General features: G+C 67.2%; 59 protein-coding genes (2 of these 59 only partly in view). 38 read left to right on the forward strand and 21 right to left on the reverse strand.

The annotated features are described in order from the left end of the window. The 3 genes in view from ACFK0J_RS07350 to rd are tightly spaced (each overlapping or abutting the next) and all read left to right on the forward strand, a layout consistent with a single transcriptional unit that may run on beyond the window. Positions 1-1,594, forward strand: the 3' portion of a protein-coding gene (locus tag ACFK0J_RS07350; RefSeq protein WP_378737728.1) for an MMPL family transporter. The gene continues 683 nt to the left of window position 1, outside the view; the window shows 1,594 of its 2,277 coding nt (coding positions 684-2,277); the start codon falls outside the window, past its left edge; its stop codon occupies positions 1,592-1,594. Further along, complete coding sequence (locus ACFK0J_RS07355) at positions 1,555-2,643, forward strand: fatty acid desaturase (protein WP_378737730.1); 1,089 nt, start codon at positions 1,555-1,557, stop codon at positions 2,641-2,643. Before ACFK0J_RS07350 ends, ACFK0J_RS07355 begins: the two co-directional genes overlap by 40 nt. Continuing rightward, complete coding sequence (gene rd / locus ACFK0J_RS07360; RefSeq protein ID WP_378737732.1) at positions 2,640-2,852, forward strand: rubredoxin; 213 nt, start codon at positions 2,640-2,642, stop codon at positions 2,850-2,852. Before ACFK0J_RS07355 ends, rd begins: the two co-directional genes overlap by 4 nt. A 19-nt stretch (positions 2,853-2,871) precedes the next feature. On the opposite strand, the gene nucS is transcribed toward rd, so the two are convergent. Further along, on the reverse strand, positions 2,872-3,558 hold the full coding sequence (gene nucS / locus ACFK0J_RS07365; RefSeq protein WP_378737734.1) for an endonuclease NucS: 687 nt from the start codon (positions 3,556-3,558) through the stop codon (positions 2,872-2,874). A 69-nt stretch (positions 3,559-3,627) separates the two neighbouring features. Next, a complete protein-coding gene (locus ACFK0J_RS07370; RefSeq protein WP_378737736.1) occupies positions 3,628-4,344 on the reverse strand; it encodes a rhomboid-like protein in 717 nt (238 codons plus the stop codon). 258 nt (positions 4,345-4,602) lie between these two features. On the opposite strand from ACFK0J_RS07370, the gene ACFK0J_RS07375 reads away from it, so the two are divergent. Next, a complete protein-coding gene (locus ACFK0J_RS07375) occupies positions 4,603-4,911 on the forward strand; it encodes an ATP/GTP-binding protein (RefSeq protein WP_378737738.1) in 309 nt (102 codons plus the stop codon). 220 nt (positions 4,912-5,131) lie between these two features. Here ACFK0J_RS07375 and ACFK0J_RS07380 read toward each other — a convergent pair whose 3' ends face one another. Beyond that, the gene (locus tag ACFK0J_RS07380) at positions 5,132-6,133 is read right to left on the reverse strand and encodes a hypothetical protein (protein WP_378737740.1); all 1,002 of its coding nucleotides are present in this window, start codon (positions 6,131-6,133) and stop codon (positions 5,132-5,134) included. A gap of 86 nt (positions 6,134-6,219) precedes the next feature. Further along, entirely contained in the window at positions 6,220-6,693 is a 474-nt protein-coding gene (mce, locus tag ACFK0J_RS07385; protein WP_378737742.1) for a methylmalonyl-CoA epimerase, read from the reverse strand. A 94-nt stretch (positions 6,694-6,787) separates the two neighbouring features. Between mce and ACFK0J_RS07390 the strand changes: the two genes are divergently transcribed. From ACFK0J_RS07390 to ACFK0J_RS07400, 3 genes are all read left to right on the forward strand, one after another. Continuing rightward, a complete protein-coding gene (locus ACFK0J_RS07390) occupies positions 6,788-7,966 on the forward strand; it encodes an acetyl-CoA C-acetyltransferase (RefSeq protein ID WP_378737744.1) in 1,179 nt (392 codons plus the stop codon). Between the two features lie 161 nt (positions 7,967-8,127). Continuing rightward, a complete protein-coding gene (locus ACFK0J_RS07395; protein ID WP_378742695.1) occupies positions 8,128-8,505 on the forward strand; it encodes a DUF3817 domain-containing protein in 378 nt (125 codons plus the stop codon). A 61-nt stretch (positions 8,506-8,566) separates the two neighbouring features. Beyond that, positions 8,567-9,418, forward strand: coding sequence for a tetratricopeptide repeat protein (locus ACFK0J_RS07400; RefSeq protein WP_378737746.1), 852 nt, complete (start codon positions 8,567-8,569; stop codon positions 9,416-9,418). Positions 9,419-9,548: 130 nt separating this feature from the next. On the opposite strand, the gene glgB is transcribed toward ACFK0J_RS07400, so the two are convergent. From glgB to ACFK0J_RS07425, 5 genes are all read right to left on the reverse strand, one after another. Continuing rightward, complete coding sequence (glgB, locus tag ACFK0J_RS07405) at positions 9,549-11,705, reverse strand: 1,4-alpha-glucan branching protein GlgB (RefSeq protein WP_378742697.1); 2,157 nt, start codon at positions 11,703-11,705, stop codon at positions 9,549-9,551. Then, positions 11,705-13,705, reverse strand: coding sequence for a maltotransferase domain-containing protein (locus tag ACFK0J_RS07410; RefSeq protein ID WP_378737748.1), 2,001 nt, complete (start codon positions 13,703-13,705; stop codon positions 11,705-11,707). The genes glgB and ACFK0J_RS07410 overlap by 1 nt, the downstream gene beginning before the upstream one ends. A 75-nt stretch (positions 13,706-13,780) precedes the next feature. Then, positions 13,781-13,972: a hypothetical protein gene (locus tag ACFK0J_RS07415; protein WP_378737750.1), complete on the reverse strand. Its 192-nt coding sequence runs from the start codon at positions 13,970-13,972 to the stop codon at positions 13,781-13,783. Further along, positions 13,954-14,385 carry a LysE family translocator gene (locus tag ACFK0J_RS07420; RefSeq protein ID WP_378737752.1) on the reverse strand — a complete coding sequence of 144 codons (432 nt, stop codon included), beginning with the start codon at positions 14,383-14,385 and terminating at the stop codon, positions 13,954-13,956. Before ACFK0J_RS07420 ends, ACFK0J_RS07415 begins: the two co-directional genes overlap by 19 nt. Positions 14,386-14,541: 156 nt before the next feature. Next, positions 14,542-15,138 (reverse strand): TetR/AcrR family transcriptional regulator, encoded by a 597-nt coding sequence (locus ACFK0J_RS07425; RefSeq protein ID WP_378737754.1) that lies wholly within the window; start codon positions 15,136-15,138, stop codon positions 14,542-14,544. 79 nt (positions 15,139-15,217) lie between these two features. Between ACFK0J_RS07425 and ACFK0J_RS07430 the strand changes: the two genes are divergently transcribed. Continuing rightward, positions 15,218-15,661: a VOC family protein gene (locus ACFK0J_RS07430; protein WP_378737756.1), complete on the forward strand. Its 444-nt coding sequence runs from the start codon at positions 15,218-15,220 to the stop codon at positions 15,659-15,661. Positions 15,662-15,725: 64 nt separating this feature from the next. On the opposite strand, the gene ACFK0J_RS07435 is transcribed toward ACFK0J_RS07430, so the two are convergent. After that, positions 15,726-16,232, reverse strand: coding sequence for a nuclear transport factor 2 family protein (locus ACFK0J_RS07435; protein ID WP_378737758.1), 507 nt, complete (start codon positions 16,230-16,232; stop codon positions 15,726-15,728). Between the two features lie 288 nt (positions 16,233-16,520). Between ACFK0J_RS07435 and glgP the strand changes: the two genes are divergently transcribed. From glgP to ACFK0J_RS07475, 8 genes are all read left to right on the forward strand, one after another. Beyond that, entirely contained in the window at positions 16,521-19,115 is a 2,595-nt protein-coding gene (gene glgP / locus ACFK0J_RS07440; protein ID WP_378737760.1) for an alpha-glucan family phosphorylase, read from the forward strand. A 186-nt stretch (positions 19,116-19,301) separates the two neighbouring features. After that, entirely contained in the window at positions 19,302-20,663 is a 1,362-nt protein-coding gene (locus ACFK0J_RS07445; RefSeq protein WP_378737762.1) for an NCS2 family permease, read from the forward strand. A 148-nt stretch (positions 20,664-20,811) separates the two neighbouring features. Continuing rightward, positions 20,812-21,351, forward strand: coding sequence for a DoxX family protein (locus ACFK0J_RS07450; RefSeq protein WP_378737764.1), 540 nt, complete (start codon positions 20,812-20,814; stop codon positions 21,349-21,351). 589 nt (positions 21,352-21,940) lie between these two features. Continuing rightward, positions 21,941-22,336: a RidA family protein gene (locus ACFK0J_RS07455; RefSeq protein WP_378737766.1), complete on the forward strand. Its 396-nt coding sequence runs from the start codon at positions 21,941-21,943 to the stop codon at positions 22,334-22,336. A gap of 178 nt (positions 22,337-22,514) precedes the next feature. Beyond that, on the forward strand, positions 22,515-23,042 hold the full coding sequence (locus ACFK0J_RS07460) for a DUF3558 domain-containing protein (protein ID WP_378742699.1): 528 nt from the start codon (positions 22,515-22,517) through the stop codon (positions 23,040-23,042). 78 nt (positions 23,043-23,120) lie between these two features. Then, the gene (locus tag ACFK0J_RS07465; RefSeq protein ID WP_378737768.1) at positions 23,121-23,531 is read left to right on the forward strand and encodes a hypothetical protein; all 411 of its coding nucleotides are present in this window, start codon (positions 23,121-23,123) and stop codon (positions 23,529-23,531) included. Then, positions 23,531-24,847: a hypothetical protein gene (locus tag ACFK0J_RS07470; RefSeq protein WP_378737770.1), complete on the forward strand. Its 1,317-nt coding sequence runs from the start codon at positions 23,531-23,533 to the stop codon at positions 24,845-24,847. The genes ACFK0J_RS07465 and ACFK0J_RS07470 overlap by 1 nt, the downstream gene beginning before the upstream one ends. Positions 24,848-24,908: 61 nt before the next feature. Beyond that, positions 24,909-25,676, forward strand: a complete 768-nt coding sequence (locus tag ACFK0J_RS07475) for an ESX secretion-associated protein EspG (protein WP_378737772.1) — start codon at positions 24,909-24,911, stop codon at positions 25,674-25,676. On the opposite strand, the gene ACFK0J_RS07480 is transcribed toward ACFK0J_RS07475, so the two are convergent. The 4 genes from ACFK0J_RS07480 to ACFK0J_RS07495 all read right to left on the reverse strand — a co-directional run bounded on the left by ACFK0J_RS07480 (position 25,677) and on the right by ACFK0J_RS07495 (position 30,748). After that, positions 25,677-26,372, reverse strand: a complete 696-nt coding sequence (locus ACFK0J_RS07480; protein WP_378737774.1) for a methyltransferase domain-containing protein — start codon at positions 26,370-26,372, stop codon at positions 25,677-25,679. Positions 26,373-26,549: 177 nt separating this feature from the next. After that, positions 26,550-28,595 carry an ATP-dependent DNA helicase gene (locus ACFK0J_RS07485; protein ID WP_378737776.1) on the reverse strand — a complete coding sequence of 682 codons (2,046 nt, stop codon included), beginning with the start codon at positions 28,593-28,595 and terminating at the stop codon, positions 26,550-26,552. A 101-nt stretch (positions 28,596-28,696) separates the two neighbouring features. Further along, positions 28,697-29,263, reverse strand: coding sequence for a nicotinamidase (locus ACFK0J_RS07490; protein WP_378737778.1), 567 nt, complete (start codon positions 29,261-29,263; stop codon positions 28,697-28,699). Between the two features lie 129 nt (positions 29,264-29,392). After that, the gene (locus ACFK0J_RS07495; protein ID WP_378737780.1) at positions 29,393-30,748 is read right to left on the reverse strand and encodes a nicotinate phosphoribosyltransferase; all 1,356 of its coding nucleotides are present in this window, start codon (positions 30,746-30,748) and stop codon (positions 29,393-29,395) included. 229 nt (positions 30,749-30,977) lie between these two features. Here ACFK0J_RS07495 and clpS point away from each other — a divergent pair, with 229 nt between their 5' ends. The 10 genes from clpS (at position 30,978) to rdgB (ending at position 38,038) form a co-directional block, all read left to right on the forward strand. Continuing rightward, a complete protein-coding gene (gene clpS / locus ACFK0J_RS07500; RefSeq protein ID WP_014982109.1) occupies positions 30,978-31,328 on the forward strand; it encodes an ATP-dependent Clp protease adapter ClpS in 351 nt (116 codons plus the stop codon). A 22-nt stretch (positions 31,329-31,350) separates the two neighbouring features. Then, the gene (locus ACFK0J_RS07505; protein ID WP_218474455.1) at positions 31,351-31,920 is read left to right on the forward strand and encodes a DUF2017 domain-containing protein; all 570 of its coding nucleotides are present in this window, start codon (positions 31,351-31,353) and stop codon (positions 31,918-31,920) included. A 154-nt stretch (positions 31,921-32,074) separates the two neighbouring features. Then, positions 32,075-33,136, forward strand: a complete 1,062-nt coding sequence (locus ACFK0J_RS07510; RefSeq protein WP_378737783.1) for a P1 family peptidase — start codon at positions 32,075-32,077, stop codon at positions 33,134-33,136. 100 nt (positions 33,137-33,236) lie between these two features. Further along, on the forward strand, positions 33,237-33,659 hold the full coding sequence (locus ACFK0J_RS07515; protein WP_218474459.1) for a Mov34/MPN/PAD-1 family protein: 423 nt from the start codon (positions 33,237-33,239) through the stop codon (positions 33,657-33,659). A 33-nt stretch (positions 33,660-33,692) separates the two neighbouring features. Continuing rightward, on the forward strand, positions 33,693-33,965 hold the full coding sequence (locus ACFK0J_RS07520; protein ID WP_378737786.1) for a MoaD/ThiS family protein: 273 nt from the start codon (positions 33,693-33,695) through the stop codon (positions 33,963-33,965). A gap of 7 nt (positions 33,966-33,972) precedes the next feature. After that, positions 33,973-34,935 (forward strand): PLP-dependent cysteine synthase family protein, encoded by a 963-nt coding sequence (locus tag ACFK0J_RS07525; protein ID WP_378737788.1) that lies wholly within the window; start codon positions 33,973-33,975, stop codon positions 34,933-34,935. A 107-nt stretch (positions 34,936-35,042) separates the two neighbouring features. Continuing rightward, on the forward strand, positions 35,043-35,780 hold the full coding sequence (locus tag ACFK0J_RS07530; RefSeq protein ID WP_378737790.1) for a rhomboid family intramembrane serine protease: 738 nt from the start codon (positions 35,043-35,045) through the stop codon (positions 35,778-35,780). 69 nt (positions 35,781-35,849) lie between these two features. Further along, a complete protein-coding gene (locus tag ACFK0J_RS07535; RefSeq protein WP_378737792.1) occupies positions 35,850-36,614 on the forward strand; it encodes a cyclic nucleotide-degrading phosphodiesterase in 765 nt (254 codons plus the stop codon). A 42-nt stretch (positions 36,615-36,656) separates the two neighbouring features. Continuing rightward, complete coding sequence (rph, locus tag ACFK0J_RS07540; RefSeq protein ID WP_218474466.1) at positions 36,657-37,427, forward strand: ribonuclease PH; 771 nt, start codon at positions 36,657-36,659, stop codon at positions 37,425-37,427. Then, positions 37,427-38,038 (forward strand): RdgB/HAM1 family non-canonical purine NTP pyrophosphatase, encoded by a 612-nt coding sequence (rdgB, locus tag ACFK0J_RS07545; RefSeq protein ID WP_378737794.1) that lies wholly within the window; start codon positions 37,427-37,429, stop codon positions 38,036-38,038. Before rph ends, rdgB begins: the two co-directional genes overlap by 1 nt. Positions 38,039-38,156: 118 nt before the next feature. Here the strand turns inward: rdgB and ACFK0J_RS07550 are convergent, their stop codons facing one another. The 3 genes from ACFK0J_RS07550 to ACFK0J_RS07560 all read right to left on the reverse strand — a co-directional run bounded on the left by ACFK0J_RS07550 (position 38,157) and on the right by ACFK0J_RS07560 (position 39,957). Further along, positions 38,157-38,537, reverse strand: a complete 381-nt coding sequence (locus ACFK0J_RS07550) for a DUF3817 domain-containing protein (RefSeq protein ID WP_378737796.1) — start codon at positions 38,535-38,537, stop codon at positions 38,157-38,159. Beyond that, entirely contained in the window at positions 38,534-38,983 is a 450-nt protein-coding gene (locus tag ACFK0J_RS07555; protein ID WP_378737798.1) for a transcriptional regulator, read from the reverse strand. Before ACFK0J_RS07555 ends, ACFK0J_RS07550 begins: the two co-directional genes overlap by 4 nt. A 98-nt stretch (positions 38,984-39,081) precedes the next feature. Beyond that, positions 39,082-39,957, reverse strand: a complete 876-nt coding sequence (locus tag ACFK0J_RS07560) for an oxidoreductase (protein ID WP_378737800.1) — start codon at positions 39,955-39,957, stop codon at positions 39,082-39,084. Between the two features lie 290 nt (positions 39,958-40,247). Here ACFK0J_RS07560 and ACFK0J_RS07565 point away from each other — a divergent pair, with 290 nt between their 5' ends. Then, a complete protein-coding gene (locus tag ACFK0J_RS07565) occupies positions 40,248-40,892 on the forward strand; it encodes a TetR/AcrR family transcriptional regulator (RefSeq protein WP_378737802.1) in 645 nt (214 codons plus the stop codon). Here the strand turns inward: ACFK0J_RS07565 and ACFK0J_RS07570 are convergent. After that, positions 40,877-41,512, reverse strand: a complete 636-nt coding sequence (locus tag ACFK0J_RS07570) for a TetR/AcrR family transcriptional regulator (RefSeq protein ID WP_378737804.1) — start codon at positions 41,510-41,512, stop codon at positions 40,877-40,879. The two genes, ACFK0J_RS07565 and ACFK0J_RS07570, sit on opposite strands and share 16 nt — an antisense overlap. A 147-nt stretch (positions 41,513-41,659) precedes the next feature. On the opposite strand from ACFK0J_RS07570, the gene ACFK0J_RS07575 reads away from it, so the two are divergent. The 8 genes from ACFK0J_RS07575 (at position 41,660) to ACFK0J_RS07610 (ending at position 50,463) form a co-directional block, all read left to right on the forward strand. Next, complete coding sequence (locus tag ACFK0J_RS07575) at positions 41,660-41,869, forward strand: hypothetical protein (protein WP_378737806.1); 210 nt, start codon at positions 41,660-41,662, stop codon at positions 41,867-41,869. 79 nt (positions 41,870-41,948) lie between these two features. Further along, positions 41,949-42,896, forward strand: coding sequence for a sigma-70 family RNA polymerase sigma factor (locus tag ACFK0J_RS07580; RefSeq protein WP_378737808.1), 948 nt, complete (start codon positions 41,949-41,951; stop codon positions 42,894-42,896). 55 nt (positions 42,897-42,951) lie between these two features. Next, on the forward strand, positions 42,952-44,985 hold the full coding sequence (locus ACFK0J_RS07585) for a DHA2 family efflux MFS transporter permease subunit (protein ID WP_378737810.1): 2,034 nt from the start codon (positions 42,952-42,954) through the stop codon (positions 44,983-44,985). A gap of 81 nt (positions 44,986-45,066) precedes the next feature. After that, positions 45,067-45,726 (forward strand): PadR family transcriptional regulator, encoded by a 660-nt coding sequence (locus ACFK0J_RS07590; RefSeq protein ID WP_378737812.1) that lies wholly within the window; start codon positions 45,067-45,069, stop codon positions 45,724-45,726. 183 nt (positions 45,727-45,909) lie between these two features. Next, positions 45,910-47,115 carry an FAD-dependent oxidoreductase gene (locus tag ACFK0J_RS07595; RefSeq protein WP_378737814.1) on the forward strand — a complete coding sequence of 402 codons (1,206 nt, stop codon included), beginning with the start codon at positions 45,910-45,912 and terminating at the stop codon, positions 47,113-47,115. Positions 47,116-47,181: 66 nt separating this feature from the next. After that, positions 47,182-47,949 (forward strand): ABC transporter ATP-binding protein, encoded by a 768-nt coding sequence (locus ACFK0J_RS07600; protein ID WP_378737816.1) that lies wholly within the window; start codon positions 47,182-47,184, stop codon positions 47,947-47,949. Beyond that, positions 47,934-49,493 (forward strand): hypothetical protein, encoded by a 1,560-nt coding sequence (locus ACFK0J_RS07605; protein WP_378737818.1) that lies wholly within the window; start codon positions 47,934-47,936, stop codon positions 49,491-49,493. Before ACFK0J_RS07600 ends, ACFK0J_RS07605 begins: the two co-directional genes overlap by 16 nt. 46 nt (positions 49,494-49,539) lie before the next feature. Beyond that, on the forward strand, positions 49,540-50,463 hold the full coding sequence (locus ACFK0J_RS07610) for a LysR family transcriptional regulator (protein ID WP_378737820.1): 924 nt from the start codon (positions 49,540-49,542) through the stop codon (positions 50,461-50,463). An 83-nt stretch (positions 50,464-50,546) separates the two neighbouring features. Here ACFK0J_RS07610 and ACFK0J_RS07615 read toward each other — a convergent pair whose 3' ends face one another. Next, the gene (locus tag ACFK0J_RS07615) at positions 50,547-51,275 is read right to left on the reverse strand and encodes an HNH endonuclease family protein (protein ID WP_378737822.1); all 729 of its coding nucleotides are present in this window, start codon (positions 51,273-51,275) and stop codon (positions 50,547-50,549) included. Positions 51,276-51,951: 676 nt separating this feature from the next. Here ACFK0J_RS07615 and ACFK0J_RS07620 point away from each other — a divergent pair. Continuing rightward, a complete protein-coding gene (locus tag ACFK0J_RS07620) occupies positions 51,952-52,839 on the forward strand; it encodes a haloalkane dehalogenase (protein WP_378737824.1) in 888 nt (295 codons plus the stop codon). Here the strand turns inward: ACFK0J_RS07620 and ACFK0J_RS07625 are convergent. Next, on the reverse strand, positions 52,789-53,691 hold the full coding sequence (locus ACFK0J_RS07625) for a TetR/AcrR family transcriptional regulator C-terminal domain-containing protein (RefSeq protein WP_378737826.1): 903 nt from the start codon (positions 53,689-53,691) through the stop codon (positions 52,789-52,791). The genes ACFK0J_RS07620 and ACFK0J_RS07625 overlap by 51 nt on opposite strands. Positions 53,692-53,827: 136 nt before the next feature. On the opposite strand from ACFK0J_RS07625, the gene ACFK0J_RS07630 reads away from it, so the two are divergent. After that, positions 53,828-54,967, forward strand: a complete 1,140-nt coding sequence (locus ACFK0J_RS07630; protein ID WP_378737828.1) for an FAD-dependent monooxygenase — start codon at positions 53,828-53,830, stop codon at positions 54,965-54,967. A gap of 39 nt (positions 54,968-55,006) precedes the next feature. Beyond that, positions 55,007-55,864, forward strand: coding sequence for an RNA polymerase sigma factor (locus ACFK0J_RS07635; protein ID WP_378737830.1), 858 nt, complete (start codon positions 55,007-55,009; stop codon positions 55,862-55,864). A gap of 25 nt (positions 55,865-55,889) precedes the next feature. On the opposite strand, the gene ACFK0J_RS07640 is transcribed toward ACFK0J_RS07635, so the two are convergent. After that, positions 55,890-55,993, reverse strand: the 3' portion of a protein-coding gene (locus tag ACFK0J_RS07640) for a TDT family transporter (RefSeq protein WP_378737832.1). The gene runs 1,042 nt beyond the window's last position; the window shows 104 of its 1,146 coding nt (coding positions 1,043-1,146); the start codon falls outside the window, past its right edge; it ends in the stop codon at positions 55,890-55,892.

The following is a 55,993-nucleotide window of genomic DNA, read 5'->3' on the forward strand; positions in this document are numbered from 1 at the left end:
GGTGCCGGTCTTCGTCGCGGGCGCGTCTGTGCTGACGACATTGGGCCTGTTCGCGGTGGTTCGCGAACTGCTACCGGTGGACGGCATGTTGCTGATCGGGGTGAACGCCATCGGGCTCGGCATCGGCATCGACTACGCCTTGTTCGTGATGAACCGCTACCGCGAAGAACTGGCTGCCGGGGCCGGAGTGCAGGAGGCGATCAGCACGGCGGCGGCCACCACGGGGCGGACGGTGGTGTATTCGGCGGTGATCCTCTTGTTGGCGTGCCTGAGTCTGTTCCTGGTGCGCTGGCACATATTCGCCGTGGCGGCCGTCGGCACCATGACGGTGATTGTGGCGACCGCGGCGGCCTCGGTTTCGCTGCTGCCCGCGCTACTGGTGTCGCTGACAAAATGGCTCGACTGGCAGCCCCGATGGATCGCACCCTCCCGTCGGGCGTATCGCAAGGAAGTCGTCGGCGGGCAGGGTTCGCTGGCTCGTTGGGCGAACCACCTGATGCGCCACCCGTGGCCTTATACGGTCGCCGTCACGGCCGCCATGCTGCTGGCCGCCGTGCCGGCGTCACATATGACGCTGGGTTTCGACTCGGAAAGCCGTGCGCTGGCCGGAACGCCGTTCCACACTGCAATGACCATCATCGACCGCGACGCGCCCGGAATCGCGTCGCCGGTAAGTGTCCTGCTGAGTCGCCCCGCTGACACTCCGGAACCGGACACCGAGTCCCTTTTGGCTGCTCTGCGTGCGGATCCAGAAGTCGCCGCGGCCTCGAAGCTGGACAATGGGGCGGACCTCACTGTCGTCCTGGTGATCCCGAAGCATCTGACGACCTCATCGGAAGTCGTGGATTTGGTGCGCCGGGTCCGTGCCGACATCGCCCCGACCTATGGGCCACCCGGTTTCCCGGTGCACGTCGGTGGCCCCAGCGCCCTTATCAGCGACATCCTCACCGAGACTTCGACGAGGCTGTGGTGGGTGTTCGGGTGGGTGCTCACCCTGATGTTCGCCGTGCTTGCCGGCGTGCTCCGCAGCTTGGTGCTGCCGTTGAAAGCCATCCTGATGAGCCTGCTGGCTACCGGAGCGTCCTTTGGACTCACCGTGCTGGTGTTCCAACGTGATGTGGGCGACCAGGCGTCGGGGTTGGCCAATCAGGGCCTGATCTGGCCGCAGGTGCCATTGATCGTGTTCGTCGTCCTGTTCGGATTGTCCACGGACTACGAGTTATTCCTTGTTCGCCGGATCCAGGAGGAGTACCTGGTCACGGGGGACAATCGAGGGGCGGTGGCAACCGGTTTGCAGAGCACCGCTCGTTCGATCACGTTGGCTGCCGTGATTCTCGCGGTCGGGTTCGGCAGCCTGATGGTGTCGGAGATCAGCGGCTTGAAGTCCTTCGGCTTCGCCATCGCCGTCGCATTGATCATCGACGCCACGTTGATCCGGCTCGTCCTGGTGCCCGCGCTGATGCAGATCATGGGCCGCTGGAACTGGTGGTTCCCGCCCCTGCGCCGTCACCGATCTCCAGCCACCCATCCCAATAGGTCGATAACAGGAGAACCATGCGACTCACCACTCGGCTCCCCGGCGAACGCAATCTGAGCAAGGACGATGGGGATCGGATCGCGTCCATTCGAGAGCAGATCATCGGCGTCGGCGACCGGTGGCGAACTGCGCATCCGTGGGTCAGCCGTCATCAGGATGGGATGGGAATGGGTATCTTCACGATATCCATTCTGGGTGTCCTCGGCGATGCCGCGCTCTATGCGATCGGCGTATTACCTTGGTGGGCAACCATTTTGGTAACCGCCTTCTGGTTGTCGCTGCTGCATGAAATCGAGCACGACCTCATCCACTCGATGTATTTTCGCGGAAACAAGTGGGTGCACAACGCGATGATCCTGGGTGTCTGGGTGTTTCGCCCGAGCACCATCAACCCATGGGTCCGGCGCAGGTTGCACCTGCATCACCATGCGGTCTCCGGTACCGCCTCGGATCTGGAAGAACGCGCCATCACCAATGGTCAGCGGTGGAACGGTCACCGCCTGCTCAGCTTGTCGGACACGATGCTGGGGATCTACACCCGACCCTTCCGCACGCGTCGGCTCGTCAACGAATTCATCGCCGGCGCCGCTCGTGATGCCGACGAAGCTCGCCGCCTCGCGGTGACCACTCCGCTGGGTTATTTCCCCCTCGGCGGAGTGCATTACGGGCTGTGGCACATCTGGATCGGGCTCCACGTCTACGAGCTGTTCGGCGGAAGCATCGGCCACAACGATGCATACCAGGCGCTGAACTTCGTCGCCGTCACCTTGCTGGTCCCGAATGTGGTGCGCACCTTCTGCCTGCATTTCGTCAGCTCGAACCTGCATTACTACGGCGACGTCGAACCCCACAACATCTTGCAACAGACTCAAGTATGGACTGCTCGGCGGTTGTGGCCATTGCACGCGCTGTGCTTCAACTTCGGTGGTACGCACGCGATCCACCACTTCGTGGTCCGCGATCCGTTCTACATCCGCGAGGCGATCAGGCCGGAGTGCCAAACGATCTTGCGCGAGCATGGTGTCCGGTTCAACGACTTCGGCACCTTCCGGCGCGGCAACCGGTTCTCGCTCGCCGGAGCCTTGCCCGGACCGGTCGAGCCATGACCGGCGATGCGGGAGTGGCACAGCGGATCGATACCCAATCGATCACCCAGCTGTGGATCTGCGTGACCTGCGGGATGATCTATGACCCCGCCGAAGGCGACCCGGACGGCGGGATCGCGCCCGGCACCGCGTTCGCCGACATACCGGACGACTGGGTGTGTCCGGTGTGCGGCGTGCGCAAAACGGATTTCATTCCGTTCGAGGACTGAGGAGGTAGCGCGGCCCGGTTCAGAACAGCCGGAATTCGGTGCTCTCTGTGCCCCGCAAGGCGTCGTAATCGAGTGTGAGACAGCGGATGCCGCGATCCTCGGCGAGCGTGCGGGCCTGCGGCTTGATCTGCTGGGCAGCGAAGACGCCCGCCACCGGTGCCAGTAGCGGGTCGCGATTCAGCAGCTCCAGGTAACGAGTGAGCTGTTCGACGCCGTCGATCTCGCCGCGGCGCTTGATCTCGACAGCGACGGTGGCACCAGCCGCATCCCGGCACAGCAGATCCACCGGGCCGATCGCGGTCATGTATTCACGGCGGATCAGCGTGTATCCGGGGCCGAGGGTCTGCACATGTTCGGCGAGGAGGACCTGAAGGTGCGCCTCCACACCGTCTTTCACCAAACCCGGGTCGACGCCGAGCTCGTGCGAGGAGTCGTGCTCGATGTCCTCGATGGTGATGCGCAGTTCTTCGCCGCCCTTGTTGGTGACGACCCAGAGCGCTTTCGCACCGTCGGGAAGATCGGCGGCCCCGCGCTCTTCCAGCCAGCACGGCGGGCTCATCCAGTTCAGCGGCTTGTACGAGCCACCATCGGAGTGCACGAGGACCGAGCCGTCGGCTTTGATCAACAGCAAGCGACGGGCCATGGGCAGATGGGCGGTGAGTCGCCCCACGTAGTCGACCTGACAACGAGCAATCACTAGGCGCACCCCAGCACTCTAGGTGAACGATCGACGACTGTTGACGTCAGCCCGCCTCGACTCGCGGCCCCTCGCCGCTCAGCCGAAGAGCACGGCGGCGGCCAGAATTACGCTGGTTCCGAGCAACGCTCGCTCGACCTTGGTGAACCGTCGAGTGACCGGCGTCTTGGTCCGGATCATGCCGTAACCGACGGCCGAGCCGATGCAGAAGGCCAGCAGATGTCCGACGTTGGTGAAGGTCTGCCCGAGCAGCACGCCGGCGACCGCGGCCGCGAACCACACTGTGGCCCAAGCGATCCGCAGCCGGTGCGGCACGACGAAGACCAGCGCACCGATCAACGCCATCGCGCCGTAACTGATACCGACGTCCTCGCTCCAGCGCACGCTCGCGGGCAGCCAGTCGAACTCGACGGCCACCCAGAGCCCGGCCGCGACGAGCAGCGTCGCGCCGATGTGCCCCGCCAGGAAGACGCGAATCATGTGCAGCGCACCGAACCGCAGTTCCGCCAGCGCGAGCAGACAGGCCAGCAGCGGCATGATCAACCACGCGGTGCCGACATCGCCGATCACCAGCGCACTCGACAGCAGCGTGACGACGCGCCCTTGAAGCAGATTGTGCAGATTGGTGCTGGTCTGCAGCGCCACCTTCGACTGGGCCGAATCACTCAATCCCGAAAAGATCGACGTGACAATGACCAGCGCGGCCAGGTAGCCGACGGTCGCGGGCACCCTCGGTAGCCACCAACGAGAACCGACGACCGCTGTCCGGTCGTCCGTGGTCGTCGCGACGGCCATGCACACCTCCGTTGTCCTACGGTACCTCTCCATGATCGAGGCCCGCACTCGGCTCGACCAGCGTATTCCCTGTGAGATTGCTGCGAATATTTCGGGGAGCGCGGGGAAGGCGGTCCGGCGGTGCCCTACTGTGCCACACCGTGCCGATGACGGCAGGGCGAGGCATCCTTCCTGATCGGGCAGCTCGCCGGGTACTCGCGCGACGCCGCCGCAGCGGCCGTTCAGGCGCGCCTTCGGTCGAGTAATAGTCTGGACGGCATGCCCCGTCGCAAACCGCGCGCAGCCGGTCAGGTGGGTCGCTCGCGGACGGGCGGCGCACCGCTGGGGGATGTCTTCGGTCGGACGGAGGCGGGGCCGGGGGGTGACGAGACCTACGTCGTTCGCACCATCCCAGGCGCTCGTGCGGTGAAGATCTACCGCTGCCCGGGGTGCGACCACGAGATCGCGATCGGCGTCGCGCACATCGTCGCCTGGCCCGCCGATGGCGGCGAGGACGATCGCAGGCACTGGCACCGTGGTTGCTGGAACGGCCGCCAGACCCGCGGGATCACCCGGCGCTGGTCGTAAGGAATTGTGCCGCACAAGGAGATTCGTCCGGAACGTGGCATTTGTTCCGAATGTCCGTGGCGTAGAAGTTAATTCTTCGAAACGCGCGTTTTGTCGCAAATCTTTTTGCTGCGCAGGCTTCCGCGGCCGACCCGGGGAATTAGGAAGGCCGCCCCGGTGTGGGACGGCCTTCGAGCTGAATTCGGTTGGGGTACTGCGTTAGTCGCCGCGTGGCCCGCCTCTAGTTGCTGATGTCGGCGTTCTCGCGCTCCTCGTCGACGATGTCATCCTCTTCGGAGGAAACCTCGGGGATGGCCTTGCGGCTGGAACCGGAGACCTGCTTGGTGTTGTTGCCGATCGACTTGCGCTGATCCGGAACACCGTCCAGCAGTTCGCTTTCCCGGTTGACCGCGGCGAGCATCGCGGGCACCGAGTCGAGCTGGCCGCGGATGCCGAGCAGCTGAGCGAGCACGCGTCCGCGCAGCACGCGCATCTCCTCGGCCAGTTCCTTCGCGTGCGCGATCTTGCGCTCGGAGGTCTGGGTCGCGGAGGTGATGAGGCGGTTGGCCTCGTCGGTCGCGTCCTTGATCCGCTGGGCGGCCTCGGCGCGGCTGGTGGCCTCCAGCTCCTCCATGGCACGGGTGAGCTTGGTGCGCCGCTCGGCCATGGTGACCTCGAAGTCCTGCTGGGCCGCCTTGCGCTTGGCGTCGGCTTCCTTGCCGAGACGATCGGCCTCGGCCTGGGCGGCCTCGATGATCTTGGCGGACTCGGTGCGCGCGTTGGCGAGGGTCTGCTCGAACTCGATCTCGAGCGCCTCGCGTTTTTCCTTGGTTTCGGCCAGCAACGACTCGTACTTGCCACGCATCTCGGTGGCCTGCTGCTCCGCGATCGACACCATCTCCGCGGCCTCGGCCTGTGCCAGGGCACGGACCTCGGAAGCCTCGTCGGAGGCCAGTCGCAGCATCCGGGAGATGCGGTCGGACATGCCTTCCGCGGTGGTCGGCGGCACCGAGAGACGGTCGACCTCCTTGCGGAGCTCGTCGATCTCGTCACGCGCGTCCTCGAGCTGGCTCGCGAGGTTACGGGCTTGCGCCGCAGCAGCATCCCGGTCGGTAGCGGTGACCCTTAGTTCGGCGTCGAAGCGGTCGAAGTAGTTGCGTACCTCGTCTTGCGCATAACCCTTGCGCACAACGGTGAAGGGCAGTGCAACGAAGCGATTGCGATCGGACTCAGGTGACGACATGGCACACAAACTACAGCCTACAGAGACCTGATGGTGACTCGACCGCGAATGTGATTCCGAAGAGTTTTTCGCACCCGATCTTGATACTAGTGCGTAACATTCGCGTTCGGCTCGACCAACTCGATCAGCACACCGCCAGCATCCTTCGGATGGATGAAATTGATGCGGGAATCCGCTGTTCCAGGCCTCGGCGCCTCGTACAGCAAACGCAGGCCCCGCGCGCGCAGGTGCGCGGAGACCGCATCGATGTCGGTGACACGGTAGGCCAGTTGCTGCAGGCCCGGCCCGTTACGGTCGATGAACTTGGCGATGGTGGACTCGTCGTCGAGGGGGGCCAGCAACTGCAGGGCAGTCGCGCGATCGGGGGCGCCGGGCAGCGAAAGCATCGCCTCGTGCACGCCTTGGGCGTCATTGACCTCGCGGTGGGTCTCGATCATGCCGAGATGCTCGGCGTACCACGCGACCGCGACCTCGAGGTCGGGTACCGCGATCCCGACGTGGTCGATGGCGACGACGTAGTCGGCGGGGATGAAATCGGACGAATCGCTGACGTTGCTCACCCCTCGAAGGTAGCCCGTACCTGCGTACCGGCAACCGGGGCGCAGCGGTTACCGTGGAGTACGAATCCTGCGAAACAAGATAGCGAGGCTTGTCGTGACCACTTCAGTTATCGTCTCAGGTGCACGTACCCCGGTCGGTCGGCTGCTCGGCGGTCTGAAGGACTTCAGCGGTTCCGATCTCGGCGGCTTCGCCATCAAGGCCGCGCTGGAACGCGGCGGCGTCGCGCCCGAGCAGGTCGACTACGTGATCATGGGCCAGGTGCTCACCGCGGGCGCGGGCCAGATGCCGGCCCGGCAGGCGGCCACGGCCGCGGGCATTCCGATGGACGTGCCCTCGGTGACCGTGAACAAGGTGTGCCTGTCCGGCATCAACGCCATCGCCCTCGCCGACCAGCTGATCCGGGCGGGCGAGTACGAGATCGTCGTCGCGGGCGGCCAGGAGTCGATGAGCCAGGCCCCGCATCTGCTCGAAAAGAGCCGCGAGGGTTTCAAGTACGGCGATGTCACGCTGCGTGACCACATGGCCTACGACGGCCTGCACGACATCTTCACCGACCAGCCGATGGGCGCGCTGACCGAACAGCGCAACGACACCGAGCCGGTCAGCCGCGAGGACCAGGACGCCTTCGCGGCGGCCTCGCACCAGCGTGCGGCCGAGGCGTGGAAGAACGGCATCTTCGACGACGAGGTGGTGCCGGTATCGGTGCCGCAGCGCAAGGGCGACCCGCTGCTGGTCGCCGCCGACGAGGGCATCCGCGCCGACACCACCGTCGAGTCGCTGGCGAGGCTGCGTCCCGCGTTCCGCAAGGACGGCACGATCACCGCGGGCACCGCCTCGCAGATCTCCGACGGCGCCGCCGCGGTCGTGGTGATGAGCAAGGCCAAGGCCGAGGAGCTCGGCCTGAGCTGGCTCGCCGAGATCGGCGCGGCGGGCGTCGTCGCCGGTCCCGACTCCACCCTGCAGGACCAGCCGGCCAACGCCATCGCGAAGGCTTGTGCGCGCGAAGGTATTTCGCCTGCCGATCTGGATCTGGTGGAGATCAACGAGGCGTTCGCCGCGGTCGGTGTCGCCTCGACCAGGAAGCTGGGCATCGATCCGGCGAAGGTGAACGTCAACGGCGGCGCGATCGCGGTGGGCCACCCGCTCGGCATGTCCGGTGCGCGCATTCTGCTGCACCTGGTGCTCGAGCTGAAGCGCCGCGGTGGCGGCGTCGGCGCTGCCGCGCTGTGCGGTGGTGGCGGCCAGGGCGATGCGCTGATCGTCCGGGTCTAGTCCCCGCCCGAGTCCTCGACCGCCCCGCGAATTTCGTTCGCGGGGCTTTGTCGTTCGGCGCGCGGACGCTGTCGTTCCGTGCGCAGGGGCTGTGTCGCTCGAGGGCGCAAGATCGCGATGTGACCCGTCCCACTACGACGCGTCGTAGTGCATCCGGCACAATGGTGCGCATGGGCAATATCTTCGACCTGAGCACCGTCGCGAAGCGGTTTCGTTTCATCGCGGTGCTCGAGGCGATCTCGTGGGCTTTCCTGATCGTCGGCATGGTGTTCAAGCGACTCCCGGAGCCGGTGTTGTGGCCGGTCAAGGTGTTCGGCATGACGCACGGCATCATCTTCGTGCTGTTCGTGATCGCCGCCATCGTGACCGCGCGTGAACTGGCCTGGAACGCGAAGACCACGGTGCTCGCGCTGCTGTCGAGCATCCCGCCGTTCTTCACCGTGGTGTTCGAGATCTGGGCGGTCCGGTCGGGCAAGCTGGGTGAACTGAGCAACGGGAATTCCGCCGACTCCGGAGCCCCGGCCGCCGCCGCGTCGTGACAAACTGGAAACCGTGACTCGACCTGCCGCACGCCGTCCTACGCCAGCCGCTGTCGCCGCCATGTCCGGGGCAGTTGATCTTTCCGCGTTGAAGCAGCCGCCCGCCGGAGCATCCACGGCGGCCGGTAATGGCGACTACGCGGTGAACGAAGCGAACTTCGAGACAAAAGTGCTGCGCCGCTCGGTGCAGGTACCGGTGGTCGTCGTGCTGTACTCGCAGCGCAGTCCGGGCAGCGTGGAACTGGTCCGGACGTTGGAGCGTCTGGTCGGGGAGAGCGGCGGCGTCTGGGACCTGGCCACCGTCGAGGCCGAAACCAACATGCGGATCGCGCAGGCATTCGGTGTGCAGGGCATCCCGACCGTCGTGGCGGTCGCGGGCGGTCAGCCGCTCGCCGACTTCCAGGGCGCGCAGCCGGAACCGCAGGTTCGGCAGTGGCTCAGCGCCGTGGTCGACGCGGTGGCCGGCAAGCTGCCCGGCGGCGAGGAACCGCAGCAGGTTCAGGAAGATCCCCGTTTCCTCGCCGCGGAAGCGGCGCTGGAGCAAGGCGACCTGGTCGGCGCCGAGGCCGCCTACGAGGCGATCATCGCCGCGGAACCGGGCAACGAGGAGGCCAAGGGCGCGCTGCGCCAGCTGCGCTTCCTCGCTCGCGCGCAGGGGATTCCGGAGTCCGCGGTGGCGACCGCCGATGCCGACCCGGCCAATGTGGACGCCGCCCTCGACGCCGCCGACGTGGAGATGCTCAACCAGCAGCCAGAGGCCGCGTTCGACCGCCTCATCGGGGTCGTCAAGCGCACGGCGGGTGACGACCGCACCAGGGCACGCACCCGTCTGCTCGAACTCTTCGAGTTGTTCGATCAGGCGGAGCCGTTCGTGGTCGCCGCCCGCCGCAAGCTCGCCGCCGCGCTCTACTGAGCCGCCGTCACTCGCGCGGACGCTGTGCGTCCGGGCGTGCACACCCCTTCCGTCAGCCGCACACCCGGTACACCGGGTGTGCGGCTGCTATGAAGGCCTCTTGACGGGTCGGCGTGAGCGGGGGCGAGGGTCAGCGCTCTGGGGCCAGCCAGACGGCGCTGTTGGGGGCCATCGCGATGGTCGCGGAGGCGGGACGACCGTGCCACGGTTCGTCAGTGGCCTTGACAGCGCCGAGGTTTCCGATGCCCGAGCCGCCGTACTCGGCGGCGTCGGTGTTCAAGATTTCCGTCCACTGTCCGGCGAAGGGCAGGCCGACTCGGTACTCGCCGTGCACTGCGCCGGAGAAGTTGTACACGCACGCGACGACGGATCCGTCCGAGCCGTAGCGCAGGAACGCCAGCACATTGTTCGCCTGGTCGTTGGCTTCGATCCAGGAGTAGCCGCCGGGGGTGGTGTCCTGGCTCCACAGCGCGGGATGGGCGCGGTAGACGGCGTTGAGGTCGCGGACGACCGCCGTAATCCCTTGGTGGAGTGGGTTGTCCAGCTCCTGCCAGTCCAGTCCCCGGTCGTGTGACCACTCCCGGAACTGGCCGAAGTCCTGGCCCATGAACAGCAGTTGCTTGCCGGGATGCCCCCACATGTAGGCCAGCAGTGCCCGCACGCCACCGGCTTTGGCGAAGTCGTCGCCGGGCATCCTGGTCCACAGCGTGCCCTTGCCGTGCACCACCTCGTCGTGGCTGATCGGCAGCACGAAGTTCTCGCTCCAGGCGTACATCGCCGAGAAGGTGATCTCGTTGTGGTGCCAGGACCGGTGGATCGGGTCGCGCTGCAGGAAGCCGAGGGTGTCGTGCATCCAGCCCATGTTCCATTTCATGGTGAAGCCGAGACCGCCGACATCGGTGCCGCGGGTGACGCCGGGCCAACTGGTCGACTCCTCGGCGATGGTCACCACGCCGGGGTGGTGGCGGTGCACGGTGTTGTTCAGGTCCTGCAGGAAGTCGACGGCCTCCAGGTTTTCCCGGCCGCCGTGCACGTTCGGCTCCCAACCCCCTTCGGGGCGTGAGTAATCCAGGTACAGCATGGACGCGACCGCGTCGACGCGCAGGCCGTCGATGTGGAATTCCTCGATCCAGTAGCGCGCGTTGGCCACCAGGAAGTTGCGCACCTCGTGTCGCCCGAAGTCGAAAACGTAGGTGCCCCAGTCGAGTTGCTCGCCGCGGCGCGGGTCGGCGTGCTCGTAGAGCGGGGTGCCGTCGAAGCGGGCCAGCGCCCATTCGTCGCGCGGGAAGTGCGCGGGCACCCAGTCGAGCAGCACGCCGATGCCTGCCTGGTGCAGTCGATCGACGAAGGCGCGGAAGTCGTCCGGGGAACCGAAGCGTGCGGTGGGCGCGTAGTACGAGGTGACCTGGTAGCCCCACGAACCGCCGAAGGGATGCTCGGCGATGGGCAGCAGTTCGATGTGGGTGTATCCGGTGTCCCGCACGTAATCGGCCAGCTGGTCGGCCAATTCGCGATAACCGAGGCCGGGCCGCCAGGAGCCGAGATGGACTTCGTAGACGCTCATCGGCGCCTTGGTCGGGTCGGTCTTTGCCCGAGTATCGAGCCACGCCTTGTCGTCCCACCGATAGCTGCTCTCGGTGACCACCGACGCCGTCGCGGGTGGCAACTCGGTCGCGAATGCCATCGGGTCGGCGTGGTCGACCGTGCGGCCGTCGGCGCCGTGCACCCGGAACTTGTACTTGGTGCCCGGTCCGACTCCGGGGACGAACACCTCCCACACTCCGGACGACCCGAGCGCCCGCATCGGCGCGGTATTGCCCGCCCATCCGTCGAAGTCGCCGAACACGGTGACCCCGCGGGCATTCGGCGCCCACACCGCGAACGATGTGCCGGTCACCTCGCCGTCGAGGGTGGTGTAGCGGCGGGGGTGTGCGCCGAGCACTTCCCATAGGCGTTCGTGGCGACCCTCGCCGATCAAGTGCAGGTCCAGCTCGCCGACCGTCGGCAGAAAGCGGTAGCCGTCGGCGGAGAGGATGGTCTGACCGCCGGAGTAGGTGGTCACGATGCGATAGTCCATGAGGTCGGGGTAGGGCAGCACTGCGGCGAAAACGCCGTGCCCCAACGATTTCAGCGGATGATCCACCGAACCGACCCGTGCCGCTACCGATTCCGCGAGCGGACGCAGCACACTGACCTGCGTGCCGTCCGGATGGGGATGGGCGCCGAGCACGGTGTGTGGATCGGCGTGCGTGCCCGCGGCCAGCAGCATCAGATCTCTGCGGCGCATCACAGCGTGCTCCGGTACGCGAGTTCGGTGCGCGCCTGCTGGGATACCGGGGGCAAGGTGAGGATGTGCGCGACCGAACGCGCCGGGTCCAATCGCACGTAATTCGTTTGGGCCCAGTGATATTCCTCGCCGCTGACCTCGTCGTACACCACCGGGTGGTCGTGCCATTCGCGGCCGATGGCGGGCAGGTCGAGCGAGACCATGCCCCACTCGGCGGCGAACGGGTTCAGGTTCACCACCACCAGCACCGCGTCGCCGCTGATCGGATCGATCTTCGAATAGGCGATCAGCGCATCGTTGTCGACATGGTGAAAGTGGATGCAGCGCAACTGTTGTAGCGCGGGGTGCGCGCGGCGGATCTCGTTGAGCCGGGTGATCCACGGCTCCAAGGATTCGCCGCGGGCCAGCGCCTCGGCGAACGGGCGCGGGCGCAACTCGTACTTCTCCGAATCCAGGTATTCCTCACTGCCCGGCCGCACCGCCTGATGCTCGAACAGCTCGAATCCGGAGTACACGCCCCAGCTCGGCGCGAGGGTCGCGGCGAGTACCGCGCGGATGGCGAACATGCCAGGCCCGCCGTGCTGCAGGCTCTCGTGCAGGATGTCGGGGGTGTTGACGAACAGGTTGGGTCTGGCCTCGTCGGCCTTGGCGGCCAGCTCGTTGCCGAACTCGGTGAGCTCCCACTTCGCGATGCGCCAGGTGAAGTACGTGTACGACTGGCTGAAGCCGCGGCGCGCGAGCCCGTACAGCCGGGCCGGGCGGGTGAACGCCTCGGAAAGGAAGATCACGTCCGGATCGGTGCGCCGCACCGTGTCGATCAGCCACTCCCAGAAGTCGGCGGGCTTGGTGTGTGGGTTGTCCACCCGGAAGATCTTCACGCCCAACGCGATCCAATGCCGAACCACGCGCAGCACCTCGGCGTAGAGGCCATCGGGGTCGTTGTCGAAGTTGACCGGGTAGATGTCCTGGTACTTCTTCGGCGGGTTCTCGGCGAAGGCGATGGTGCCGTCGGGCAGGGTGGTGAACCACTCCGGGTGGGCGGCAACCCACGGGTGGTCGGGAGCACACTGGAGGGCCAGATCCAGCGCTACCTCTAGGCCGAGTTGTGCTGCGGTGTCGACGAATTCGGCGAAGTCGGACTCGGTGCCCAGCAGCGGATGCACGGCGTCGTGCCCGCCGTCCTTCGAGCCGATGGCCCACGGCGATCCGACATCGCCCGGCTCGGCGACGAGTGCGTTGTTGCGGCCCTTGCGATTCACCTCACCGACCGGATGGATCGGCGGCAGATAGACCACGTCGAAACCCATGCCCGCGATGCGCGGCAATTCCTTCGCGGCGGTGGCGAAGGTCCCGTGCACCGGTTTGCCCGCCGCGTCACGTCCGCCGGTGGAGCGCGGGAAGAACTCATACCACGAGCCGTACAGTGCCCGTTGGCGTTCTACCTGCACGGTGTGCTGCGGGCCGCGGGTCACCATGTCGCGCAACGGTGTCGCCCGCAGGATCTCGGCGATCTCCTCGGCGAAGGCCGGGGCCACTCGTGCGGGTAGCTGCTCGTCACTGCGCAGTGCGGCGGCCGCGGCGCCTAACCGTTCGAACTGCTTCTTCGGCACGGCCTGCGCGGCCCGGTCGAACAGCCGGGCTCCGATCTCCAGATCGTTGGCCAGATCGGCGGCGGTCTGCCCGACCGCGAGCTTCGCCTCCACCGCGGACCGCCAGGTCGCGATCGGATCGCTCCAGCCCTCGATGCGGTAGGTCCAGGCGCCGGGCAGGTTCGGCGTGAAGATGGCGTTGAACACGTCCGGCTCGGGATCGGGCGACATCCGGATGCGGATCGGTCGTGCGGAGTTCGGCCCGCGGACGGTCAGCGTCGCGGCGACGGCATCGTGGCCCTCCCGCCACACCACCGTGCGCACCGGGAACACCTCCCCGACGACGGCCTTGGCAGGCCGACCGCCTGCGATGGACGGGGCAGTGTCATCGATTGCGATGCGGCCGGTCACGGGTCCAACCTACCGTCAGCGGCCGGGAAGCACGGGATCAGCGCCGCGGCCGGAGGGAATCGCCCCGGCGTCCGGTCAGCGTGCGTCGGCCGCGAGGCCCAGGCCCGATGCGACGAGGATCGCGCCGAGCGCGCGTTCCACCCGCTGCCGGATACCGGTGCGGCGCAGCCAGTCGCCCGCGCGGTCGGCGGCGAGCACGATGCCGACACACCAGGCGGTGTCGATCACCAGTTGGATCAGCGCCAGGATCACCACGGTCGGCAGCACCGGGCCGGTGGACGGCAGGACTGCGGCAGGATCGTCAGGCCGAATACCGCGGCCTTCGGGTTCGCGGCGATCGAGATCAGGGAGGCTCGGAACGCGGAGCCCGGGGTCCGTCCGGCGGGCAGCAGCGCGGTCATCGGACCGCCGAATTCGTCGTCGCCGCGAGCGCCGCGCCAGGCCTGCACGCCGAGCCAGATCAGCACCAGGGCGCCGACGATATGCACCGCGGTGTTCATGAACTCGTTGGCGACCAGCAGGACCGACAGTCCCGCGCCACCCGCGAGCGTCCAGCCGAGGACGCCGATCTCGTTCCCCGCGACCGCCGCGAGACCCGCCGCCCGGCCGTCGCGCACCGAGCGCTGCGGGAACAGGGCGGTGGCCGGTCCGGGCAGTGCGGCCAGGATCAGGCAGGCCAACAGGAATCAGCCGATGCTGCCACGCCGATTGGCGAGCCCGCCAGGGGAATTGGGAGATTGCCGCGATCTCGAGCGCACTTGACGGAGCCGCGCACACTTTCCCGCATGCCGAACCTCGGGCGATTCCGGATGCTGGGAAACCGAGTTCTTGCGGCTTCACCCTGGGGCGGTGCGGCAGGCTTCCAGCAGGCGGCGCAGCGCTGCGGTGGTGTCGGCCAGCGCGTCCGGGTCGGTCGAGGTGGCCAACCACAGCGCCGCCTCGTTCATCGCGCCGGACAGCAGATGGGTCAGCGGGGCGACCGGCTGGGTGGCGAGCACACCCGCCTCGATCAGTGCGGTCAGGGCCTCGTCGAGGTGGCGGGCCGACTGGGCCGCGTCCATCGCCCGCCACTCGTGCCAGCCGAGGACCGCGGGCCCGTCGATCAGCATGATCCGCTGGATCTCCGGGTCTGTGCAGGTCGTCAGGAAAGCCTCGCAGCCCGCAACCAGTTGCTCCCACCGATCCTCGACCGCGTCGGCGGCCGCGGCCACCCGCTCGCCGACCTCGATCTGCACCTGCTCCAGCACCGCCGCGAACAGTTCCGCCTTGCTGTCGAAGTTGTGGTACAGCGCCCCCTTGGTCACCCCGGCCGCCGTGACGATCTCCGACAATCCCACCGCGCCATAGCCTTTCGCGGCGAACAGGCGCCTGCTCTCGCGCAGCAGAGCGCGCCTGGTCGCCACGCGTTGCTCGGTGCGGATCTTGCTCGGCATCGATCACCTCACTGTTGACATACCGGCGGTACGCGAACTAGCTTAGCTCACATACCAACGGTATGTGAAAGGTGAGAACATGAAACTGAGCAGCTTCTACCCGGTCATCGGCACCACCCGGATCGCGGAATCGCGCGACTTCTACACCAAGTGGCTGGGTTTCGAGATCACCTTCGAGACGGACTGGTACGTCAGCCTGCGCCGTCCGGGTGAGGTCGCCTACGAGCTCGCGCTGCTCGACTACACCCACCCGACCGTGCCCGAGGCGTACCGCAAGCCGGTCCAGGGTCTGCTGCTGAACTTCGAGGTGGCCGATGTGGATGCCGAGTGGGAACGGCTGGTCGTCAACGGCGGGCTGGCGGCCCAGTTGGCGCTGCGCACAGAAGACTTCGGTCAGCGTCACTTCATCGTCGCCGACCCGAGTGGTGTGCTGATCGACATGATCACCGAGGTCCCACCGGCGGGCGAGTACGTCGAGCAGTTCAGCCCCGAGTACACCGCCGAGAAGTTCACCGCCCAGTGACCACGAACGCGACCCCGGCGAAAAGCCGGGGCCGCGTTGCCGATTCGGTCATGAACGCTGCCGATCAGGCGGCTGGGACCTTATCCAGGAAGCCGTAAACCTTTGCGATGCGGCCATTTTCGACCACAGCGACATCGAAACCGATGATCGGTGCTTCCGCACCCTCGGGGCCGAGCGACCAGGTGAAGCGGACCTGGTTGTGGTGTGCGTCGATCGGCCCGGCGGGCCGGAACACCCACCCGGGGAACTTGGCCTGGGCGGCGGCGATGCCACCGTCGATCTCCGCGTGTCCGGTCACCGCCATCAACGGGTCGACGTAGGTCGCCTGCTCGGTGAAGATCGCGGCCACGGCGGCCTTGCGCGCGGCCGGATCGGTAGCATTCCACGCCTCCAGATACTTGGCGACGACCGTCTCCATGCTGATCTCCGGCGCGGCGGTCTGTGAGCTACCCGAGGGCGGCGCCTGCCCCGGATCCCCGGTCGCACACCCGGTACCCATCCCCAGCGCCACGATCGCGGCTGCCGCGACGACAACTACCCGACCCGGCGAACGGCGGCTGACTCGACTCATCATGTGTCCTTCGTCTTGCTCGATGCTTGTACTTGCTGACGAGAACGACGCTATTGCCGCAGGACGCCGCCCGAATCTGTCATCTATAGGTACTTCCGGCAGCCGATTACCGATGGTCGGCGCACCCGACCGCCGCGGGGGTAGGTCACCCCGGTACGCAGAGCCGAGCTCGCGGCCGGTCCGATCGAGTGCGCGTGATCGGGTGACGATCGCGTCGAGTCGTGCCGACAGGTGTGAGCCGTACCGCCGAGGCGGCTGGTTCCCCGGGTGTTCGGTAGGGTTCGGCTGGTGAAGGCATTGCGTCGATTCACCGTCCGTGCCCATCTGCCCGAGCGGCTGGCGGCTCTCGGGGAGCTCGCTACGAATCTGCGGTGGTCCTGGCATCCGCCGACGCAGGATCTGTTTGCCGAGATGGATCCGCAGCGGTGGCTGGAGATGGGGCACGATCCGGTACGGATGCTCGGCGAGGTGCCCGCGGCGCGGGTGGATGAGCTGGCGGCGGACCCGGAGTATGTGTCTCGGGTCGATGCCGCTGCGGCCGACCTGCGGGACTATCTGGCGGCGCCGAGCTGGTTCGAGCGCAGGGCAGGGGAAGAGGGCGTGCGCGGAATCGCGTACTTCTCCATGGAGTTCGGTGTCACCGAGGTGCTGCCGAACTATTCGGGTGGGCTCGGCATCCTGGCGGGTGACCATCTGAAGGCCGCCTCCGATCTGGGGTTGCCGCTGATCGGTGTCGGATTGCTGTACCGCTCCGGCTATTTCCGGCAGACGCTGTCGGCGGACGGTTGGCAGACCGAGCACTACCCGGACCTGGACCCGCAGGGCTTGCCGCTGCGGCTGCTCACCTCCGACAACGGTGGACCGGACTCGGAGACCGCGCCGGTGCTCATCCACGTGGCGATGCCCGACCAGCGCGTGCTGCGCGCCCGCGTGTGGATCGCGCAGGTGGGCCGGGTTCCGTTGCTGCTGCTGGATTCCGATATCGCCGAGAATGATCCCGAGCTGCGCGCGGTGACCGACCGCCTCTACGGCGGCGACCAAGAGCACCGGATCCGGCAGGAGATCCTGGCGGGCATCGGCGGCGTGCGCGCGGTGCGCGCCTACACCAACGCGGCCGGACTACCCGACCCCGATGTCTTCCACATGAACGAAGGCCACGCCGGGTTCCTCGGCGTCGAACGTATCCGCGAATTCGTCTCTGCCGGAAATGATTTCGACACCGCACTGGCCGCGGTGCGGGCGGGCACGGTGTTCACCACGCACACTCCCGTCCCCGCCGGTATCGATCGGTTCCCGATGCCGATGGTGCGCCGCTACTTCGGCGGCGCGCACGGCGAATCCGAATCCGCCATGCTCCCTGGGCTTTCCGTCGATCGGATCGTCGCACTGGGGCGCGAGGCCGACCCTTCGGTGTTCAACATGGCGCACATGGGATTGCGACTTGCCCAGCGCGCCAACGGTGTATCGAAACTGCACGGCGAAGTGAGCCGGGAGATGTTCGCCGCGCTCTGGCCGGGCTTCGACGCGGCCGAGGTGCCGATCGGCTCGGTGACCAACGGTGTGCACGCCCCGACCTGGGCCGCCCGCGAGTGGTTCGACAAGGCGCGCGAGCACATCGGCGCCGAGCTGGTCGAGGAGGCGCGTGGCTGGGAGCGACTGCGCGATGTCGACCTCGGCGAATTGTGGTCCACCCGGAACACGTTGCGCGCCATCCTGGTTGCCGAGGTGCGCCGCCGGGTCCGCGCGTCCTGGCTGGACCGTGGTGCGGCGGAAGCCGAATTGGGTTGGGTGGACAGCGTTTTCGACCCGGATGTGCTGACCGTCGGCTTCGCCCGCCGGGTGCCGACCTACAAGCGGCTCACCCTGATGCTGCGCGACCCGCAACGGTTGCGCGCCAGGCTGCTCGACCCCGAGCGACCGATGCAGTTGGTGGTCGCGGGCAAGAGCCATCCCGCCGACGACGGCGGCAAGGCGCTCATCCAGCAGGTGGTCCGCTTCGCCGACGACCCGGAGTTGCGCCACCGCATCGTCTTCCTGCCCGACTACGACATGTCGATGGCCCGGTACCTGTACTGGGGCTGCGACGTCTGGCTGAACAATCCGCTGCGCCCGCTGGAGGCGTGCGGCACCTCCGGGATGAAGTCCGCGCTCAACGGCGGTCTCAACCTGTCCATCCGGGACGGCTGGTGGGACGAGATGTTCGACGGCGAGAACGGCTGGGCTATCCCGACCGCCGACGGCGTCCGCGACGAACACCGCCGCGACGACCTCGAAGCCGCGGCGCTCTACGACCTGTTCGAACGCACCGTCGCGCCCCGCTTCTACGACCGCGACGCGTCGGGGATGCCGGTGCGCTGGGTCGAGATGGTCCGCCACACCCTGCAGACTCTCGGCCCGCAGGTGCTGGCCTCCCGGATGGTCCGCGACTACGCCGTCGAGTACTACGCGCCCGCCGCCAAGGCGTATCAGCGGGCGACCGCCGACGAGTTCGCCGTCGCCCGCTCGATCGCCGACTACCGGCGCCGCGTCGAGGCGGCATGGCCGTCGGTGAAGGTGATCCAGGTGGACAGCGCGGGCCTGCCGGACACGCCGATCATCGGGGCGAGGTTGTCGCTGTCCGCGCGCATCGACCTCGGCGGATTGCCGGTGTCCGATGTCGTCGTGCAGGCGGTACTCGGCCGGGTATCGCCGTCCGACGACCTTTCCGACGTCAGCACCGTCCCGATGACGCACACCGGATCCGATTCCGGCGTCGAGCTTTTCACCGTGGACACACCGGTCCCGCTGTCCGGTGCCGTCGGCTACACCGTGCGGGTGCTCCCGCACAACGAGTTGCTCGCCTGCGACGCGGAGCTCGGATTGGTCGCCGCACCCAACGCTTGACGGGTCCCCGGCCATGCGTGGGTTCGACGACGTCAATCGTCCCGCGGCCGCCGGTAGGTGGTCGCACCAGCGCTTTCGGTCCGGCCACGGTCCGAGCGGTTATCGGTGGCCGAATTCTCCGCTCGAGTGAATCGTCGGCTACCGTGCCTGGGCACGCCCGTACCATTCCCCGACTGGAGACCGCCCATGGCCACCGCCGTACCGACCGAGCCCCGAGGTCGCATCGACGCGTTCTTCGGCATCAGCGCGACTGGTTCCACCATGAAACGCGAACTGATGGCGGGCACGGTGACATTCCTGGCCATGTCCTATGTGCTCGCCGTGAACCCGTCGGTGCTCGGCGACGAGGGGGCGCTCGGCGACAAGGGCATTCCCATGCAGGCCGTGTTCACCGCGACCGCCGTCGCGGCGGTGTTCGGCACGCTCGTCATGGGGCTGTGGGCGAAGTACCCGATCGCGCTCGCGCCCGGCATGGGCCTCAATGCGTTCTTCGCCTACTCCGTCGTGCTCGGTATGGGCATTCCGTGGCAGGTCGCCCTGTCCGGCACCTTGCTGTCCGGGATCATCTTCTTCGTCCTCGCGGTCACCAAGGTGCGCGAGCGCATCCTCAACGCGATTCCGATGCAGATGAAGCTGGCCGTCGGCGCGGGCATCGGGTTGTTCGTGGCGTTCCTCGGCTTGAAGAACGCGGGCATCGTGGTGAACAGCGAGGCCACCCTCGTCACGCTCGGCGACTTCACCAAGGGCACCACCCTGCTCGCGTTGTTCGGGCTGGTGGTGACCGTGGTCTTCCTCGTCATCGGCTGGCACGGCGCCGTGCTGTACGGCATCGTGCTCACCGCGCTCGTCGGCATCGTCAGCGGGCTCGTCGCCCTGCCCGACGGTGTCGTCGCCGCGCCGAAGGGGTTGGAGCACACCTTCGGTCAGGCGATCATCCACCTGCCCGACGCGTTCACCGGGCAGATGGCCGTTGTCGTCCTCACCATGCTCTTCGTCGACTTCTTCGACGCCTCCGGCACCCTGATCGGTGTCGCCAACCAGGCCAACCTGCTCGACAAGGACGGCAAACTGCCACGCGCCGCGAGCGCGCTGGCCGCGGATTCGGTCGGCACCATGGCGGGCGCCGTCATCGGCACCTCCACGACCACCGCCTACGTCGAATCCACCGCGGGCGTGTCCGCGGGCGGGCGGACCGGCTTGACCGCCGTCGCCACCGCGGGCTGGTTCCTCATCGCCATGTTCTGTTACCCGATCTTCGCGGTCGTCGCGGGATCTGGGGAAGTGACCGCACCCGCATTGATCGTGGTAGGCGTGTTGATGGCGCGTGCACTGGGCGAGATCGACTGGAATCGGCTTGAATACTCAGTGCCCGCATTCATCACCATTGTGATGATGCCGCTGACCTACTCGATCGCTAACGGTCTGGCCATGGGAATGCTGTTCTACCCGGTAGTCATGGTCGCCAAAGGCCGGATCAAGGACGTTCACCCGGCAATGTGGGCCCTGCTGGTGGTCTTCCTCGGGTACTTCTTCTTCCTCGCGGAGTGAACCCGCCCGAGGGCGACAACGTATAGCAGGAATAAGAACGGGCCCTGGGAAGTTGGGAAGCTCGTGTGATAATCGGACCGCAGTCCGCTTCATCGCCGAGGCTTATGGGCCATCAATTGGAAACCGAATTGCAGGGATGAGGACCAGCATGACCACGAAATCCGTACTGGAACGAGCGACAACCAACACTCAACTGGATGGTGTATCCACCGATATCGGGCTACTGATCATCCGTGTCGTTTTCGGCGGACTGCTCGCCGTGCACGGCGCCCAGAAGCTGTTCGGCTGGTTCAGCGGCCCCGGCCTGGATGCCAACGCGGCTGGGTTCGACAGCATGGGTTACAACCCCGGCAAACTGTTCGGCACCCTGGCTGGTCTGTGCGAGTTCGGCGGCGGTCTACTCCTTGCGCTCGGCCTGCTGACGCCGCTCGCGAGCGCCATCGTGCTGGGCACCATGATCAACGCCGTCAACGCCCTGTGGGGTCTGGGACTGTTCGGCCAGGACACTTACGAGATGCCGTTGCTGTTCGCCGCGGTCGGCGCGGCCATCGCCTTCACCGGACCGGGCAAGTTCTCGCTGGACCACGGCCGTCCGTGGCAGCGCCATGGTTTCGTCTGGGGTGCGGGCGCGGTGGTCCTCGCGGTCGTCGCGGCAGTGCTCACCCTGATCCTGAAGTGGACGTTGTAAGAGCGGAACCGGTCTCGTGCAGGTGACCTAGGTTGTCCCGCGGGTCTCGCCGCCATTCGGGGGCGGGACCCGCGTGGCTGTCACCAGACGTACAAGGCCCACCTGACCTGCGGGGTAAGCCCACAAGAGTAATTGCGATGCGCGGGGTTTCGCCCGATCTCCTCGGCTGCCGCGAACCAGCAGTCCTTCTCGGTGGGATACGTACCGACGAACCTGCTACCCGGCGGCTGATTCGGAGGTTGATTCGCGTGAGCTGTCGCGCTGAGGCCGAAGATCATCGTGGCCGCAAGCCCGACCACGGCCGCAGTAGATTTCGCTTCCATATTCCCTCCCGATGAAGCGACGATTGCTTTTGATCGTACATCGACAGCACCGGGCGGGTAGCAGAAAGCGCGCGAAGTCCGTTGCGGCACAATCAGATGCCCGTGTCGGCGGTGTTTGTTGATGGCGGTGCACTGCTGAAGAAGGCGCGTCGTTTTCCTGGCAAGTGTGCGCCAACGAGGTTGGCGATCGCAGTGATGTCACAGTCCGGGCCGCTGTGTCGTCACCTCCTTGTTGTTCGAAGAATCGAGACGCAAGGAGGACGGGGATGGGCATCGAGATCAGCAATCCGGCGGAGCTGCACGACCCGACCGGGTTCGGGTACAGCCATGTGGCGCGGGTCAGTGGCGAGCTGGTGATTGTGGCGGGGCAGTACGACTCCGATGCTGAGGGGCATACGACCAGTGCGGATTTCGGGGTGCAGGTCGATAATGCGTTCGTGAATCTTGGGATTGCGCTGCGGTCGGCGGGGGTGGATTTTGCTGATGTGGCGCAGTTGCGGACCTTCATCGTTGGGCATGATCTCGACAAGCTCGCGATTGTCGGCAAGAAGATCGGCGAGATCTGGGGTGGGCGGCCGCCGGTTCAGACGTTGACGGGGGTGGCCGCGCTGGCGTTGCCGGGGATGCTGTTCGAGGTGGACGCGGTCGCCGTGCGCGGCTGAGCGCGGATTTCGGCTACCTGGCTGGAGCCGTCCGGTTGGATGGATCTCGTTTGGTGTGGAACCAGGGGGAGATCTTGTGCGTCTTATCCTGTGTCGGGGTGTTTGGGCCGAAGTCAGGAGAGATATGCGAACCGCCTTTGTGTCGCCGAGGGGTGCAGCGCGGATGGTGCTGGCCGGGATGGTGGTGGCCGGGCTGGTCGCGGGGTGCTCGTCGGGGGGTGAGGGTCCGAAGACGGAGGGGCCGAGTGGGAAGACGACCGACGGTGAGTCCACCGTGCAGTACAACCCGTGTTCGGAATTGTCTGATGAGGCGTTGCGCGCGACCCGGGTTGATCCCGCATCGAAGTCGACCGATACCGATGCTCCGTCAGGTCCGGTCACGTGGCGTATGTGTACGTGGAAGTCGACTGATGGTCCGTACTTCGTGACAGTGGGTTCGAGCACTCACACTATGGACGAAGCACGAAAGAACGAAACAGTCACAGGTTTCCGCGATACGAAGGTCGGGGCGCGGTCCGGGCTGATCTATGAGGACAAGAACGACGAAGATAAACTGCGGTGCTACGTGAGCATGCCCTCGTCGCTCGGCATGTTCGTTGTGATCGTTGGCTGGCGCTATAGCGAACGGGCTTCTCTTCCGCAGGCGCCACCGTGCGACCTGGCTGTTCGGCATGCAACCCAGCTGGAGTCATACCTGCCCAAGTGACCTGGTTGTCGGCAGTCATTGCCGGTGATCAGCGGATGGGTGCTGGGCGGCAGTGCGATTGGTAGTTACGGAGGACAGATGTCAGAGTCCGAGCAGGATACTGAAGCTCAGATGCAGGGCATGCTGGCGCGCTGGCAGACGTTGAAGACGCAGGCCGAGGGGGGTGAACTTCGGTTGGATACCGAAATCGGCACAGCGCTGGCAAGCCACGCACAACGAATGCGCGAGCAGCTCGACTTGATGATGAACAGGGCCAAGAACTTGGCGTTCACGTCAGGCTTCGGCACTTTGCAGTCTGCGGAAGCGCTGCGAGACAAGTTCGCGCTCAAGGCCAACAACGGGGACGATTCGGCGGTCAAGCGCCTGCAGCAAAGCTTGGAGGTCGTCACCCTGATGAAGGAGACCTATGAGCTCGCCATCGGCAAACTGAAGGAGTCGGATCAGTCCGCCGCCGACAGACTCGCCGCACTGAACGCGGGAGGTTCGTGATGGTCTCGTTCAACGAGTGGCTCGTAGCGATCGGTACGGGAAACATCACCGGCTCCACACGCGAGGCCGACAAGAACAAGCGCACCGATCAGCAGGTGGCCGCCGATGAAAAGGCGAAGTGGGACCAGGATCGCGGGTACGTCAACAACGAGTGGTCGGGATTGTTGACGGAGTACGGCAGCGACCGGTTCGACGGTCGGGCGATCAAGACGCAGGATCCGTTCGAGACGATGTCCCATCAAGCGATTTACGATGCGCTGCAAGGGGTCAAGCCGGATGAGATCAATACCAAGGCGGATGGCTGGCGCAGATTGTCCGAGGACGCGCGGACTGCCGTCGCCGAGTTCGCCACGGGCGTAAACCAATCCATCACCGAGCACTGGAATGGCAAGTCGGGCAAGAGCGCGATCGATGCCACCCGAGAATTCTCGACGGCGTTCACGAAACTGGCGGCGTCGTTCCAAATGGTCGGGCACGGTTTGGATTTGACGCAAGCGCACTTGGCTCAAGCCAAAGGTTCTGTCGGCAAACCCGACAACTACACCATCGGTGACAAAATCATCGATGCGCTTCCGGGGCAGAACATCATCAAAGGCCCTACGCACCGCGCGCAGGAAGCGGAGAGCGAGGCCCGGCTCGTGATGACCCAGTACTACCGACCCGGCGTCAATGAAGTCGATGGCATCACCCCGATCCTTCCCGAACCCACCAGCACCGTGGACAAGAACAATTCGGGCGACCCGGTGAGCAATCCGAGCTCGAATCAACCGAGCAGTCCCGCGAGCGTCAACCCGGCGGGTTCGCCCGACACCACGGACAAGAATCCGCAGGGCGACAAGAACAAAGTCGACAACCCGCAGTCCACGCAACCGGCGAGCACGGATCAAAACACCACATCGGACAAGCCGACCGGCACCACCCCGGCCTCGACCACTCCGGCCGGTACGACAAGCACCGACGATCCGAGCAAGTCACGCACCCCGTCGACCCCCACCAACACTCCGTCGACCACCAGCCCGGGCGCACCGTCCGGCGTCCCCGGCACCCCGAGCTCCACTCCCGGGCCGGGAAAAAGCGTCCCCGCCAAACCCGCCACCCCCACTCCCGCCACCTCGGCCGCAACTGCCGCCCGCGTCGCCGCGGCAGGCAGGCCGGGCGCGGCGGGCTTCCCCGGCATGGGAGCGGGCGCGGCCCGCGGCAAAGGCGACGAAGACGGCGAGCACAAGACCCCGGACTACCTGGTCTACGACCGCGGTTCGGATTTGCTCGGCACGCAACCGCCCGCGCTGCCACCCGGCGGCGTCATCGGCGGGTAAGCGAGCCGATCATGACCCGGTGCACCTTGCGCACGGCGGCGCGGGCTAGCGAGGCTCACGCATGACCGAATCCCGTTGGCGCCTCAACGGTTTGATGTTCGAGCTGGCACTGGCAGCGCTCGGCCGTGACCGCCTCCCGTATCCCTTGCGCTACACCATCGAAGGCGTGCAGGCCTACGAGGACTACGAGCGTCTGCGCACCAATGCCGCACAGCAGTTGTCGAGTTTCGCCGGTCCCGACTTGTTCAATGCCCTGAATGTGTTGCTGGAACCACAGGTTCGCGTCGAGGTGCACGGCTTCTTCGGGCGCGACTTCAGCCAGGTGGTGCGCGTGCACGCGGGTATGACCGCCCGCGCCGCGACCATCGCGGTCCAATTGCCCGGCCCCACACAGGAATACGGTCGCGATATCTTGCTGACCCGATGCCCGCCGCAGGCGGTGCCCGGGCAGATCGCCGCGAACCTGCCGAACTGCGTGGGTGGCAGATATCCGGCGATCAGCGGCCGCCGCTCGGATCTGGACCGGGTCGAATACGCCAAGCACCCGACGCGTCTGTCGCACACCGAGCAGCTCAACCGCATCGTCCGCCGCCCTCGTTCCGGGCTCGGTGAAGTCGGCGTGTTCGCCGGCGGCGCGATCGACAGCAGACCGACCACCGACGGTCGCGGCTTCCACTGGATGGACTACCTACCCGCCGACGGCCGCTATCTGCTGCACCACCACGGCGACGACGAGTTCACCCTGACCCCCGGCCCGGTCGGGGAGATCCAGCGTCAGCTGCACGCGCTCATCGAAACCACGTACCGCTCGGCGGCGCCCAGCTGGTAGTCAGGGGTGCAGGACCAGTATGGTGTGCGCTCCATGGTGGAATTCATAGCTGGTTTCGCGGAGGCTGGTGCGAATTCCTTTGTCCTCGAGTTCCTTTCGGAGATGGGCGACCAGCTCGTCCAGCTGGTTACCGAGGTGGTCGACCAGCGGGTAGACCCGGGTCTCGCCCGCGCAGACCCTGGCCAGCTCGAGCAGGGCGGCGAGGTGGAAATCGGCGGTCAACCGGTCGGCGTAGGTGAACAGCAGGTGCGAGCTGAGGGCCAGGTCGAAGCTGTTTTCGGCGAAGGGGAGCGACGGCAGTTCGGTGGCGACGTACCGTTCGGGGTGGGCGATCAGATCCGCGCCGAATCGCTGGGCGGCGGCGTGCCGCATTTCACGGTGCTGGTCGGGGCTGCCGTACCAGTCCCATCGATACATCGCGGAATGTGCTGTGGCCCAAAGACTTCCGCGATCGGTCTCGGTGAGCGCGAGACTTCTCAGCTGATCGGGCTCGCGGGCATAGACCGGATCGGCGGCGGTTACTTGGGCGCCGAGGGCGCTCGCCTCGGCCGTGAAACTGGCTGCGCCGCCGGGGCAGTCGAGAATCCGGCCCCGCAGGTCGGCGTCGGAGAGGGCGAAGATGGCGCGATACTCGGCCAATGATCTTGCGCTGACCAGAAATTCGCCTAGGACATCACTGTCGGAAAGGTGCTTCATCTGGAAACGGTCTCATGCGCGGACCGGGCGCGAGCGGGAATTTGTGGTGTCCCCGCGCCGCGTGCAGGGCTTGGCGCGGGGACCGCCGATACGTTCGGTGTGGGAATTGGGGTTCACCGAAGTACCACCCTCAATTTACTTCTGTTCGGAAGTATGCGCGCCCCAATGTGCGCGGGATCACACCGCGTTTTCGGTGAGCCGTCGCAGTGCTTTCACGACGACTTCGGGGTCGGAGGTCTCCCAATACGGTGGCAGCGAGGCGCGCAGGTATCCGCCGTAGCGGGCGGTGGCCAGCCGGGAGTCGAGGATGGCGACCACGCCGCGGTCGTCGACGCTGCGCAGCAACCGCCCGGTGCCCTGAGCGAGCAGCAGCGCCGCGTGGTTGGCCGCGATCGCCATGAACCCGTTGCCGCCGCGCGATTCCACCGCGCGCTGGCGGGCGGTGAGCAGCGGGTCGTCGGGGCGGGGGAAGGGGATTCGGTCCAGGATGACCAGGCTCAGCGACGGGCCGGGCACGTCGACGCCCTGCCACAGCGACAGCGTGCCGAACAGCGAGGTCTCCGGATCGTCGGCGAACTTGCGGACCAGCGCGCCGGTCGAGTCGTCGCCCTGGCACAGCACGGGCGTATCCAGCCGCTCACGCAAGGCCTCGGTGGCCGCTTTGGCCGCGCGCATCGAGGAGAACAATCCGAGGGTGCGACCGCCCGCCGCTTTGATGAGCCGTTCGATCTCGTCCAGATAGGCGGGCGCGAGGCCGTCGCGGCCGGGCGCGGGCAAGTGCTTGGCGACGTAGAGGATGCCCGACTTCGCATGGTTGAACGGCGAACCGACATCGAGCGAACTCCACCGCACCTTGTCGGCATCGGCGGGTGCCTCCGCACCATTGGCCATGCCGGCGTCGGACCGGTTCGACGACTGCGCGGGCAAACCCCAGGTGACCGCGAGCCCGTCGAACGAGCCACCGATCTGGAGCGTCGCCGAGGTCAGCACCACGGTCGCGGTGCCGAACAGTCTGCTGCGCAAGAGCCCACCCACCGAGAGCGGCGCCATCCGCAGCGAGCGCCGAGTGACGCCGCGCATTTCCTCGGCGGACAGCCAGATCACATCGCGCCGGTTCGCCGGATCCGGCTCGTCGAACGCGGTGAGCGCGCGTACCGCCGTGTCGTGCACCTCGTCGATAGCGGCCAGCGCCTGCGTGCGCGCGGCGGCGGTCTCGACATCACCCTGCTGGGTGGTGCCGCCCTGCGGAGCGAGCGCGGTCCGAACGTTCCACGCGGCATCGCGGATGAGAGCGAGCACCGGGGCGACGCCGTCGGGCAGCCGCTCCCAGCGAGCGGCGGGCAACTCGTCGAGCACGTCGTGCCAGGCCTCGGCGGCACTTTCGAGGCGGTCCACCTCTTTTTCGTCGATGAGCTTGGTGCAGCGGCGCGCGGCCGCGCTGATCGCCGAGGAGGCCAGCTCGGCGGTGGCCACGCCGGTGACGCGGTCGACCAGCTCGTGCGCCTCGTCGATCACCACCACATCGTGTTCGGGCAGCACCTGGATGCCGCTGATCGCGTCGATCGCCAGCAGCGCGTGGTTGGTCACCACGACGTCGGCCTGCGCCGATTCGGCCCGGGCCCGTTCGGCGAAGCAGTCCTGACCGAACGGGCAGCGCGACTTGCCGAGGCATTCGCGCGACGACACGCTCACCTGCCGCCAGGCGCGGTCGGTGACGCCGGGCACCAGCTCGTCCCGGTCGCCGGTCTCGGTGTCGGAGGCCCACTCGTTGAGCCGCTGCACCTCTCGGCCGAGCCGGGAGACGGCGAACGCGTCGAACAGTTCGGCCTCGGCGGGCTCCTCCGGGATCACGCTATTGATCTTGTTGAGGCAGAGATAATTATTGCGGCCCTTGAGGATCGCGAACTTCGCCGCGCGCCCGAGCGGCTTGCTCAGCGCCTCGGACAGGCGCGGCAGATCGCGGTCCACCAGCTGCCGTTGCAGGGCGATCGTCGCGGTCGACACCACCACCGTTCGCCCGGTCCGTACCGCGTGCCGCAGACTCGGCACCAGATACGCCAGCGACTTGCCGGTGCCCGTCCCGGCCTGCACCGCGAGGTGCTCCTTGGTGTCGATCGCGTGGTCCACCGCCGTCGCCATCGTCACCTGCCCGACGCGCTCTTTCCCGCCGAGCGCCTGCACGGCAGTGGCCAAAAGTTCGGGGACGGCGGGGAGTTCGGGCACGCGAGCAGCCTACTGCCCGGCACCGACACCGGACGCGCCCCTTGCGGTGATCGATTCGGCGTACTCGAGCCGTCGCTCGGCGGCAGCGGATACTGCGCCCGTTACGCGCAGACGCTGCCTTCGAGGTCGACGCCCGCGGTGCGCATGCGGTCCAGCGCGGCGTCGGTGGTGGCGCGGGAAACTCCGGCGGTCAGGTCGAGCAGGACGCGGGTGTCGAAACCCTCGATCCGAGCGTCCAAGGCGGTGGCCCGGACGCAGTGGTCGATGGCGATCCCCACGACGTCGACCGCCGTGATGTCATGGTTGTGTAGCCAGTCGGCCAAGGTGGTGCCGTCGGCCGCGGTGCCCTCGAAACCGGAGTACGCGGCCGAGTATTCGCCCTTGGAGAAGACCTCCTCGATGGGCGCGGTGTCCAGATTCGGGTGGAAGTCCGCGCCCGGAGTGCCCGCCCGGCAGTGCGGTGGCCAGGAGTCGACGTAATCGGGGTGCGTGGAGAAGTGATCGCCGGGATCGACGTGATAGTCGCGGGTTGCGACGACCGCGGCGTAGTCGGTGGCCGCGAGATGATCGCTTATTCGAGACGCGACCGCGGCACCGCCCGTGACGGCCAGCGACCCGCCCTCGCAGAAATCGTTCTGGACGTCGACGATGATCAGGGCTCGGGTCATGATGACCTCCCGCGATGTGAACGATGTACCTGTATTGCATTGTGCCGCTCAGCAAGACCGTAGGCGCGGGCGGCTCACGAAATCTCGGGCCTGCCCGCTGATCCGCCGTTTCGCCGGGTGCCCGAGCGGTCAGTTCGCGAACGTGGTCGGCACCGCGGGCTCACCGGCGGACAGCTTCAGCCCCTCCCACGGCAGGCTGATCAGCCCGTGCGCCACGTGGTCCCGGCTGTCCGACAGCGTCGGCAGATCCTCGACCGGCTTGCCCCCGCGGACCAGCGGGACGAGCAGTTCCCGGGCCTCGTACCCGTTCGACGCGGGCGCGGGCCCGGCCGCCGGGTAGACGATCTCCTCGACGATGGTCCCGGTGTCCCTGAACAGCCGCACCGCCTTCTTCGTGCCGCCGCGCGACTCCTTGTGACTGCTGCGCTTGGCGACCGGCACCCCGTCGACCTCGACCAACTTGTAGACCATGCCCGCGGTCGGCGCGCCCGACCCGGTCACCAGCGAGGTGCCGACGCCGTAGACGTCGACCGGCTCGGCCCGCAACGCGGCGATCGCGTACTCGTCCAGATCGCCGGACACCACGATGCGGGTCTTGGTCGCGCCGAGACCATCCAGTTGATCGCGCACCTGCCTGGCCAGCACGCCGAGATCACCGGAATCGAGGCGCACCCCACCCAGTTCCGGCCCGGCGACCTCGATCGCGGTGGCCACGCCGCGGGTGATGTCGTAGGTATCCACCAGCAACGTGGTGCCGATCCCGAGTGCTTCGACCTGACTGCGGAACGCGGCCGCCTCGTGCTCGGCATTCGCCCCGCTGTGCTCACCCACCCCGTCGGCTCCGCCGACTGCCGTCCCCGCATGTAGCAGCGTGAACGCGTGCGCACTCGTCCCCGCGCCGGGCACGCCGTAGCGGCGCACCGCCTCCAGGTTCGACGTGGCGTCGAAACCCGCCAGGTAGGCGGCGCGGGCGCTGGACGGTGCGGCCAGTTCGTGAGTGCGCCGCGACCCCATCTCGATCATCCGGCGCCCACCGGACGCGCTGACCATCCGGGCCGCGGCCGAGGCGATCGCGCTGTCGTGATTGAGGATCGACAGGACCAGCGTCTCCAGCACGACGCATTCGGCGAAGCTGCCGCGCACCGAGAGGACGGGGGAGCCGGGGAAATACAGCTCACCCTCGGCGTAACCGTCGATGTCGCCGGTGAAGCGGTAGTCACGCAGCCACTCCACCGCCTCGGCGGGCAGGAATTGCGCGACCACTGCCAGCTCCGCTTCGCCGAACTGGAAGTGCTCCAGCGCGTCGAGCACCCGCCCGGTGCCCGCGACGACGCCGTAGCGGCGGCCGTGCGGGAGACGGCGGGCGAACACCTCGAAGGTGCAGCGGCGATGCGCGGAATCGTCGGCCAGCGCGGCGGCCAGCATGGTCAGTTCGTACTGGTCGGTCAGGAGTGCGGTGCTGGTTACGCCATGGCGGATGTCCACGCAGCCAACTGTAGACAGGGGGCTGTTCAGAGCGCTTGCGAGCGCGAATGCGCGAGGCCGCACAGAGCGCTTGCGAGGGCGAATGCACGAGGCCGCATGGAGCGCTTGCGAGTGCGGATGCGCGAGGCCGCACATCATAGGCCGGTCCCTGCTCAGTGAGTTGTGAAATGCTGGAAACAGGGCTGAGCGGGGTGTTGCTCATTCGGAGGCGAGTCGTACCCTTGACGTTATGGCCTTGTGCAACATAGTCCGAGGCGGCGTCGTGGTGGACGCCGTGGACGCCACGCTGTCGGCGGCACAGGCGACCCCGGAGGCGGTCGAATACACCGAGATCTTGGAAGCGGAAGATCGCCCGTGGGTCACTGTGGTCTGGGACGACCCGGTCAACCTCATGCACTACGTCGCCTACATATTCCAGAAGCTCTTCGGCTACAGCAAAGCGAAGGCGACCGAGCTGATGCTGTTGGTGCACAACGAGGGCAAAGCGGTGGTCTCGTCCGGTTCGCGAGACAAGATGGAACATGACGTTCAGCGGCTACACGCCGCGGGACTCTGGGCGACCATGCAGCGGGACGACTGACCAGGACGACTACCCTGACGCCGTGCGGAAGTGGAGCAGGAAAAACTCGCTCAGCGGTCTCAAACTGCGTTCCGAGATGGACGCACGAGAGGCCAACGTGCTGAGGTCGCTGGTCGGCGCGGTCTCCGGGCTGCTCACCGAGCGAGCCGAAGCCGCGCCCGAGGACGACCTCGCCGCGCTGACCGGACTGCGCACCGGCAACACGGTGCCGCCCGAGGATCCGCGGCTGCGCAGACTGCTGCCGGACTTCCACCGAAGCGAACCCGGTTCCCCCGATGCCGACCGCGCCGACCTCAACAGCGCGCTGCGCGGACTGCACGAACCGGAGATCATCGACGCCAAGCTGGCCGCGGGCAGCGTCATCCTGGACACCGTGCCCACCGAGGGCGGCAAGATCGTGCTCACCCCCGAGCAAGCCGACGCCTGGCTGACCGCGCTCACCGACGTGCGGCTGGCACTGGGCACGGTCCTCGGCATCGACGCCGACACCCCCGATCATCTGAGCCCGGACGACCCGAGGGCGCCGCACCTCGACGTCTACCACTGGCTCACCTGGATGCAGGACTCGCTACTCCAGGCCCTGGCCCCCTGAACAGCTCCGCCGTCCTCCCGAATGCCGGGGGCCAAGTCGGACAATCACACGATGCGGCGATGGGTCGGAATGAGCGAAGGACGCCGGGCCGAAGGCAACGCTGAACCGGATGCCCCGCGAACCGTCGCCGTGATCGAAAGTCAGGAGCGCAATCGTGAATGTGCAAGCCGGACAACGTAACTCGCTCACCGATGTCGCCGGTCTGCTGGTCGGCCATCATCATGTCCTCGACCCGAACGCGACGATCGGCGCCGGGGCGGCCACGGGATGCACTGTCGTCTACGCACCGGGTGGCGCGGTCGCCGCCGTCGATGTCCGCGGCGGTGGTCCGGGCACCCGGGAAACCGATGTGCTCGATCTGTCCAACACGGTCCGCCAGGTCAACGCGATCCTGCTCACCGGCGGCAGCGCTTACGGTCTCGCCGCCGCGGACGGTGTCATGCGCTGGTTAGAGGAGCACGGCGAGGGCATTCCGATGGATCCGGCCGATGCGAGCCGGGTGGTGCCGATCGTGCCGGGCGCGGTGATCTTCGACCTGCCGGTGGGTGCCTGGGACATCCGGCCGACCGCCGATTTCGGATACCAGGCCACGGCCGCCGCGTCGGTGGAATTCGAACGCGGCACGGTCGGCGCCGGTGTCGGCGCGCGCGCCGGTTCGATCAAGGGCGGCGTCGGCACCGCCAGCGTCGTGCTCGGCGAAGGAGTAGCGGCCGGGGTAACGGTCTCCGCGCTGATCGTCGCGAATCCCGTTGGCTCCGTGTTCGATCCGCGCACCGGCCTACCATGGGGCGCGGGTACCGACGGCGCGGATTACTTCGGCTTGCGCCCCGCGACCGCCGACCAGCTCGCTCACGCGAACGCGCTTCCGGTGAAAGGCACGGTACTCAACACGACCATCGGCGTGGTCGCGACCGACGCGCCGTTGGACCCGGTCGGCTGTCAGCGGGTGGCGACCACCGCGCACGACGGCCTGGCCAGGGCGATCCGTCCCGCCCATTCCCCGCTGGACGGTGACACCCTCTTCGCGCTGGCCACCGGAACCGCCGCGTCGCCTGCGAATTTTCCGCTGCCGCCCGCCTTCCCGGCGGATCTGCTGCTGCTCGACGAGATCTGTACCGCCGCGGCGGTCTGCGTGGAACGTGCGATCGTCGACGCGATTCTCGCCGCGCGGTCCGTCGCCGGAATCCCCGCCTACCCGGACTTATTTCCCCGCTAGACGCGGGGAATCCCGACCGGGCTATCAGGCGACGGGAATAGCCGAATATTCTCACTCGTTGTCGACTGCGATGGGTCGGCATTGCGGAAGGGTTTGACTCGTGCTGGTGATCAGGGCCGACCTCGTGGCGGCGATGGTGGCGCACGCGCGCGCCGACCACCCCGACGAGGCCTGCGGCATCATCGCCGGACCGGAGGGCTCGGATCGCCCGGAGCGCTTCGTCGCGATGATGAACGCCGAGCGTTCGCCCACCTTCTACCGTTTCGATTCCGGTGAGCAGCTGAAGGTGTGGCGCGCCATGGACGACGCCGACGAGACCCCGGTGGTGATCTACCACTCGCACACCGCCACCGAGGCGTACCCCAGCCGCACCGACGTGTCCTACGCGTCCGAACCGTTCGCGCACTACGTGCTGATCTCCACCCGCGATCCGGAGCAGCACGAGCTGCGCAGCTACCGGATCGTCGACGGGGAGGTCACCGAGGAGCCGGTGCGCATCGTCGATGCGTACGAAACCGCCTAGACCGATGCTTGTTCGTGCAACCGAGGAGTTCTCATGCCGGTAACCGTGTCCATCCCGACCATCATGCGTGGCCTTACCGGAGGGGAGAAGCGCGTGCAGGCACAGGGTGCCACGCTGTCCGCGCTGATCGATGACCTCGAGTCGAACCACCCCGGTCTGGCCGAGCGGCTGCTCAAGGACGGCAAGCTGAACCGCTACGTCAATATCTACGTCGACGACGAGGACGTGCGTTTCGCCGGCGGCCTGGCGGCCGAGGTGCCCGACGACGCGAGCGTGACCATCCTGCCTGCCGTCGCCGGAGGCTGACCCACCCGTGGCGCGTTATGAATCGCTGATCGCGACCCTCGGCAACACGCCGCTGGTCGGCCTGCGCACGCTCTCCCCGCAGTGGGACGGCGACAACCATGTGCGGCTGTGGGCCAAGCTGGAAGACCGCAACCCGACCGGTTCCATCAAGGACCGTCCCGCGCTGCGGATGATCGAACAGGCCGAGGCCGACGGCCTGCTGACGCCCGGCTGCACGATCTTGGAGCCCACCAGCGGCAACACCGGCATCTCCCTGGCCATGGCCGCCAAGCTCAAGGGCTACCAGCTGGTCTGCGTGATGCCGGAGAACACCTCGGTCGAGCGGCGTCAGCTGCTGACCATGTTCGGCGCGCAGATCATCGATTCCCCGGCCGCGGGCGGCTCCAACCAGGCGGTGGCGCTGGCCAAGCAGATCGCGGCGGAGCACCCGGACTGGGTGATGCTGTACCAGTACGGCAACCCCGCGAACGCGCTGGCGCATTACGAGACCACCGGCCCGGAGATCCTGGCCGACCTGCCCGAGATCACGCACTTCGTGGCGGGCCTCGGCACCACCGGAACGCTGATGGGCACCGGCCGTTTCCTGCGGGAGAAGGTGCCGAGCATCGAGATCGTGGCGGCGGAGCCGCGCTACGGCGAACTGGTCTACGGGCTGCGCAATATCGACGAGGGCTTCATCCCGGAGCTCTACGACGAGTCGGTGCTGACCACCCGGTTCTCGGTGGGTCCGTACGACGCGGTGAAACGCACCCGCGAACTGGTCGCCGAGGAGGGCATTTTCGCGGGCATCTCGACCGGCGCGATCCTGCACGCCGCCCTCGGCGTCGCCCGCAAGGTCGCGAAGGCGGGTAACCGCGCCGACATCGCGTTCGTGGTCGCCGACGGCGGATGGAAGTATTTGTCGACCGGCGCGTACGACGGCACCCTCGAAGAGGCCGAGGAACGACTCGACGGCCAGCTCTGGGCATAACGCTCGCATGCGGGCCCGGTCCGCGCCGGTACCCTCGGAAGAGCGGGATGACGGTTCGAACATGAACAGGCGAACCGTCGCACTCCCTGCTCGACGAGGAGGCTGCGATGACCGGCGGTGCGGGAATCGGTCCGTCATTCGACCCCGACCGGATCGCGGCGATCCGGGCACAGTTGGCGAATCCGGGCGCCACGGCGCCGCGGACAACCGCGGGCGCCCCGGCGAAGTCGAATAATTTCGCCGCCGTCAAACAATTGTGGTTGCGCGCCGGACTGCTCATCGCCGGTTTCGTCGCGCTCCTTTATGGCATCGAAGGAGTCGACACCTTCGACAACAACCAACTCGACAACGCGGGTATTCACCCCAGATCGGCCGATGGTCTTTCGGGCATCCTGTTCGCCCCGGTCCTGCATCACGGCTGGCCGCATCTGGTCGGCAACACGCTCCCGGTGCTGGTACTGGGCTTTCTCGCGCTCGCCGCGGGCATCGGCCGGGGACTCGCCGCGACCGCGATCATCTGGATCGTCGCTGGTGTCGGCACCTGGCTGACCGGCGGCTCGGGCAGCGTGCACCTCGGCGCGTCGGTGCTGGTGTTCGGCTGGTTGACGTTCCTGATCTCGCGCGGCTGGTTCGCCCGCAACATCGGGCAGATCGTGCTCGGGCTCGTCGTGGTGGCGCTCTACGGGTCGCTGCTGTGGGGTGTATTGCCTGGACAAGCCGGAATCTCTTGGCAGGGACATCTTTTCGGGGCGATGGGTGGACTGCTCGCCGGCTGGGTATTCTCTGGTGATGCACGCCGGAATCGTCGCGGGGATCGAGCTGGAACCATTGCGTCGCCACGATGATCGTGCGGCCCGTCGAGAAATGTGGGGGATAGTTTCTTGAGTGCCAATTCGTCGTGGCAGCATGGGGGGATGCGCCTCACCGTCCTCGGGTGCTCGGGCAGCGTGTCCGGCCCGGACTCCCCAGCGTCGGGCTATCTGCTGACCGGGCCGGATATGACGCCCGTGGTGATCGATTTCGGGCCTGGCGTACTCGGCGCGCTACAGCGATACGCCGATCCCGGTGAAGTCGATATCTTCCTCACTCACCTGCACGCCGACCACTGCCTCGACCTGCCCGGCCTGCTGGTCTGGCGGCGCTACCATCCGACCCCGCCGGTGGGCCGGGCCATCGTGCGCGGACCCTCGGACAGCGCGCTGCGCATCGGCAACGCGTCGGCCGAGGTCGGCGGCGAATGCGACAACTGGTCCGACGTGATCGACCTGCAACCGTGGACCGTCGGCGAGCAGATCGAATTCGGACCCGGGCACACCGTGTCGGCCCGCCGGATGTTCCACCCGCCGGAGTCCTACGGTCTGCGGATCGTCACCGCCGCGGGACGAACCTTCGTCTACACCGGCGATACGGCCATGTGCGACTCGGTGCACGAGCTCGCCGAGGGCGCCGACATCCTGATGGCCGAGGCGTCGTGGACGCACGATCCCGCGAATCGGCCGCCCGGCATTCATCTTTCGGGCACCGAGGCGGGCATGATCGCCGCCCAGGCCGGTGTGAAGGAACTGCTGCTCACCCACATTCCGCCGTGGACCTCCAGAGAAGACGTGATCGCCGAGGCCAAGGCGCAGTTCTCCGGCCCCGTGCACGCCGTGGCCCCCGGCGAGACATTCGACCTCTGACCGGTTACCCGGCGAACAGGTTGGGGTGACTAGGCTGTGCCCGTGTCTAGACGAGCCGATGGCAGGGCGGACGATGAACTCCGCGAGGTACGGATCACCCGTGGATTCACCACGCATCCAGCCGGTTCGGTGCTGGTGGAATTCGGTCAGACGCGGGTGATGTGCACCGCGAGCGTCACCGAGGGCGTGCCCCCGTGGCGCCGCGACTCCGGACTCGGCTGGGTCACCGCCGAATACGCGATGCTGCCCGCCGCGACGCACACCCGCAGCGGACGTGAGTCGGTGAAGGGCAAGGTCGGCGGCCGCACCCAGGAGATCAGCCGGCTGATCGGCCGTTCGCTGCGCGCGTGCATCGACCTGGCCGCCATCGGCGAGAACACCATCGCCATCGACTGTGACGTGCTGCAGGCCGACGGCGGCACCAGGACCGCCGCCATCACCGGCGCGTACGTCGCGCTGGCGGACGCGGTCACCTACCTCGCCGCCGCGGGCAGCCTGGCCGACCCGCAGCCGATCTCCTGCGCGATCGCCGCGGTGAGCGTCGGCGTCGTCGACGGCCGCGTGCGCCTCGACCTGCCCTACGAAGAGGATTCGCGCGCCGAGGTCGACATGAACGTGGTCGCCACCGACACCGGCACTCTGGTCGAGATCCAGGGCACCGGCGAGGGCGCCACCTTCCCGCGCTCCACCCTGGACAAGATGCTCGACTCCGCGCTGATCGGCTGCGAGAAGATCTTCGCCATTCAGAAAGAAGCGCTGGCGCTGCCGTACCCCGGTGTGCTGCCCGAGCCCGCCGAGCCGAAGAAGAAGTAATGGCGCGTCGCGTTCTGGTGGCCAGCCGCAATGCCAAGAAGCTGAACGAGTTGCGCCGCATCCTCGCCGAGGCGGGCATCGCGGGCATCGAGATCGTCGGACTGGACGACGTGCCTGCCTACGACGAGGCGCCGGAGACCGGCGCGACGTTCGAGGAGAACGCGCTCGCCAAGGCCCGCGACGGCGCCGCCGCCACCGGATTGGCTTGTGTCGCAGATGATTCCGGCATCGAGGTGGACGCGCTCAACGGCATGCCCGGGGTGCTCTCGGCCCGCTGGTCGGGTCGGCACGGCGACGACGCCGCCAACAACGCCCTGCTTTTGGCACAGCTCAACGATGTGCCCGATGAGCGGCGGGGCGCGCGTTTCGTCTCGACCTGCGCGCTGGTCGTCCCCGACGGCGCGGAAATCGTTGTCCGCGGCGAATGGCCGGGTTCGGTCGGCCGGAAACCGCTGGGGGATGGCGGCTTCGGCTACGACCCGCTGTTCATCCCCGCAGGCGGCGACACCTCCGCCGCCCAACTGACCCCCGCCGAAAAGGACGCGGTCTCCCACCGCGCCCGCGCCCTGGCCCAGCTACTTCCCGCTCTCTCCGCCCTCGCCGCGGACTGAACCGCGCCCCTTGCGCAACCCGCACACCTGTTGCGAAGCGGCGCACACCCCCTCTACTGGGTATGCGGCTCACCCAGAGGGTGTGCGCCAGCGCTGATCGCGGGCAGGATCGGGCGAGTTAGACGCCGAAGTCCTGCTTGACCTTCTTCGCGTTGACGTGTTCGACGAAGAAGGAGAGCAGTGGGATGGTGCCCGCTAGGAGGGTGCCGACGGTGCGCATAACCGGCCAGCGCACCTTGACCGCGAGGTCGGCGGTGACCAGCAGGTAGACGAAGTACACCCAGCCGTGCACGACAGCGATCCAACTCGGCGTGTGTACATCGAAGCCGTACTTGGCGATCATCTCGCCGGTGAGCAACAGCAGCCACAGACCGGTGACCCAGGCCAGGGTGCGGTAGCGCAGCAACGCGGACTTGATCTTGGCGGTATTCGCCGCACCGGTCCGCGCGGGTACCGCGGTGGCCGCGGTGGTCTCGGTGGAATTCTCGCTGGCGGTCAACCGGCGCTCCTCTCGGTATCGCGGGCGCGCAGGCCCGCCTCGCGGACCTGATCGTCGACGTCTTGGGCGTGCAGTGCGGCCAGGTATTTGTTGTACTCGGCGAGTACCGGATCCTCGTCGCGCACCGCCTTCGGCCGCTCCGGCAGCAGACCGGCCGGAATCTCGCGCGGCGCAACAGCTTTCGGGGCGGGCCGGGGGTTATCGCCGGGGTTCTCGCTCTCCTCGGCTTCGCGCTCCAGCCGGACGAACCGGAAATAGGCGAACACCGCGAACGCCGCGAACAACGGCCACTGCAGCGCGTACCCCAGGTTCTGGCCGGTGCCGCTCGACGATTCGAACCGCTGCCACTGCCACCACGCCAGCGCCAGGCAACCCAGCGCAGCGACCAGCACCAGCACGATGAGGGCCGGGCGATTGTGTGCCGAGCGGCGAGGTGAAGCGGACACGGCTACTACGGTACCCGTCTACTACACGGTCCGTAGGAGCAGGCCGGTCTCGTCACTTCGGCGACCCGCCCGCATCACAGCGGACGGGTCGGCCGAGGTCAGAACTTGTAGGTGACGCCGGTCAGCCGCTCGGATTCTTCCCAGAGCCGCTTCCAGAGTTCCTTGTTCTTCGATAGTCGGCTGGACGGCGACGACTCGACCGGCCCCTGGGTCTGGAAGAACCGGCGCGGGCCCCAGTACACCTCCGGGTCGGCATCGGGCATGGTGGCGGCGAACAGCGAGGAGTGCGCCGCCTTCTTCGGCGGATGACCGATCAGCGCGACGAACGGCTTGATGATCCGGTCGACCGGGGTCTCGGTCCTGGCGAACAGGTCGGTGGCCGAGACGCCGGGGTGCACCGCGTACGAGCGCTTGCTGGAACCGGATTCGGCGAGGCGGCGCTGGAGTTCCCTGGCGAACATCAGGTTCGACAACTTGGACTGTGCGTAGGCGAGATTGCGCTGGTAGCGACGGTTCTCGTAGTTGAGATCATCGATCCACAGCTTCGGCGTCTGCTTGTGCGCGATGCTGGCCAGCGTCACCACCCGGTCGCGGATGCGGTCCAGCAGCAGGCCGGTCAGCGCGAAGTGAGCGAGATGGTTGACGCCCCACTGGGTTTCGAAGCCGTCCTTGGTGCGCGAGAACGGGATGTTCATCAGCCCGGCATTGTTGATCAGCACGTCGATTTCGGCCGACTCGTCGGCGAATTTGCGGACCGAGGCCAGATCGGCCAGGTCCAGCTCGGCGACGCGGACGTCGCCGCTGATGCCGTCGGCGACGGTCTTGGCCTTGTCCACATTGCGGCAGGCCATGATGACGGTCGCCCCCTTGGCCGCGAGGACCTCGGTGGTGACGGCGCCCAACCCGCCGTTCGCGCCGGTGATCACGAAGGTGCGTCCGGTCTGATCCGGGATTTCAGTAGGTTTCCACGCCATGAACTAACCTTACTCTGGAGTAAGTTCCGAGGGAAGAGCTTCGCCCCGGTCCGCTGACGAGTGTCTCAGACGGAGATGATTTCTGTCACTCGGCGTGGCTGAAGATCACCGCCGCGAGATGCCGGTCGGTAGCGATCACAACAGCGCACGCCGAAGATCGCTCGGTGTCCGTCACAGATCACAGCGCGCCAACTCAGAGTTCATGCACCGTCCGCTGCTTGTTGGTTGCTGGAACGCGGGGCGAGTGTGGTCGCACCGATCCGGACGACGGCTCCGATACGGTAGGTGGGGTGACCATAGTCGGCAGGCAGTACGGCGGACGCGCCGTCACTGAGCGCAAGGCCGAACGCCGCGAGCGCTTCCTCGACGCGGCGACCCGCATCTTCGCCGAACGCGGCTACGCCAACTGCTCCCTCGCCGACGTCTGCGCCGCCGCGGCGTTGTCCAAGCGGCAGTTCTACGAAGAGTTCCAGACCAGGGAAGACGTGCTTGTCGCCGCCTACGACCGGATTCAGGACGAAGCGGCGGGCGCGGTGCTCGCGGCGCTGGCCGAACTCGATCCGCGATTCGACATGACCGCCGCGATGACCGCCGTTGTCTCGGCGTACCTGGGATCGATCGGCGCCGACCCGTATCGCACCAAGGTCGCCTTCATCGAGGTGGTCGGGGTGAGCGACCGCATGGAGCGGCATCGCCGCGAACGGCGGCACGCGTGGGCGGCGATGCTCGACGCCACCGTCGTGCCGGCGGTGCTGCCGGGCGCCCGGATTCGCGGCGGAACCGCCTGGGGCGCAAGCGCTCTCATCGGCGCGATCAATGGCCTGACGCACGAGTGGGTGCTGGCCGATCCGCGCCCTTCGACGGGCGAGCTGGTGGAATTGCTGGTGCCGATCGCGCTGTCGCTGCTGGAAGTCCCGGCTCAGCGCACGGCATAGTCGGCCAGCGACGGGGCCAGCGCGTCGAACGCGATGCGGATGTATTCGGTGATGGCCGTGGCGATCTCCTCGTTCGATTGACCGGCGAGGGTGCGGCGCATGGTCTCGTCGAACAGCACCCGATGCACCCCGCCCAGTTGGGCCGCCGCCACCCGCGGCCGGATATCCGTTGCGGCCGCGCCGGTTTCCGCGGCGAGGGTGTCGGCGAGGGCCTGCTCCCGCTCGTCGTGGAACTCCCGTAGCCGGGCGACCAGCGCGGGGCTGTCGGCGATCATCTTGGCGAATTCGGGACCGGAGAAGCCGACCACCGGATCCTGTTCGGCCGCGGCCGTCAGGTAGGCGTCGCGCAGGGCCGCCAGCGCGGACTCGCCCGGCTGCCGTTCGCGGACGATGCGCGCGAGCTGTTCGACGAAGACGTCGTGCAGATCGAGCGCCAGGTCCTCCTTGCGCGGGAAGTAGTTGGTCACCGTCATCTTGGCGACCTGCGCGGCGGCCGCCACGTCGGCGATCGTCACCTTGTCGAAGCCGTGCTCCAGGAACAGCCTGGTCGCCTGATGGGAGATGTTCTCCCTGGTCTGCAGCTTTTTCCGGTCCCGGAGGCCCAGCGTCTGTTCGGTCATGGCCCCACCATATCTGATATCGACCAAAATTTATGCTTGACATATTTTTAGGTCTGTTCTAAGTTTGTCTTCGTCACCGAGAACGAAGGAGCGTAAGCGACCCCGGCCCGCACCATCTCCACCATTGACCGAAAGGGACCAGCCACCATGGCCGACAAGACCACCGCGCAGACCACCATCGACGCCGTCCTCCGCCGCTACGGGTTGACCGAGACCGCACCCAAGCCGAAGAAGCAGCGCGCCAACGGATTTCCCGGCGCGCCACGGATCGACCGGAAGAACGCCGCGCTGTCGCACAGCCGGACCAACTTCCGCGCGGTCCCGCAGCGGCCACTGCGGATCCCCGGTCGCGGCTGACCGTCGAGTACTGCCCCCGCCGGTCGTCGGCGCACTACCGCGCCGACGACCGGTTCGCTCCCTTCGGAAGGACTCACCCGTGACCCAGTTCTGCACCGCCCGCCCCGCCCGTCTCGCCGGCACCGTCAGCGAGGACCCGGTCAAGGACTACCTGCGTCTCATCGGCCGCACGCCGCTGCTCACCGCCGCGCAGGAGGTCGAGCTGGCCGAACGCATCGAAGCGGGTGCGCTCGCCGCTCGGCGGCTCGCCGACGAGACCGACCTCCCGCTCGCGGAACGCCGCGCGTTGCGCCGCCGGGTCGCCGACGGTCAGCGCGCCAAGGACCACATGGTGGAGGCCAACCTCCGGCTGGTCGTCTCGATCGCCAAGCGCTACCCGACGCCGGTCGGGATGTCGCTGCTCGACCTGGTGCAGGAGGGCACGGTCGGCATGATGCGCGCGATCGAGAAGTTCGATCACCACCGCGGCCTGAAGTTCTCCACCTATGCCACCTGGTGGATCAAGCAGGGCATCGGCCGGGCGCTCGCCGACCAGAGCCGCACCATCCGCATCCCGGTCCATGTGGTCGAGGTACTGAATCGGGTGATCCGCACCCAGCGGACGCTCACACAGCAGCTCGGCCGCGACGTCACCCCGGCGGAACTCGCCGCTGAACTGGACATGACTCCCGCCAAGGTGCGCGAAGTGCTCGACCACGCGCGCGAACCGATTTCGCTGCACACCCCCATCGGCGACGACGCCGAGGTCGGCGAACTGATCGCGGACACCGCACCCGACCCGTCCGAGGCGGCACTGGCGACGGCGGTGCGCGGCCAGCTCGCCAAGGCGCTCGCCGGGCTGACCGAGCGGGAAGCCGAGGTGATCACCTTGCGCTTCGGCCTGGACGGCGCCGATCCGAAGACGTTGGACGAGATCGGCAAGGCCTATGGCGTATCTCGCGAACGGGCCCGCCAGATCGAGGCCAAAGGCATGTCCAAGCTGCGGCAACCGGGCCGCAGCAAGGTGCTCGAAGGGTTGCTCGGCTGAGTCGCTGTCGTGTCGCTGGACGGACAGTTCGGCGGACTCGGACCATACTGGCCCAATGACCGGTGCAGTCGATGTCGCCGAGAAAGCCCCCGAGCCGATGAGCCGGGCCAAGACCAACATTGTGTTCGCCACGATTGTGCTCGGCATGTTGCTGGCGGCCCTCGATCAGACGATCGTGTCCACCGCACTGCCGACGATCGTCGCCGACCTCGGCGAGGCCGGGCATATGGCCTGGGTGGTCACGGCCTATCTGCTCGCCGAGGCGGTGGCGACCGCGCTGGCCGGCAAGCTCGGCGATCTGTTCGGCCGCAAGCTGATCTTCCAGCTCAGTGCGTTGATCTTTATCGTCGGCTCGATGATCGCCGGGCTGGCGAACGGGATGACGCTGCTGATCGTCGCCCGCGGCATCCAGGGCTTCGGTGGCGGCGGCCTGATGGTCACCGCGATGGCGCTGATCGCCGACACCATCCCGCTGCGCCAGCGCGGCAAGTATCAGGGTGCGCTCGGCGCCGTCTTCGGTGTCACCACGGTGATCGGGCCGACGCTCGGCGGCCTGTTCACCGACCATGCGAGCTGGCGCTGGTGCTTCTACGTCAATGTGCCCATCGCGATCATCATGATCGTGATGTCGGCCCGCACCATCCCCAAGGTGCGCGCCGCCATCAAACCGATCATCGATTACGCGGGCATCGGGCTTGTCGCCGTGGCCGTTTCGACCCTCATCCTCGGGCTGGAATGGGGCGGGCAGGAATACGCCTGGGGTTCGTCGATGATCCTCGGCCTGTTCGCGGCGTCGGTGGTGCTGTTCGCGGCGTTCGTGGCGATCGAGCTGCGGGCCAAGGAACCGATGCTGCCGATGGGACTGTTCCGCAGCAGAGTGTTCACGGTCTGCTCGATCCTCAGTTTCATCTGCGGCTTCGCCATGCTCGGCTCGATCACCTATCTGCCCGCGTACCTCCAGTACGTGGACGGAGTCTCGGCGACCATGTCCGGTGTGCGTTCGCTGCCGCTGGTGGCGGGTCTGCTGGTCACCTCGATCCTGTCCGGCCAGGTGGTCGGCAAGACCGGCCACTACCGGTACTTCCCGATCGTCGGCACGCTGGTGATGGCGCTCGGGCTGTACCTGATGTCGACGATGGGCCGCGATACCGGCATCTGGGAGGAATCGCTCTACATGATGGTGCTCGGTCTGGGCATCGGGCTGACCATGCAGGTGCTCACCATCGTCGTGCAGAACACCGTGCCGTACGCCCAGCTCGGCACCGCGACCTCCGGCGTCACCTTCTTCCGCACCCTCGGAAGTACCTTCGGCACCGCGATTTTCGGCACCCTCTACAGCAATGAGATCGGCCCGAATCTGACCGCGGCGTTGCAAGAGGTCAAGGTGGTGCCGCCGGACGTCGCCGCGAATCCGCAATCGCTCCAGGCCGTGCCCGAGGAGATTTCGGCGCCCATCATCGACGCCTACGCCAACACCATCGACCACGTCTTCATCTGGGTGGTACCGGTGGCCCTGATCGGTTTCGTGGTCGCCTGGTTCCTCAAAGAGGTGCCGCTGCGCGACAGTGCGCGCACGAGTGCGGGTGACGTGGGCGGCGGTTTCTCGGTGCCCGACTCCGCGGACCGGGTCGTGCAATTGGAGCGGGCGATCGCCGGGACGCTGCGCAAGTCGCACGCCGAGGGGCCGATCGGCCCGCGCATTCTCGCGGACGCGGGCAGCACGCTCAGTCGAGGCGAGGCATGGGCGCTCGGACAGGTGTACCTGCGCGACCGCGTCAAGGGCGGGGCCACGCTGGACGCGGTCGCGCGGGCGCACAAGCTGCCCGACGACGTGCTCGCGCCGATCTATCGCCGGGTGGCCGAGAAGGGCTATCTCATCGACGACGGCCGGGAACTGCGGCTGACCGACGCGGGCCAGGGCGAACTGGACCGGGTCAAGGCAGCGTGGCGCCGGTGGCTCGACAAAACGCTCGATGATTGGAACAACGACGATCCGGCCGACCGCGCGCTGTTCGACGAGGCATTGGACAACGTCGCCGCCAAGTTGCTCGAAGAGGAGACGGGCGAGCACGAACCCGCCCGCACCTGACCTCGCTTGTCTCCGGTCGCGGACGACACTTGCCGCACTAATACTCGTGCACGTATATTCGTAGACGAGTAAGGAGGTGCGATGGCCACGAAACGCAAGGTGAACAACCTGCTCGCGCTTGCGGTGCTGTCCGTGATGATCGACGGGCCGAAGCACCGCTACGAGATCGCCCAGACGCTGCGCGACCGGGGCAAAGACCAGGACATGGACATCAAGTGGGGCTCGCTCTACACCGTCGTGCAGAACCTGGAGAAGGTCGGCTACCTGGAAATCGTCGGCAGCGAGCGCGACGGCGCGCGACCGGAACGGGTCATCTATCGCATTACCGACGCCGGACGAGCCGAACTCACCGACTGGACAAAGCAATTGATCGCCGTGCCCGAGTCGGAACAGCACCGGTTCGTCGCCGGGCTTTCCATCCTCGCGGTGCTACCGCCCGACGACGTCATCGAGTTGCTCGGCAAGCGCATCGACGCGCTGAGCCACGCCGTGGACGTGGTGCGCGGCGAACTCGAGCAGATAGCGGCCACCAAGCTGCCGCGGCTGTTCATCATCGAAACCGAGTTCGGGCTCGCCATGCTGGAAGCCGAAGCGGCATGGGTACGTTCGCTGCGCGACGAGCTGGTCGAGGGCACCTTCCCCGACGTCGACTGGTGGCGCCAAATGCACGCCGACGGTACCCCTTTCGCCGAAGCCATCGAGTCCGTGGAAAGGGGGATGACTCAACAGGAATCGTCCTGACAACGAGACCAGGCCCGGCGGGGTGCGGCAACACCGCCGCCGAGCCCGATTGAACAGTCTCGAACCGCGCCCGCATGCGCGCACCCGGCTACAAGGCTGGCAACCACAGGATAACTGGGTGCGCGATGCACGGGTCGGTTCGGGGATTCGAAAAACCGATAACGAACAAACCTGGAGACATCCGTGTCGAAAACAAGAACCGCACTGGTCATCGGTGGCGGCATCGCCGGACCGGTCGCCGCGACCGCGCTACTGAAGGCGGGCATCGACGCCCGCGTCTACGAGGCCTATCCCGGCCCGTCGTACCACATCGGCAGCGGGCTCGCGCTCGCGCCGAACGGCATCGCCGCCCTCGACATCATCGGCGCGGGCGACCCGGTCCGCGAGATCGCGCTGCCGATCGCGAACATGAGCCTGTCGATCGGCGGCAAGCACATCCGGGTACCCGGTCCGGCAGGGCTGGCGCCGCTGCAGCTGGTCGACCGCGGCGAGCTGCACCAGACATTGCACGATCACGCGGTCGCCGCCGGGGTGCCCTTCGAGTACAACAAGCGCCTCGTCGATGTGGTCGAGGACGAATCGGGCATCACGGCCCGGTTCACCGACGGCAGCACGGCCACCGCCGACGTGCTGGTCGGCGCCGACGGCATCCGGTCGACGGTGCGCGGCCTGATCGATCCGAACGCGCCGGGACCGGAGTACCTCGGCATGCTCGGCTTCGGCGCGATGGTCGACTACGACGGGGACATCCCGGCCGACACCATGACCTTCGCCTTCGGCAAAAAGGCCTACTACCTGTACGGACCGGGCGGTGACGGCCGGGTCATGTGGGGCGCCAACCTGCCGCACCAGGAGTACCTGTCGCTCACCGCGGCCCGCGCGATCCCGAAGTCGCACTGGCTCGATATCCTGCGCGAGACCTATGCCGAGGACACGCCCGGCGGCGAGCTGGCCCGGCGGACCACCGAGGAGCAGCTGGAAGTCACCGGGGCGCTGCACATCATGCCGTCGGTGCCGCACTGGTTCCGCGGGCGCATGGTGCTGGTCGGTGACGCGGTGCACGCGCCGTCCAACAGTTCTGGTCAGGGGGCGTCGCTGGCCATCGAGAGCGCCGTCCAGCTGGCCCGCTGCCTGCGCGATCTGCCGACACCGACAGCAGCGTTCACCACCTATGAGCGGTTGCGCCGCAGCCGGGTGGAGGCGGTCGCGGCACGGGCCGCGAAGGCCAATCAGAGCAAGACGCTCGGGCCGGTCGGGCGCAAGATGATGCAGTTGGTGGCACCGTTGGCGATCAAGATGATGAATCCGGAGAAGAGCCTGGGGCCCGAACAGCGCTACCGGATCGACTGGGCCGCGCCGGTGCAAAAGGAACTCGCGGCCGTGGCCTGAGCCGCCGAACCGTGCGGGCTGGTGGCTCGTACTCTTGGGACCATCCATTCGACAACCGGGGGACCCATGCCATCAGACCACCAGCCCGCACTGCACCTGACCGGCCTGTGTAAACGCTTCGGCGGACCATGGGTCGTCGACAGTGTGAGCCTGGCGGTGCCGCCGGGCTCCTTCTTCGGCCTGGTCGGCCCCAACGGGGCGGGCAAGACCACCACCTTGTCGATGGCCTGCGGGCTGCTGCGGCCGGACAGCGGGCGTGCCGAGATCTTCGGTGCCGACGTGTGGGCCGATCCGGCGCGCGCCAAGACCCTCGCCGGCGTGCTGCCGGACGGACTCGCGCTGCCGGAACGGCTCACCGGACGCGAATTGCTCACCTACACCGGGCTGTTGCGCGGCATGCCGGAGCGCACCGTCGCCGAACGGGCCGACGAGCTGCTCGCGGTATTCGAATTGACCGGCGCCGAAGGCACTTTGGTCGTCGACTACTCCGCGGGCATGCGCAAGAAGATCGGCCTGGCCACCGCGCTGTTGCACGCGCCGAAGCTGCTGGTGCTCGACGAGCCGTTCGAGGCGGTGGATCCGGTGTCGGCGGGCACGATTCGCACCATCCTGCAGCGCTTCGTCGCGGCGGGCGGCGCGGTGGTGCTGTCGAGTCACGTGATGGCGTTGGTGGAGAACATGTGCGATCGGGTCGCGGTGATCACCGGGGGACGGGTGGTCGCGGCGGGCACGCTGGACGAGGTGCGGGCCGGAACCACGTTGGAGGAGGCGTTCGTTCGGCTGGTCGGCGGCCGCGTCGGGGGAGAGGACGGGCTGTCGTGGTTGGCGTCCTGATCCGAATGCGGTTGCTGCTCACCAAGCGTGGGTTGAGCAACGGCTGGCAGGGTTTCACCTTCGTGCTCGGCATCCTGGTCGGCCTCTTCGCCGCTGTCGTCACCGCCGCGCTGATCGGCTTCGGCGCATCCGACGCCGCCCAGGGAACCACCATTGCCGCAGCGCTTTTCGGCGTGTGGACGCTGGGCTGGCTGTGCGGTCCGGTGCTGATCGGCAGCAGCGACGAGACCGTACAACCGGAGCACCTGCGGCTGCTGCCGCTCAGCAATCGGCAACTGGCCACCGGCCTGCTCGCCGCGTCCTTCGCCGGGCCCGCGCCGGTGATCAATCTGATCGCGTTCGGCGGTCTGGTTGTGCTCGCGGCCCAATTCGGTTGGGCGGCAAGCCTGATCGCATTGATCGCGGTGCTGCTGCAACTGGTGTTCGTGGTGGTGCTGTCCCGGGTGGTGCTGGCCTGGGTCGGTGCCGCCATGCGGTCGCGGCGCGGCAAAGATGTGGGCGTGCTGCTGGCCGGACTGGTCGGCTTGGCCTATTACCCGATGAGTTGGCTGCTGTCCCACGTGAGCGTGCTGCGTGACCTACCGTCCGGCGCGGCCACGACGCTGCGCTGGCTGCCCTCCGGCTGGTCCGCTGTCGCGGTACAGGGTGCGGCGCAAGGGAATTGGCTGCTCGCAGTGCTGCCGCTGGTCGGCCTCGCCGCGGTATCGGTCGGGTTTTGGCAGGCGTGGTCGGTGCTGCTGGCCCGCAGGCTGGCGACCCCGATGAATTCGGTGGCCGGTGGCGCGGGCGGCGGGCTGCTCAGCCGGGTGCGGCAGGACGGACCGGTGGGCGCGGTGCTGGTCAAGGAACTGCGCGCCTGGTGGCGGGACAGCCGTCGGCGGGCGACCCTGCTGCCGATCCTGGTGGTCGGCATCCTGATGCCGGTTTTCCCCGCCGTCCAGGGCGGTGGCACCGGCGGTGTGCCGTTCGCGGGGGTGACCTCGGCGTTGTTCGCCGCGCTGGCCGGTGCCAATCTCTACGGCTATGACGGCACCGCGCTGTGGCAAACCCTTGTCACGCCGGGGGCGGTGCGGGCTGATGTGCGCGGCAGGCTGCTGGCCATGCTGTTGGTGATCGGCCTGCCGACGCTGCTGATCACGCTGATCTTGCCGGGCGCACTCGGCCGCTGGGGTGTGTATCCGTGGGTGCTGTCGCTGCATGCCGCGGCGCTCGGCGTCGGCGTCTGCTCGGCACTGGTCCTGTCGGTCCTGGCGCCGTATCCGCTGCCGCCGCGCACCGGCAATCCCTTCTCCGGCGGGGGTAATCCGGGGTGCGCCAAGGGTTTGATCCAGTTCGCGATGGTTTTCGGCCAGATGTTCGCGGTGCTTCCGGTGGTCGCGATCCTGCTGATCGGCCGGGTGACCGACCTGAAGGTGGTCGAATGGCTCGCCCTGCCGGTGGGTATTGCGATCGGTGTCGCCGCGGCCGTTGTCGGCGCGCGCTTAGCTGAGCGGCGGCTGACGACCCGTGGACCCGAGCTGCTGGATGCGGTCCGGCACCGGTGAGCGCTGAAGTCCCGCCTCCACATCGGCGAAGCAATAGACTTGCCCCGTGAGCGATAGAGATTCTGATGGCAGTCTCGATCTGAATCAGTTGCGCACATTCTTGGCTGTGCACCGGGCAGGGTCGATCACCGCGGGTGCGCGGCTGGTCGGGTTGTCGCAGCCGACGGTGACCGCGCAATTGCAGGCGCTGGAGAAGCGGTTGGAACAGCGATTGTTCGAGCGGCTGCCGCGCGGTGTCGCGCCGACGGCGGCCGCCGCGGAATTGGCCGCGCGGATCGCCGAACCGTTGGATGCGCTGAACGCGGTGGCCGGGTGGTCCACCCCGGCCGAGTCGCTGCCGCAGCCGCCGGTCCGGCTGGCCGGGCCCGCGGAAATCCTTGCGGTGCAGGCTCTTCCCGCGCTGGCGCCGTTGGTCACGCGCGGCGTCCGGCTGACGGTGACCGCCGGGCTCTCGGAAGACCTGCTGGCCGGATTGCGCGCTGGACAGTACGACCTCGTCATGTCGACCGTGCGCCCGCGGGGCCGAACCGTGGTCGCCGAACCGCTCTCGGACGAGGAGTTCGTGCTGGTCGCCGCGCCCGCGGTGGCCGAACAGATCGATACCGAACAATTGCGTGCCGAGGGCCCGGCCGCGCTGGCCGGGACACCGCTCGTCAGCTACGCCGCCGACCTGCCGATTCTGCGGCGGTACTGGCGGCACGTATTCGGCATCCGCCTGACCGCCGAAGCGGCCGTCGTCGTCGCGGATCTGCGCGCGGTCGCCGCCGCCGTCGCGGCGGGCGCGGGCCTCAGCGTGCTACCGCGCTACCTCTGTGCGCCCCAACTGGATTCGGGCACATTGGTCGCCCTCCTCGACCCGCCCGACCCACCGATCAACACCGGCTTCCTGGTCCGCCGCCCCGGCACGGCCCCCCGCCCCCACGTCGACCTCGTCCACAGCCACCTCCGCGCCGTCAGCCGCACCTGGTAGCGGTTCAGAGAGCTGCGCGCTTACCCAAGATCTTCGACGGCCGCATCCAGACCGATCACCAGTTCATCGAAGGCGTGCGGTGATCACGGGCAGGTGCTGAGTTCCCTTGTCATGGCGTCCTTCTCGGCCTGGGTGACCCAGAGCTGGTAGGCCGCTTTGACCTGGATCTGCCGGGTCACGTAGGCGCAGCGGTAGTTCTTGCTGGGCGGTAACCAGCTGGCGGCGTCGGAGTCGCTCTTGGACTGGTTGGTCGGGCCGTCGACGGCCTGCAGGTTCAGCGGATCGTTGGCCAGGTCGCGCCTGCGTTCCGCGGAAAGCTGTTGCGCGCCTTTCTGCCAGGCGTCCGACAGCGCGATCACGTGGTCGATCTGCACATCGTCGGAGGTCTTGGGGCCGCGGACGAATTTGATGGTCTTGCCGGTGTACGGGTCGTTCAGGGTGCCGGTGGCGACGACGCAGCGGCTGTTGTCCTTGAAGGTGATCTCGGTGAGGTCGCGCTGCAGGATGTCGTTGCGGGTGTCGCATTTGTTGTGCCCACCGGGCACCGATACGTCATCTGACCAGGCACTGCCGAATTGTTCACGGGTGTAACCGGTTTTGGGTGCGCGCCCGGCCACCCGGATCGCTTCGAGCATGGTGAGTGCGTCGCGGCTCGGCATGCTCGCCGGTGCGTCGGCGCAGATTTGCGCCGACCCGGTGCACTGCGCGTTCGCTCGGGGGGATTCGACTCGGTTGACGAAGTAGTAGGACAGTCCGATGAATGTCGCGATGGCCAGCCCGATCAGGGCGAGCCGCTGAGCTGTGAACTTCATCGAGCTTCCTAACGCCGATCGCCTGAACTATATCGGGCGCCAACGTATCCGGCGGTCGAGGTCGTGGAAGCGATTGCCGCATATGAGCTTCGGCACAGCCAAGGGGAGTTGATATAAGTCCGCCCCCGAGTCGCCGTGCCGGCGCCGACTCGGGGGCGGTGATCACGAGGGAGGTCGACCGTTCCGCGGTGGTGCGGGAGGTTGTCCAGTCCGAATCCGCACACGCCGACACCACGGGGCTGATGAGGGAGGACCCGAGGTGTCGAGCCGCGCTCGGCGAACTCGCTCGTGATGACTAGGGGCAGATCGGGATTCGATCGGTGTCAGCTGAGAGTTCTACCCGCGACTGGGAATTCGCCTCTCGCTTCCGCACCGTATCTCTCCGTCCCGACCTTGCTCGTTGCTACGTATTGAGACAGTAGATAACGGGGTTTGATCTTGGCAAGTCGCCGACCCTGATTCGGCGATATTCTCAGGTTCATTTCAGTCTGGTCGATTTATCTACTGGACTTGTACGGATGTGCCGGTCAGTTGCGGGATCACGTTCGGTGCCGTGGTGCGGAACCCGTCCCCTCCGGGCCGTGATGAGCGTCACGCCAGCGGCGGTCACAGTAGGCCGAAGTTCTGTGTCCAACCGGGTGAAGGCCAACAACCCAGACCTCTGGAAGGACAGTTCATGGCGACCGTCGATGTTCTCGACTCGTTCATCACCTACCGCGACACGGGCACCGGCTCGGTGCCGGTGGTGTTCCTGCACGGCAACCCCACCTCGTCGTACCTGTGGCGCAACGTGATTCCGCACGTCACCGACCGAACCAGGGCGCTGGCCCCCGATCTCATCGGGATGGGTGAGTCCGGCAAGCCCGATATCGCCTACCGGTTCACCGACCACGCCCGCTACCTGGATGCCTGGTTCGACGCACTCGGACTGGACCAGGTGGTGCTCGTCGGCCACGACTGGGGCGGCGCGCTCGGCATGGACTGGGCCGCGCGTCATCCGAGCCGCGTTCGCGGCATCGCGCTGATCGAGACGTTCCTGCGGCCGCTGCGCTGGGACGAGCTGCCACCGCTCGGCGCGGAACTGTTCCGGAAGTTCCGCAGCGCGGAGGGTGAGCGAATGGTGTTGACGGAGAATATGTTCATCGAGTTCAACCTGCCCAAGGGCGTCGCCGACTTGTCGCCCGAGGATCACGACGTCTACCGCGCGCCCTACCCGACACCCGAATCGCGCAAGCCGCTGCTGATGTGGCCGCGCGAATTCCCGCTGGACGGTGCACCCGCGGACGTGGTGGCGATCGTGCGGAACTACGGAGAATGGGCGGCGCGGACGCCCGAGGTGCCGAAGCTGGTGATGGCGTTGGCGAACGGGGTCGGGCTCGGCTCGGCGGAGGCGGTCGACTGGGCCGCAACGACTTTCGCGAACGTCGAGGTCGCGCCGATCGGCCCGGCCGGGCATCACGCGCCCGAGGATCGGCCGGACGAGATCGGCGCGGCGGTGGCCGGGTGGCTGCGGTCAGCGGCGCGGCTCGACAATGGCGGCGAACCCGTCCAGCAGGCGCTGTAAACCGAACTCGAAGAGCTTGTCGATGTCGAACTGAAAGTCGTTGCGCTCGTTCAGGCTCGCCAAGGTGGGAAACTGCCCGCTTGCCAGCAGTCGTTCGAATTCCGGCTCCCGGATATCCCACGGCTCGACCGGCGCACCCGCCCGCCGAGCCACCGCTTCCAGCTCGAGATTCACGGCTACCCCGCGCACGTAGCTGTACAGCGAGACATGGGCGTAGATCACGGCATCCGGGTCGAGGCCGAGATCATCGAACGAGCGGGCCGCCCATTCGGTGTGCGCCAGCAGCTTCGGTTCCGGCTCCGGCCTGCTCACCCACATTGCCGTGACCACCCACGGATGACGGTGATACATCGCCCACTGCAGCCGCGCGAGCACTTCCAGCCTGGCCCGCCAGCCGACGGGCGGCGGGTCGGGGAACTGGGCCTCGCCGAAGGCCGCGTCCGCCATCAACAGCACCAGCCGATCCTTGCTGCCCACATGGCGATACAGCGACATCGTCGGTACGCCGAGTTCGGTGGCGACGCGCCGCATCGACAGCGCCGCAAGACCTTCGGCGTCGGCAATCGCCATGCCCGCCCGCACCACGGTCGCGGCGGTCAGCTCGGTCTCGCGGCCGTGCTGTTGTCGCGCCGCCTGCGGGGCGTCCACCACGGTGCCGACGCCGGGTACCACCCGAACCGTGCCCTCTTGGCGCAGCACGGCGAGCACCTTGGTCGCGGTGGCGATCGCGACGCCCCACTCCTTGGTGATCTGCCGTGCGGAGGGCACCCGATCGCCCGCCCGCAGCTCGCCGGAGTTGATCCGCTCCTGGATCTCCGCGGCGATGCGCAGGTATGGGGGAGGTGAACTCATACCATCAGGTGTACTAGTACGCATGGAAATGAGAGTAGCAAGCCTCGCTGCAAATCGCGGACTAGTACACTATGTACAACGTATGTAGTGTCCTGTACGTTGTACTCACCCTGTACGAGGAGAAGTGAGAACGACCATGAAGAACACGAACATCCTGATCTCCGGCGGCGGCGTCGCCGGTCCCGCGCTGGCCTACTGGCTACGGCGATACGGCTTCGACGCGACCGTGGTCGAGCGGGCGCCGGGCCCGCGCGCCGGTGGGTACGCGGTGGATTTCCGCGGCGAGTCGATGACCGTGCTGGAGCGGATGGGGATCCTCGACGAGGTCCGCAAGTTCAGCACCGGCATCCGGGACAGCGAGGTGGTCGACAGCTTGGGCCACCATGTCGTGACGATGCCGTCGGCGATCTTCGCCGGTGAGCTGGAGGTGCTGAAAAGCGACCTGTCCGACCTCCTCTACGACCAGACGAAGGGGGAAACCGAATACCTCTTCGACAACTCGATCAAAGCCGTCGCCGAGGACGAGGACGGCGTCCTGGTGAGTTTCGAACGGGGCGAGCCGCGCCGGTTCGACCTGGTGGTCGGCGCCGACGGGATGTACTCCAAGGTGCGATCCCTCGTGTTCGGTGACCACGCGGACTACATCCACCATCTCGGCCTCTATAACGCCATCTTCGCCACGGACAACTTCCTGAACCTCGACCACGAGGGCCGGGCCTGCCAACTCGGCAACGGAAAGTCGGCGAATGTGTTCAGTACCAGGAACAACGCCGAGGCCCGTGCCGCACTGTATTTCGCTTCGGAGCCGCTCGATTACGACCGGCGCGACATCGATGCGCAGAAGCGGCTCATCGCGGAGCGGTTCGCCGGTTCCGGGTGGGAGGTCCCGCGCCTGCTGCGGGAGCTGGCCGCGTCGTCGGACCTGTACCTCACGCCGGTCGGTCAAGTGCGGATGGACACCTGGTCGGCGGGCCGGGTGGTGCTGCTCGGGGACGCGTGCGCGTGTGCCTCGCCGTTGTCCGGTCGGGGCACCTCACAGGCGCTGATCGGCGCTTACGTCCTGGCCGGTGAACTGGCCACCGCCGCAGGCGATTATCGGGCCGCGTTCGCCGCCTACGAACAGGAACTGCGCGACTACGTGAAGATCAATCAGGAAGGTGCCCATGAAGTGGTCGGCATGCTCTTCGCCGAACCGCCCTCGCAGGAGTTCCTCGACGCCATGGCCGCCAACCCGCCGGAAGCCGACCCCGCATCCCTCACCCTGAAGAACTACTGACACTTGCGCCGGAGCGGCCCGCGGCCGAAGGATGGCTGGGTGAGTGCGGAGGCAGGCGAGCTGGTCGGGGCCGAGGAACGGGAACTGGTCGCGCGGGCCGTCGCGGGGGAGCGCGACGCGATCTCCGGGGTGGTGCGCCTGCTGCAGGATCCGCTGTATCGGCTCGCCCTGCGGATGGTGTGGCGGCCCGCCGAAGCCGAGGACGCGACGCAGGAGATTCTGCTGCGGGTGCTCGGCAACCTGAGCACCTGGCGGGCCGAGGCGAAGTTGCTGACCTGGGCTTACCGGATCGGCGTCAACTATCTGCTGAACCTCGGAAGACAGACGCCCCAGGAGGCGGCGCAGCTGAGCCTGGACGCCTTCCGGGATGGGCTGGCCGACGGGCTCGCGGAGGCTGATTATCGCGGCCCGGAAGCCACGTTGCTGGCCGACGAGGTCCGGCTCAGCTGTAGCCAGGCCATGTTGCAATGCCTGGCTCGCGACGAGCGCGTCGCCTTCGTCCTCGGCGACGTCTTCGAACTGAACTCCACCGACGCCGCCTGGATCCTCGACATCACCCCGGCCGCCTACCGAAAGCGCTTGGAGCGCACCAAGAAACGCCTCGGGTCCTTCCTGAACTCCACGTGCGGCCTGGCGAATCCGCAAGCCTTCTGCCGCTGCTCCCGCCGGGTGGACCAGGCCGTCGCCCTAGGTCGCGTAGACCCACGGAAACCCGTCTTCGCCCGTCATCCGGTCACCCCCGGCGGCCGCACCGTTGCGCGAGCCGAGCAACAGATGATCCAGTTGCACGACGCCGCCGCGATTTTCCGAGCGCACCCGGATTACGCTGCGCCACAAGCGAAGCTGGACGCGATCACCGAATTACTGTACTCCGGTCGCTTCTCGCTGTTGGACTGACCGGTGTCGAGGCCTCGGCCGCGGACTACCTGGTCGCGGGGCGGAGCAAAGCACCGCTCAGCACACCGCCCGCGGTGCGTGCGGTAACCATCACCCACGCGGCGACCAGCACTACATATAGGACGACGG

The sequence above is a fragment of the Nocardia brasiliensis genome (assembly GCF_042691675.1).
Taxonomy (GTDB): Bacteria; Actinomycetota; Actinomycetes; order Mycobacteriales; family Mycobacteriaceae; genus Nocardia; species Nocardia brasiliensis_D.

Bases quoted from the DNA above. Each gene is read 5' to 3' on its own strand.
- ACFK0J_RS07355 (WP_378737730.1), top strand. From the start codon at position 1,555: ATGCGACTCACCACTCGGCTCCCCGGCGAACGCAATCTGAGCAAGGAC.
- rd (WP_378737732.1), top strand. From the start codon at position 2,640: ATGACCGGCGATGCGGGAGTGGCACAGCGGATCGATACCCAATCGATC.
- ACFK0J_RS07370 (WP_378737736.1), bottom strand. From the start codon at position 4,344: ATGGCCGTCGCGACGACCACGGACGACCGGACAGCGGTCGTCGGTTCT.
- ACFK0J_RS07375 (WP_378737738.1), top strand. From the start codon at position 4,603: ATGCCCCGTCGCAAACCGCGCGCAGCCGGTCAGGTGGGTCGCTCGCGG.
- ACFK0J_RS07380 (WP_378737740.1), bottom strand. From the start codon at position 6,133: ATGTCGTCACCTGAGTCCGATCGCAATCGCTTCGTTGCACTGCCCTTC.
- ACFK0J_RS07395 (WP_378742695.1), top strand. From the start codon at position 8,128: ATGGTGCGCATGGGCAATATCTTCGACCTGAGCACCGTCGCGAAGCGG.
- ACFK0J_RS07400 (WP_378737746.1), top strand. From the start codon at position 8,567: ATGTCCGGGGCAGTTGATCTTTCCGCGTTGAAGCAGCCGCCCGCCGGA.
- glgB (WP_378742697.1), bottom strand. From the start codon at position 11,705: ATGCGCCGCAGAGATCTGATGCTGCTGGCCGCGGGCACGCACGCCGAT.
- ACFK0J_RS07425 (WP_378737754.1), bottom strand. From the start codon at position 15,138: ATGCCGAGCAAGATCCGCACCGAGCAACGCGTGGCGACCAGGCGCGCT.
- ACFK0J_RS07430 (WP_378737756.1), top strand. From the start codon at position 15,218: ATGAAACTGAGCAGCTTCTACCCGGTCATCGGCACCACCCGGATCGCG.
- ACFK0J_RS07435 (WP_378737758.1), bottom strand. From the start codon at position 16,232: ATGAGTCGAGTCAGCCGCCGTTCGCCGGGTCGGGTAGTTGTCGTCGCG.
- ACFK0J_RS07445 (WP_378737762.1), top strand. From the start codon at position 19,302: ATGGCCACCGCCGTACCGACCGAGCCCCGAGGTCGCATCGACGCGTTC.
- ACFK0J_RS07450 (WP_378737764.1), top strand. From the start codon at position 20,812: ATGACCACGAAATCCGTACTGGAACGAGCGACAACCAACACTCAACTG.
- ACFK0J_RS07455 (WP_378737766.1), top strand. From the start codon at position 21,941: ATGGGCATCGAGATCAGCAATCCGGCGGAGCTGCACGACCCGACCGGG.
- ACFK0J_RS07460 (WP_378742699.1), top strand. From the start codon at position 22,515: ATGGTGGTGGCCGGGCTGGTCGCGGGGTGCTCGTCGGGGGGTGAGGGT.
- ACFK0J_RS07465 (WP_378737768.1), top strand. From the start codon at position 23,121: ATGTCAGAGTCCGAGCAGGATACTGAAGCTCAGATGCAGGGCATGCTG.
- ACFK0J_RS07470 (WP_378737770.1), top strand. From the start codon at position 23,531: ATGGTCTCGTTCAACGAGTGGCTCGTAGCGATCGGTACGGGAAACATC.
- ACFK0J_RS07475 (WP_378737772.1), top strand. From the start codon at position 24,909: ATGACCGAATCCCGTTGGCGCCTCAACGGTTTGATGTTCGAGCTGGCA.
- ACFK0J_RS07480 (WP_378737774.1), bottom strand. From the start codon at position 26,372: ATGAAGCACCTTTCCGACAGTGATGTCCTAGGCGAATTTCTGGTCAGC.
- ACFK0J_RS07490 (WP_378737778.1), bottom strand. From the start codon at position 29,263: ATGACCCGAGCCCTGATCATCGTCGACGTCCAGAACGATTTCTGCGAG.
- clpS (WP_014982109.1), top strand. From the start codon at position 30,978: ATGGCCTTGTGCAACATAGTCCGAGGCGGCGTCGTGGTGGACGCCGTG.
- ACFK0J_RS07520 (WP_378737786.1), top strand. From the start codon at position 33,693: ATGCCGGTAACCGTGTCCATCCCGACCATCATGCGTGGCCTTACCGGA.
- ACFK0J_RS07530 (WP_378737790.1), top strand. From the start codon at position 35,043: ATGACCGGCGGTGCGGGAATCGGTCCGTCATTCGACCCCGACCGGATC.
- ACFK0J_RS07535 (WP_378737792.1), top strand. From the start codon at position 35,850: ATGCGCCTCACCGTCCTCGGGTGCTCGGGCAGCGTGTCCGGCCCGGAC.
- rdgB (WP_378737794.1), top strand. From the start codon at position 37,427: ATGGCGCGTCGCGTTCTGGTGGCCAGCCGCAATGCCAAGAAGCTGAAC.
- ACFK0J_RS07560 (WP_378737800.1), bottom strand. From the start codon at position 39,957: ATGGCGTGGAAACCTACTGAAATCCCGGATCAGACCGGACGCACCTTC.
- ACFK0J_RS07570 (WP_378737804.1), bottom strand. From the start codon at position 41,512: ATGACCGAACAGACGCTGGGCCTCCGGGACCGGAAAAAGCTGCAGACC.
- ACFK0J_RS07575 (WP_378737806.1), top strand. From the start codon at position 41,660: ATGGCCGACAAGACCACCGCGCAGACCACCATCGACGCCGTCCTCCGC.
- ACFK0J_RS07585 (WP_378737810.1), top strand. From the start codon at position 42,952: ATGACCGGTGCAGTCGATGTCGCCGAGAAAGCCCCCGAGCCGATGAGC.
- ACFK0J_RS07590 (WP_378737812.1), top strand. From the start codon at position 45,067: ATGGCCACGAAACGCAAGGTGAACAACCTGCTCGCGCTTGCGGTGCTG.
- ACFK0J_RS07600 (WP_378737816.1), top strand. From the start codon at position 47,182: ATGCCATCAGACCACCAGCCCGCACTGCACCTGACCGGCCTGTGTAAA.
- ACFK0J_RS07615 (WP_378737822.1), bottom strand. From the start codon at position 51,275: ATGAAGTTCACAGCTCAGCGGCTCGCCCTGATCGGGCTGGCCATCGCG.
- ACFK0J_RS07620 (WP_378737824.1), top strand. From the start codon at position 51,952: ATGGCGACCGTCGATGTTCTCGACTCGTTCATCACCTACCGCGACACG.
- ACFK0J_RS07625 (WP_378737826.1), bottom strand. From the start codon at position 53,691: ATGAGTTCACCTCCCCCATACCTGCGCATCGCCGCGGAGATCCAGGAG.
- ACFK0J_RS07630 (WP_378737828.1), top strand. From the start codon at position 53,828: ATGAAGAACACGAACATCCTGATCTCCGGCGGCGGCGTCGCCGGTCCC.